This window comes from Croceicoccus naphthovorans (genome assembly GCF_001028705.1).
GTDB lineage: Bacteria > Pseudomonadota > Alphaproteobacteria > Sphingomonadales > Sphingomonadaceae > Croceicoccus > Croceicoccus naphthovorans.
This window is the reverse complement of the sequence record NZ_CP011770.1, coordinates 1,702,996-1,759,376: the sequence shown is the minus strand read 5'-3', so window position 1 is coordinate 1,759,376 and position 56,381 is coordinate 1,702,996. Positions and strand designations below refer to the sequence as shown.

The 56,381-nt window shown below is 61.9% G+C and carries 55 protein-coding genes, 1 tRNA gene and 1 pseudogene (2 of these 57 only partly in view); 30 read left to right on the top strand and 27 right to left on the bottom strand.

Annotated elements, in window-relative coordinates; genetic code table 11:
* The 6 genes from AB433_RS08940 to AB433_RS08915 form a co-directional block, all read right to left on the bottom strand.
* A protein-coding gene (locus AB433_RS08940; RefSeq protein WP_047820751.1) for a 50S ribosomal protein L25/general stress protein Ctc crosses the window boundary here: on the bottom strand, positions 1-475 show its 5' portion. The gene continues 170 nt to the left of window position 1, outside the view; only the first 475 of its 645 coding nucleotides appear in the window; its start codon is at positions 473-475; its stop codon lies beyond the left edge, outside the window.
* 116 nt (positions 476-591) lie between these two features.
* Entirely contained in the window at positions 592-1,467 is an 876-nt protein-coding gene (locus AB433_RS08935; protein WP_053059077.1) for a TraB/GumN family protein, read from the bottom strand.
* A gap of 10 nt (positions 1,468-1,477) precedes the next feature.
* Entirely contained in the window at positions 1,478-2,383 is a 906-nt protein-coding gene (locus tag AB433_RS08930) for a TraB/GumN family protein (protein ID WP_047820750.1), read from the bottom strand.
* A 61-nt stretch (positions 2,384-2,444) separates the two neighbouring features.
* Positions 2,445-3,107 carry a hypothetical protein gene (locus AB433_RS08925; RefSeq protein ID WP_047820749.1) on the bottom strand — a complete coding sequence of 221 codons (663 nt, stop codon included), beginning with the start codon at positions 3,105-3,107 and terminating at the stop codon, positions 2,445-2,447.
* The gene (locus tag AB433_RS08920) at positions 3,091-3,288 is read right to left on the bottom strand and encodes a helix-turn-helix transcriptional regulator (protein ID WP_047820748.1); all 198 of its coding nucleotides are present in this window, start codon (positions 3,286-3,288) and stop codon (positions 3,091-3,093) included. The genes AB433_RS08925 and AB433_RS08920 overlap by 17 nt, the downstream gene beginning before the upstream one ends.
* A 15-nt stretch (positions 3,289-3,303) precedes the next feature.
* Entirely contained in the window at positions 3,304-3,486 is a 183-nt protein-coding gene (locus AB433_RS08915; RefSeq protein ID WP_047820747.1) for a hypothetical protein, read from the bottom strand.
* A gap of 183 nt (positions 3,487-3,669) precedes the next feature.
* Between AB433_RS08915 and AB433_RS08910 the strand changes: the two genes are divergently transcribed.
* From AB433_RS08910 to ppdK, 3 genes are all read left to right on the top strand, one after another.
* The gene (locus AB433_RS08910; protein ID WP_179944968.1) at positions 3,670-4,620 is read left to right on the top strand and encodes a glycine--tRNA ligase subunit alpha; all 951 of its coding nucleotides are present in this window, start codon (positions 3,670-3,672) and stop codon (positions 4,618-4,620) included.
* Positions 4,617-6,788 (top strand): glycine--tRNA ligase subunit beta, encoded by a 2,172-nt coding sequence (gene glyS / locus AB433_RS08905; RefSeq protein WP_047820746.1) that lies wholly within the window; start codon positions 4,617-4,619, stop codon positions 6,786-6,788. The genes AB433_RS08910 and glyS overlap by 4 nt, the downstream gene beginning before the upstream one ends.
* Before the next feature lie 109 nt (positions 6,789-6,897).
* Positions 6,898-9,564, top strand: a complete 2,667-nt coding sequence (gene ppdK / locus AB433_RS08900) for a pyruvate, phosphate dikinase (protein WP_047823702.1) — start codon at positions 6,898-6,900, stop codon at positions 9,562-9,564.
* Here ppdK and AB433_RS08895 read toward each other — a convergent pair whose 3' ends face one another.
* On the bottom strand, positions 9,565-10,236 hold the full coding sequence (locus AB433_RS08895; protein ID WP_375782409.1) for a methyltransferase domain-containing protein: 672 nt from the start codon (positions 10,234-10,236) through the stop codon (positions 9,565-9,567).
* Between the two features lie 182 nt (positions 10,237-10,418).
* Between AB433_RS08895 and AB433_RS08890 the strand changes: the two genes are divergently transcribed.
* The 4 genes from AB433_RS08890 (at position 10,419) to AB433_RS08875 (ending at position 14,139) form a co-directional block, all read left to right on the top strand.
* Complete coding sequence (locus tag AB433_RS08890) at positions 10,419-11,213, top strand: ComF family protein (RefSeq protein WP_047820744.1); 795 nt, start codon at positions 10,419-10,421, stop codon at positions 11,211-11,213.
* A 308-nt stretch (positions 11,214-11,521) separates the two neighbouring features.
* A complete protein-coding gene (hisI, locus tag AB433_RS08885) occupies positions 11,522-11,884 on the top strand; it encodes a phosphoribosyl-AMP cyclohydrolase (protein ID WP_047820743.1) in 363 nt (120 codons plus the stop codon).
* A 31-nt stretch (positions 11,885-11,915) separates the two neighbouring features.
* Positions 11,916-12,332: a MerR family transcriptional regulator gene (locus AB433_RS08880; RefSeq protein ID WP_047820742.1), complete on the top strand. Its 417-nt coding sequence runs from the start codon at positions 11,916-11,918 to the stop codon at positions 12,330-12,332.
* A 1-nt stretch (position 12,333) separates the two neighbouring features.
* Positions 12,334-14,139 (top strand): acyl-CoA dehydrogenase C-terminal domain-containing protein, encoded by a 1,806-nt coding sequence (locus tag AB433_RS08875; protein WP_047820741.1) that lies wholly within the window; start codon positions 12,334-12,336, stop codon positions 14,137-14,139.
* Between the two features lie 72 nt (positions 14,140-14,211).
* Here the strand turns inward: AB433_RS08875 and cysK are convergent, their stop codons facing one another.
* Genes cysK through AB433_RS08860 form a run of 3 tightly spaced genes read right to left on the bottom strand, consistent with a single transcriptional unit; the run spans position 14,212 to position 17,114 of the window.
* Entirely contained in the window at positions 14,212-15,129 is a 918-nt protein-coding gene (cysK, locus tag AB433_RS08870) for a cysteine synthase A (protein WP_047820740.1), read from the bottom strand.
* A 39-nt stretch (positions 15,130-15,168) separates the two neighbouring features.
* Entirely contained in the window at positions 15,169-16,452 is a 1,284-nt protein-coding gene (locus AB433_RS08865) for an MFS transporter (protein ID WP_047820739.1), read from the bottom strand.
* 11 nt (positions 16,453-16,463) lie between these two features.
* A complete protein-coding gene (locus tag AB433_RS08860) occupies positions 16,464-17,114 on the bottom strand; it encodes a carbonic anhydrase (protein ID WP_047823700.1) in 651 nt (216 codons plus the stop codon).
* Between the two features lie 59 nt (positions 17,115-17,173).
* Between AB433_RS08860 and lipA the strand changes: the two genes are divergently transcribed.
* Together lipA and AB433_RS08850 are read left to right on the top strand one after the other, a co-directional pair.
* Positions 17,174-18,136 carry a lipoyl synthase gene (lipA, locus tag AB433_RS08855; protein ID WP_047820738.1) on the top strand — a complete coding sequence of 321 codons (963 nt, stop codon included), beginning with the start codon at positions 17,174-17,176 and terminating at the stop codon, positions 18,134-18,136.
* Positions 18,137-18,149: 13 nt separating this feature from the next.
* Complete coding sequence (locus tag AB433_RS08850; protein ID WP_047820737.1) at positions 18,150-18,593, top strand: type II toxin-antitoxin system RatA family toxin; 444 nt, start codon at positions 18,150-18,152, stop codon at positions 18,591-18,593.
* Between the two features lie 15 nt (positions 18,594-18,608).
* Here the strand turns inward: AB433_RS08850 and AB433_RS08845 are convergent, their stop codons facing one another.
* Together AB433_RS08845 and AB433_RS08840 are read right to left on the bottom strand one after the other, a co-directional pair.
* Complete coding sequence (locus AB433_RS08845; protein ID WP_047820736.1) at positions 18,609-19,118, bottom strand: CinA family protein; 510 nt, start codon at positions 19,116-19,118, stop codon at positions 18,609-18,611.
* A 72-nt stretch (positions 19,119-19,190) separates the two neighbouring features.
* The gene (locus tag AB433_RS08840; protein ID WP_047820735.1) at positions 19,191-20,348 is read right to left on the bottom strand and encodes a bifunctional 2-C-methyl-D-erythritol 4-phosphate cytidylyltransferase/2-C-methyl-D-erythritol 2,4-cyclodiphosphate synthase; all 1,158 of its coding nucleotides are present in this window, start codon (positions 20,346-20,348) and stop codon (positions 19,191-19,193) included.
* A gap of 119 nt (positions 20,349-20,467) precedes the next feature.
* Here AB433_RS08840 and dusB point away from each other — a divergent pair, with 119 nt between their 5' ends.
* The 7 genes from dusB to hflX all read left to right on the top strand — a co-directional run bounded on the left by dusB (position 20,468) and on the right by hflX (position 29,877).
* Entirely contained in the window at positions 20,468-21,493 is a 1,026-nt protein-coding gene (gene dusB, locus AB433_RS08835) for a tRNA dihydrouridine synthase DusB (RefSeq protein ID WP_047820734.1), read from the top strand.
* Positions 21,490-22,617, top strand: a complete 1,128-nt coding sequence (locus AB433_RS08830) for a two-component system sensor histidine kinase NtrB (protein ID WP_047820733.1) — start codon at positions 21,490-21,492, stop codon at positions 22,615-22,617. Before dusB ends, AB433_RS08830 begins: the two co-directional genes overlap by 4 nt.
* Positions 22,614-24,068 carry a sigma-54-dependent transcriptional regulator gene (locus AB433_RS08825; RefSeq protein WP_047820732.1) on the top strand — a complete coding sequence of 485 codons (1,455 nt, stop codon included), beginning with the start codon at positions 22,614-22,616 and terminating at the stop codon, positions 24,066-24,068. The genes AB433_RS08830 and AB433_RS08825 overlap by 4 nt, the downstream gene beginning before the upstream one ends.
* A 69-nt stretch (positions 24,069-24,137) precedes the next feature.
* Positions 24,138-26,414, top strand: a complete 2,277-nt coding sequence (locus AB433_RS08820) for a sensor histidine kinase (RefSeq protein ID WP_245626721.1) — start codon at positions 24,138-24,140, stop codon at positions 26,412-26,414.
* Positions 26,415-26,433: 19 nt separating this feature from the next.
* On the top strand, positions 26,434-27,810 hold the full coding sequence (ntrX, locus tag AB433_RS08815; protein WP_047820731.1) for a nitrogen assimilation response regulator NtrX: 1,377 nt from the start codon (positions 26,434-26,436) through the stop codon (positions 27,808-27,810).
* A gap of 152 nt (positions 27,811-27,962) precedes the next feature.
* Positions 27,963-28,547: an RNA chaperone Hfq gene (gene hfq, locus AB433_RS08810; protein WP_082134852.1), complete on the top strand. Its 585-nt coding sequence runs from the start codon at positions 27,963-27,965 to the stop codon at positions 28,545-28,547.
* Positions 28,548-28,557: 10 nt separating this feature from the next.
* Positions 28,558-29,877: a GTPase HflX gene (gene hflX / locus AB433_RS08805; RefSeq protein WP_245626720.1), complete on the top strand. Its 1,320-nt coding sequence runs from the start codon at positions 28,558-28,560 to the stop codon at positions 29,875-29,877.
* 9 nt (positions 29,878-29,886) lie between these two features.
* Here hflX and mazG read toward each other — a convergent pair whose 3' ends face one another.
* From mazG to AB433_RS08765, 9 genes are all read right to left on the bottom strand, one after another.
* A complete protein-coding gene (mazG, locus tag AB433_RS08800; protein WP_047820729.1) occupies positions 29,887-30,672 on the bottom strand; it encodes a nucleoside triphosphate pyrophosphohydrolase in 786 nt (261 codons plus the stop codon).
* 138 nt (positions 30,673-30,810) lie between these two features.
* Positions 30,811-30,984: a hypothetical protein gene (locus AB433_RS20495; protein ID WP_156170756.1), complete on the bottom strand. Its 174-nt coding sequence runs from the start codon at positions 30,982-30,984 to the stop codon at positions 30,811-30,813.
* Positions 30,981-31,748 carry an MBL fold metallo-hydrolase gene (locus tag AB433_RS08795; RefSeq protein WP_047820728.1) on the bottom strand — a complete coding sequence of 256 codons (768 nt, stop codon included), beginning with the start codon at positions 31,746-31,748 and terminating at the stop codon, positions 30,981-30,983. The genes AB433_RS20495 and AB433_RS08795 overlap by 4 nt, the downstream gene beginning before the upstream one ends.
* Positions 31,745-32,521: a TatD family hydrolase gene (locus AB433_RS08790; protein WP_047820727.1), complete on the bottom strand. Its 777-nt coding sequence runs from the start codon at positions 32,519-32,521 to the stop codon at positions 31,745-31,747. Before AB433_RS08790 ends, AB433_RS08795 begins: the two co-directional genes overlap by 4 nt.
* Positions 32,521-34,083: a methionine--tRNA ligase gene (gene metG / locus AB433_RS08785; RefSeq protein ID WP_047820726.1), complete on the bottom strand. Its 1,563-nt coding sequence runs from the start codon at positions 34,081-34,083 to the stop codon at positions 32,521-32,523. Before metG ends, AB433_RS08790 begins: the two co-directional genes overlap by 1 nt.
* Before the next feature lie 51 nt (positions 34,084-34,134).
* Positions 34,135-35,097: an AAA family ATPase gene (locus AB433_RS08780; RefSeq protein WP_047820725.1), complete on the bottom strand. Its 963-nt coding sequence runs from the start codon at positions 35,095-35,097 to the stop codon at positions 34,135-34,137.
* Complete coding sequence (tmk, locus tag AB433_RS08775) at positions 35,094-35,726, bottom strand: dTMP kinase (RefSeq protein WP_047820724.1); 633 nt, start codon at positions 35,724-35,726, stop codon at positions 35,094-35,096. The genes AB433_RS08780 and tmk overlap by 4 nt, the downstream gene beginning before the upstream one ends.
* Entirely contained in the window at positions 35,723-36,934 is a 1,212-nt protein-coding gene (locus tag AB433_RS08770) for a D-alanyl-D-alanine carboxypeptidase family protein (protein ID WP_082134851.1), read from the bottom strand. Before AB433_RS08770 ends, tmk begins: the two co-directional genes overlap by 4 nt.
* 62 nt (positions 36,935-36,996) lie before the next feature.
* Positions 36,997-38,037, bottom strand: coding sequence for a lytic murein transglycosylase (locus AB433_RS08765; protein ID WP_047823692.1), 1,041 nt, complete (start codon positions 38,035-38,037; stop codon positions 36,997-36,999).
* Between the two features lie 104 nt (positions 38,038-38,141).
* Between AB433_RS08765 and AB433_RS08760 the strand changes: the two genes are divergently transcribed.
* From AB433_RS08760 to AB433_RS08745, 4 genes are all read left to right on the top strand, one after another.
* Positions 38,142-38,231, top strand: a tRNA-Ser gene (locus AB433_RS08760).
* Positions 38,232-38,446: 215 nt separating this feature from the next.
* Positions 38,447-39,643, top strand: coding sequence for a tyrosine-type recombinase/integrase (locus AB433_RS21770; RefSeq protein ID WP_047820723.1), 1,197 nt, complete (start codon positions 38,447-38,449; stop codon positions 39,641-39,643).
* Positions 39,644-40,342: 699 nt separating this feature from the next.
* Entirely contained in the window at positions 40,343-40,552 is a 210-nt protein-coding gene (locus AB433_RS21030; RefSeq protein WP_156170755.1) for a MerR family transcriptional regulator, read from the top strand.
* 2 nt (positions 40,553-40,554) lie between these two features.
* Positions 40,555-40,989: a hypothetical protein gene (locus tag AB433_RS08745; protein WP_047820721.1), complete on the top strand. Its 435-nt coding sequence runs from the start codon at positions 40,555-40,557 to the stop codon at positions 40,987-40,989.
* Positions 40,990-41,010: 21 nt separating this feature from the next.
* Here AB433_RS08745 and AB433_RS08740 read toward each other — a convergent pair whose 3' ends face one another.
* Together AB433_RS08740 and AB433_RS21025 are read right to left on the bottom strand one after the other, a co-directional pair.
* Positions 41,011-41,943: an IS5 family transposase gene (locus AB433_RS08740; protein ID WP_037486851.1), complete on the bottom strand. Its 933-nt coding sequence runs from the start codon at positions 41,941-41,943 to the stop codon at positions 41,011-41,013.
* Between the two features lie 39 nt (positions 41,944-41,982).
* Positions 41,983-42,354, bottom strand: a complete 372-nt coding sequence (locus AB433_RS21025) for a hypothetical protein (protein ID WP_156170754.1) — start codon at positions 42,352-42,354, stop codon at positions 41,983-41,985.
* 1 nt (position 42,355) lies between these two features.
* On the opposite strand from AB433_RS21025, the gene AB433_RS19460 reads away from it, so the two are divergent.
* Positions 42,356-44,497: a hypothetical protein gene (locus AB433_RS19460; protein WP_156170753.1), complete on the top strand. Its 2,142-nt coding sequence runs from the start codon at positions 42,356-42,358 to the stop codon at positions 44,495-44,497.
* A 326-nt stretch (positions 44,498-44,823) separates the two neighbouring features.
* Positions 44,824-45,156 carry a hypothetical protein gene (locus AB433_RS21020; protein WP_053059075.1) on the top strand — a complete coding sequence of 111 codons (333 nt, stop codon included), beginning with the start codon at positions 44,824-44,826 and terminating at the stop codon, positions 45,154-45,156.
* A gap of 24 nt (positions 45,157-45,180) precedes the next feature.
* Here AB433_RS21020 and AB433_RS08720 read toward each other — a convergent pair.
* A protein-coding gene (locus AB433_RS08720; RefSeq protein WP_156170746.1) for an IS3 family transposase occupies positions 45,181-46,352 on the bottom strand; the annotation gives its coding sequence in 2 pieces (ribosomal slippage) (positions 45,181-46,100 and positions 46,100-46,352; 1,173 coding nt in all).
* Positions 46,353-47,249: 897 nt separating this feature from the next.
* Between AB433_RS08720 and AB433_RS08700 the strand changes: the two genes are divergently transcribed.
* The 8 genes from AB433_RS08700 (at position 47,250) to AB433_RS08665 (ending at position 54,061) form a co-directional block, all read left to right on the top strand.
* Positions 47,250-47,612, top strand: coding sequence for a hypothetical protein (locus AB433_RS08700; protein ID WP_156170752.1), 363 nt, complete (start codon positions 47,250-47,252; stop codon positions 47,610-47,612).
* Positions 47,606-47,905, top strand: coding sequence for a hypothetical protein (locus tag AB433_RS08695; protein ID WP_047820717.1), 300 nt, complete (start codon positions 47,606-47,608; stop codon positions 47,903-47,905). The genes AB433_RS08700 and AB433_RS08695 overlap by 7 nt, the downstream gene beginning before the upstream one ends.
* Complete coding sequence (locus AB433_RS08690) at positions 47,902-48,405, top strand: hypothetical protein (RefSeq protein ID WP_047820716.1); 504 nt, start codon at positions 47,902-47,904, stop codon at positions 48,403-48,405. Before AB433_RS08695 ends, AB433_RS08690 begins: the two co-directional genes overlap by 4 nt.
* Positions 48,406-48,407: 2 nt before the next feature.
* Positions 48,408-50,585, top strand: coding sequence for a phage tail tape measure protein (locus AB433_RS08685; protein WP_047820715.1), 2,178 nt, complete (start codon positions 48,408-48,410; stop codon positions 50,583-50,585).
* 41 nt (positions 50,586-50,626) lie between these two features.
* Positions 50,627-51,604, top strand: a complete 978-nt coding sequence (locus AB433_RS08680; RefSeq protein ID WP_053059073.1) for a phage late control D family protein — start codon at positions 50,627-50,629, stop codon at positions 51,602-51,604.
* A 238-nt stretch (positions 51,605-51,842) separates the two neighbouring features.
* Positions 51,843-52,097 carry a hypothetical protein gene (locus tag AB433_RS08675; protein WP_156170751.1) on the top strand — a complete coding sequence of 85 codons (255 nt, stop codon included), beginning with the start codon at positions 51,843-51,845 and terminating at the stop codon, positions 52,095-52,097.
* A gap of 352 nt (positions 52,098-52,449) precedes the next feature.
* Complete coding sequence (gene trhO / locus AB433_RS08670) at positions 52,450-53,427, top strand: oxygen-dependent tRNA uridine(34) hydroxylase TrhO (protein WP_047820713.1); 978 nt, start codon at positions 52,450-52,452, stop codon at positions 53,425-53,427.
* Positions 53,411-54,061, top strand: a complete 651-nt coding sequence (locus tag AB433_RS08665) for a glutathione S-transferase (RefSeq protein WP_375782406.1) — start codon at positions 53,411-53,413, stop codon at positions 54,059-54,061. The genes trhO and AB433_RS08665 overlap by 17 nt, the downstream gene beginning before the upstream one ends.
* Positions 54,062-54,118: 57 nt before the next feature.
* Here the strand turns inward: AB433_RS08665 and AB433_RS21015 are convergent, their stop codons facing one another.
* From AB433_RS21015 to AB433_RS08655, 3 genes and pseudogenes are all read right to left on the bottom strand, one after another.
* Positions 54,119-55,360, bottom strand: a complete 1,242-nt coding sequence (locus AB433_RS21015; protein WP_053059072.1) for a hypothetical protein — start codon at positions 55,358-55,360, stop codon at positions 54,119-54,121.
* Between the two features lie 105 nt (positions 55,361-55,465).
* Positions 55,466-55,531, bottom strand: a pseudogene (locus AB433_RS21765) (hypothetical protein); the annotation flags it as partial.
* 404 nt (positions 55,532-55,935) lie between these two features.
* Positions 55,936-56,381 carry the 3' portion of an anti-sigma factor gene (locus AB433_RS08655; protein ID WP_047820712.1) on the bottom strand. It continues 280 nt past the right edge of the window, so only the last 446 of its 726 coding nucleotides appear in the window; its start codon lies beyond the right edge, outside the window; it ends in the stop codon at positions 55,936-55,938.

The window sequence follows — 56,381 nt, the reverse complement described above, 5'->3', positions numbered from 1 at the left end:
TCGAATCGCCAACATCCTTGCCGGTGACATCGATCTCGATCTCGCTCGGGATCTTGTCGTTTTCACAGACCAGCTCCAGATCGTGGCGGACGATGTTGAGCACGCCGCCCTTCTTGAGGCCGGGGGCGGCTTCTTCATTGATGAACACGACCGGCACGGAAACTTCGACCTTGGCGTTCTTCGACAGACGCAGGAAATCGACGTGAGTCGGACGATCGGAAACCGGGTGGAACGCGACGTCCTTGGGAAGGGTGCGAACTTCCTTGCCGCCAATCTCGACCATGATGATCGAGTTGGAGAAGTGGCCGGTGTTCAGCAGCTTGACAAGAGCACGCTCTTCAACGTGGATCGTCTGGGGTTCTTCCTTGCCGCCATAGATGACGGCGGGGACACGACCTTCACGACGCAGTGCACGGGAGGCTCCCTTGCCTGCCCGATCGCGCGCCTCGGCCGTCAGGGTAAGCTGATCGCTCATGATTCTGACCTTCGAAACTTGTTGATACGAATACCGCTTGTCCCAGCGCCTCCAGGGATGACCGACAGGGCAAGCGAAGGCGCGCGCCTAGTCGCGAATGGGCGCAAATGCAAGCGTTACTGGATGCGCGTGGCCTTATAGCCGCGCTTTGCAAGCAAGGCGATCAACCCGTCCGGCCCGCCGATATGCCCAGCGCCGACGGCGACGAAAGGGCGATTGCCCGCGTCCAGTTCGGTCAGAAGCCGGCCGATCCAACGCTCGTTCCGGCGGGTCAGCAATGCGGCGCGCAAATCGGGCGAGGAGCCGAGCCCCATGTCCATCATGCCTGCCAGCTTATCCGCATCGCCTGCGATCCACGCGTTGGACAGCGCTTCGGGCTCCATCTCGTCCGCCTGTGAAACCAGCGATTCGAGCAAGGCCTGCTGCTCGTCGCCGCTCAACTGGTCGAAGATGCGGATCTGTTCCTCCGCAGTTTCGAAACCGACGATGCGGCGGTCTTGCCATTCGGCGACAAGCGCCTGATCGACCCCGGCATTCGGGTCGAGCCGGGACTGCGATTGCAACATGCTGGAAAGGGTTAGGGCGGCGGCCCATGTCTCTATGTAATGAAACTGGTCGGGATCGGCGCCGGCTTCGTCCATCACCTCGGAAAGATCGTCGCGATAGGTGGGTGATACCCGCTCGGCAATCGGGGGCAGGGTGGGGTCGACGGCCAGCCTCTGGAAGATTTCCTGCGTCTTGGCGCGATCGAGGTTGCGGATTTCCACCATCAGCACCCCGGCATCAGCCTGCGCCCGATCCAGCGCCGCACCGTGCCAGTTGACGCCGCGGGGGAGGGCATGGATCGTGCCGAACAGCCATCCGGCAGGTTCGGCCCCATCGGACGCATCGGCCCGGTCCACCCGCCAAAGCGCCGGCTCCGCGGTGCTGCCGCACGCTGCCAGCAAGAGCAGCAGGGGCGCGACAAGCAGCGGGAGCAGGCGGTTAGGCATGGTGTGGTTATCAGTACTCGACGCGGGTGGCGTTCAGGCCCTTGCCTGCCAGCAGCGCCTGGACGCTGTCGTCACCGGCAAGGTGGCCTGCGCCAACCGCGATGAACACGGTACCCGGCGTTTCCATGCGCTGACCGATCCATTCGGCCCAAGCCTTGTTCCGGTTGGCGAGCAGCACGTTATACAGCGTCGGCGTTTCTTCCATGCCTTCGTTCAACAACTTAGCGGTGGCGGCGGTATCGCCCGTGGCCCACGCCTTTTCCATGTCGGTGAACGTCTGTTCCATGTTGGGCAGTTCATCCACGCCCGACATCAGGAACGCGACCTGGTCTTCCTTCGAAAGGTCAGAGAAAAAGCCCATCTGCTGCTCGAACGTTTCCAGCCCGGCAATCGTCATTCCCTTTTCGGCAGCGGCGGCGGACAGGATTTTTTCCGCACCGGATTCGGGCGAATACCCCATCTTGGCCAGCGGCGCGGCGGCCAGCGTGACCCCGGCGAACCACGGGCGCATCTGTTCCAGCGCCTGCGCCGGGATGCCAAGGCTGGCGGTCGCCTTCTCAAAGCGGCCGTACTGGTCCTCGGTCAGGATGGTCGAAAGCCCTTCGCCCTGCGGCGCCATCGCCGACTTGGCGAGGAACGGGCCGATCTGCGATTCGTCGGGGTCGAGAATTTCCAGCACCAGCTGATCGGATTCGGCAAAGGCTTCGGAAACGGCATCGTCGAACCAGACAAGGTCGGGCTTCAAGGCGTGCATCGTGCCGAACAGATAAATCTTGGTATCGTCATCGGCCAGCACCCAAAGCGCGGGATCGGCATCGGCGCGGTCGAACGCGGCCTCTTCGGCGATCGCCGGAGAGCCAAGGCCCAGCAGCGCGGCAAAGGGGGCGAGACGGCGGGTAATCGACTTGAAGTTCATGGCAACCCTCGTTGGACAGGAAAGGAATATATGGACGGTTCGGGTGAACGGGAAGTGACGATCAGCGATATCGCTTCCACGCCCAGACAGCGGACCAGACACCCAGCGTAAGAAGGAAGATCGTCATCGGCTGGATCGGTTCGATCATGCTGGCGCGTTCCAGAAGCCACCACGCGGCGGTGATCGAGGCGTAGAAGTTGAGCGCGATCAACGCGCCGTCGGAATAGGCCCCGGCTTCGTGTTCATCGAGCGCGCGCCACCAGCCCCAGGTGAGCATGGGCACCGCAATGACCGCGACGAGGGCAAGGATAATGGCAATTTCTGGCGTCAAAGCGCCGCCGTCAATCATGGGATTGCCATCCCTGCCGCCAAGGCTGAGCGCAAGCCCGATTCCAATACCCAGCAGAACCGATGCAATTGTCAGCGTGCGGGCTCGCTTGGTGCGTTTGCCAACGGGTTCGCGCATGATGGCGCGGATACGACCATACGCGAACGAAGCCATGACGAGTCCGACGACGGCACTGATGATCAGTGCGACAACGCCCTTGGTGCTAAGGCTGCCGCGCTCGATGGCGGCAATGCTCACCCCGGTTGCGACGCCAAGGAGGAAAAGGGCGACCAGACCGAAAAGTGTAGCGACGATGGCGCGCCCAAGGCTTGAATGAAGAAAGCCGGAACGCTCTGCCCCGGAACCCTCTAGCGTGGCATCAGGATTGGCTGTCATCGAAAATTTCCTCGATCGAGAGTTCAAAAAGGCGGGCTATGCGAAAGGCGAGGGGAAGCGAAGGGTCATGCTTGCCGGTCTCGATCGCGTTCACGGCCTGTCGTGATACGTCGAGCCGAACGGCCAGTTCGGCTTGGCTCCACTGCCGTTCGGCGCGGAGTACCCTGAGGCGGTTGTTCATGCGGGCGGTCCGGGCTCAGCCGACGAGCCGCCCGACGACCATCGTGCCCAACCAGACGGCTTCGACAGAAAGGACGGCAAACATCACCGTCCGCTGATTGTCGGTCGGATTGGCGACGCCCCACCAGAACCGCTTACGCGATTGCTCCAAGGTCAGGGGCGAGGCCGGAGCGGTGCGGCGATCAATGGCGGGAAGCATGGTGTACCTCGTCAGCTTGTTGTTACATTATGTAAGGTATGCCTGACTATATGTCGCGATTCGCTGACCATGTCAACACAACCTGACATAAAGTTCGGATGACCTGACATCGTCGCCATCGCCGGGCATCAGGGTTGCAAGCCTTGTTGACGCCCTGCGCGCCCTGCGTCATGGCCGCGACCCATGAAAGCTGACACCGTGACACGCGATCCGACACGATCCTTTCAGGACATGATCCTCGCCCTCCACGATTTCTGGAGCGCCAAGGGCTGCCTCATCCTGCAACCTTATGACATGCGGATGGGCGCGGGCACGTTTCACCCGGCGACGACGCTGCGCGCGCTGGGGCCGGAGCCGTGGAACGCCGCCTTCGTGCAGCCCTGCCGCCGCCCGACCGATGGGCGCTATGGCGAGAACCCGAACCGGCTGCAGCACTATTACCAGTATCAGGTGATCCTGAAGCCAAGCCCGCCCGAGATTCAGGACTGGTATCTGGAATCCTTGCGCGTCATCGGCATCGACCCGCTGAAGCACGACATCCGTTTCGTCGAGGACGATTGGGAAAGCCCGACGCTGGGCGCATGGGGCCTTGGCTGGGAAGTCTGGTGCGACGGGATGGAAGTCACCCAGTTCACTTATTTCCAGCAGATGGGCGGCTTCGACTGCAAGCCGGTTGCGGGCGAACTGACTTACGGGCTCGAGCGTCTGGCCATGTATATTCAGGGCGTGGACAACGTCTACGACCTTGCCTTCAACCGGGCCTCAAGTAGCGAAGGGGTAGGCCAGACGAATATTCAGGGCGTATCCTACGGCGACGTGTTTCTTGAGAACGAAAAGCAGATGTCTGCATGGAATTTCGAAGTGGCCGACACAGAAGCGCTGTTCGACCTGTTCCGCAAGGCCGCTGCCGAGTGCAAGCTGTGCCTTGACCGGGGCCTGCCGATCCCTGCCTACGAACAGGCGATCGAGGCGAGCCACGTGTTCAACCTTTTGCAGGCGCGCGGCGTGATCAGCGTGCAGGAACGCGCCAGTTATATGGCGCAAGTCCGCGACCTCGCGCGCGGATCGTGTGAGGCCTATATGGCGAAGAACACCGACCAGTGGGCCGCAGCTTATCCGGAGTGGGCGGCATGAGCGGCCAGCTTGCCTCTGGCGCGACCGAACAAAACGCGGATTTCCTGCTCGAGCTCCGCTGTGAGGAAATTCCCGCCCGCATGCAGGCCGGTGCTCGCGCCGATCTGGAACGGCTGTTCCGCGACCAGATGACCGCTGCCGGGGTCGAACATGGCGACCTGATTGTCTGGTCCACCCCGCGCCGCCTTGCCCTGATCGCGCAGAATATGCCCGGGCGGACAGAGGCCGTCAGCGAAGAGGCCAAGGGCCCGCCCGAAGGCGCGCCGGATCAGGCCGTCGACGGGTTCTGCAAGAAGAACGGCGTCACGCGTGACCAGTTGGAAGTGCGCGACGTGAAGGGCCGCGCGACGTACTTCGCGGTAAAGAACGTGCCGGGCCGCGATGTGAAGGATGTTCTGGCCGAGGCGATCCCCGCCATCGTCCGCACCTTTCCGTGGCCAAAGTCGATGCGCTGGGGCGCGCCCTCGATCAGTACGGAGAGCACGCGATGGGTCCGTCCGCTATCGGGCATCGTCGCAATGCTGGGCGATGATCTGGTCGAATGCTCGGTCGGCGATGTTACCAGCGGCACGACGACGCTGGGCCATCGGTTTCATCACGATGGGCCGGTTTCGGTAGATCCGGCTGGCTATGACGACCAGTTGCTGGCTGCCAAAGTCATCGTCAGCCACGAAGAGCGTGAGGCAATGATCCGCTCCACCGCTGCCAAGATCGCGGCGGACGCGGGGTTGGAATTGGTCCGCGACGAGGGGCTGGTGATCGAGAACGCGGGCCTGACCGAATGGCCGGTGCCGCTGCTGGGCCGGTTTGACGAGGCGTTCCTCGACGTGCCGCCCGAAGTGATCCAGCTGACCGCGCGCGTGAATCAGAAATATTTTGTTTGCGAGGATGGACGGGGCAAGCTGGCCAACGCGTTCGTCTGCACGGCGAACATCGCCGCCGACGATCCGTCGGTCGTTGTCGAGGGCAACCGCAAGGTCCTCGCTGCCCGCTTGTCCGATGCGCGGTTCTTCTGGGAACTGGACCAGAAGACGCCGCTCAGGGACCACGCGAAAAAGCTGGAGCGGATTACGTTTCACGAACGGCTCGGCACCGTGGCCGAGAAGGTTCGGCGCGTGGCGAAGCTCTCTGACTGGCTGGTGTTCGACGCCAAGGCCCCGAACGGCGATCACAAACTGGCACGTCAGGCGGCAGAACTGTGCAAGGCGGACCTCGTCACGGAAATGGTCGGCGAGTTTCCCGAATTGCAGGGCGTGATGGGCGGCTACTACGCTCGTGCCGAGGGCTTGCCCGACGAAGTGGCTGACGCGATCCGCGATCATTACAAGCCGGCGGGGCAGAACGACGAAGTACCGACCGCGCCGACGACTGTTGCCGTGGCGCTGGCGGATCGGCTGGACAACCTCCTCAGCTTCTTCAAGATCGGCATTTTGCCCACCGGCTCGAAGGACCCGTTTGCGCTGCGCCGCGCGGCGCTGGGCTACTTGCGGCTGGTGCAAGCGAACGGGCTGGAACTGGAGCTTGACACCGTGGTCCACGCGTGGGACGGACATCGTAATCCGGCTCTGGCTGACAAGGTGACGGAATTTCTGCTGGACCGGCTTGCCGTACAGTTGAAAGACGAAGGCGTCCGCCACGACTATATCGCGGCATCGCGCGAATGGCGCGGGCGGGTGGATTATCGCGTGGACCGGGTTGAATCCCGTGCGCGTTCGTTGGCGCAGTTCCTTGCCACCGACGACGGCACAAACCTGCTCGCCGGGTACAAGCGCGCCGCCAACATCCTGAAGAAGGAAGGCTTCGAGGGCACAGACCGGATTGCCCGCACGGGTGAGGAAGACCCGCTGGCGATGGTCGACGATCCCGATGTCGGGTCGATCGTGGCCGAACGCGGCAAGGTCGCCAGTTACGACCGCGAACCGGCGGAACAGACGCTGGTCGATGCGCTGGACCGGGCCGAACCGTCGGCTTTGTCCGCCGTCGGTAACGAGGACTTTGCCGCCGCGATGACCGCGCTCGCCTCGCTGCGCGCGCCGATCGACGCGTTCTTCGACGACGTCACCGTCAATGACGCCGATCCGAAAAAACGCACTACGCGTCTCGCGCTTTTGGCGCGCTTCGTTGCTGCGGTGCACAAGGTTGCCGACTTTTCCCGGATCGAGGGCTGACTCGGCGCGTTTCTCTCTCTAAAGGGGCGCCAACCAGGGAGATTATCTGCCTTCGCGGGGCGGCACGATGCTGCACCGCAAGGCTTCGCAGAATGAGGGCACAGGTATCATGACGCAGTATGTCTACACCTTTGGCGGAGATGCGGTCTCGGACGATCCGCGCGCCAAGGACAAGACGATCACGGGTGGTAAGGGCGCGAATCTGGCAGAGATGGCCTCTATCGGCCTCCCGGTGCCTCCCGGCTTTACGATCACGACCGAAATGTGCGTCAAATACCTGGCGGAGGGCGCGAACTTCGACGATGCCCTGCGTGCCGAGGTTGCCTCTGCGCTGGGCCATATCGAACAGACCGTCGGCAAAAAGTTCGGCGATCCCGCCGATCCGTTGCTGGTTTCGGTCCGTTCGGGCGCGCGCGTTTCCATGCCCGGCATGATGGACACCGTCCTCAACCTTGGCCTGAACGACGATACGGTGCAGGGCCTCTCCACCGTTTCGGGTGACGAACGGTTTGCGTGGGATTCGTACCGGCGCTTCATCCAGATGTATTCCGATGTTGTCCTCGGCCTCGACCACGGCTTGTTCGAGGAAGCTCTTGAAATCGCCAAGGAAGACAAGGGCTATTACAACGACGTCGAACTGACGGCCGAGGACTGGAAGGCGCTTGTCGCCGAGTTCAAGGCGATTGCGGCGCGTGAACTGGGCCACCCGTTCCCGCAAGACCCCAGCGAGCAGCTGTGGGGTGCGATCGAGGCTGTGTTCGCAAGCTGGGATTCAGACCGCGCGAAGGTCTATCGCCGGTTGAACGACATTCCCGGTGGATGGGGCACGGCGGTCAACGTTCAGGCGATGGTCTTCGGCAACATGGGCGACACCAGTGCGACCGGCGTTGCCTTTACCCGCGACCCGGCGACGGGCGAGCGCGCTTATTACGGCGAATACCTGATCAACGCGCAGGGCGAAGACGTCGTCGCCGGCATCCGTACGCCGCAATACCTGACCAAGGCCGCGCGCGATGCGGCGGGCGCTCAGGCCCCGTCGATGGAAGAGGCGATGCCCGATGCCTATGGCCAGCTGGCGCGCGTGTTCGACCTGCTCGAAAACCACTACCGCGACATGCAGGACATCGAGTTCACCGTTCAGCAGGGCACGCTGTGGATGCTGCAGACCCGCAGCGGCAAGCGCACGGCCAAGGCCGCGCTGAAGATGGCGGTCGACATGGTGGGCGAAGGCCTGATCGACGAGGCGACCGCGATCTCGCGCATCGATCCGATGGCGCTGGATCAGTTGCTGCACCCGACGCTGGACCCCGAGGCGGACCGTAAAGTGCTAACCGTGGGTCTGCCCGCTTCGCCGGGCGCGGCTTCGGGCAAGGTCGTGTTCGATGCCGATACGGCGGAAACATGGGCCGAGCGGGGAGAGGCGGTGATCCTCGTCCGCGTGGAAACCAGCCCAGAAGACATTCACGGCATGCACGCGGCTAAGGGGATCCTGACCGCGCGCGGCGGCATGACCAGCCATGCGGCGGTGGTCGCGCGCGGCATGGGCCGTCCCTGCGTTTCGGGTGCTTCTGCGCTGTCCATCGACCGCAAGTCGAAAGTTGGCCGCATCGGTGGCACCGAGATCAAGGAAGGCGATGTCCTGACCCTCGACGGTTCGACGGGCGAGGTCATGCTGGGTGCAGTGCCGACGATCGAGCCGGAGCTGGTCGGCGACTTCGCGACGCTGATGGAATGGGCCGATGCGAAGCGCCGCATGAAAGTGCGCACGAACGCCGAAACGCCCGCCGACTGCAAAATGGCGCGCCAGTTCGGGGCCGAGGGAATCGGGCTGTGCCGTACCGAGCATATGTTCTTCGACGCGGGCCGCATTTCCAGCGTGCGCCAGATGATCCTGGCCGAAGACAAGAAGGGCCGGGAAACCGCGCTGGCCAAGCTGCTTCCTGAACAGCGCAGCGATTTCAAGGCGATCTTCACAGAGATGGCGGGCCTGCCGGTCACAATTCGCCTGCTCGACCCGCCGCTCCACGAATTCCTGCCGCAGGGCGATGCCGAGTTTGAGGAACTGGCCGAAATCACCGGTTACGGCATCGACCACTTGCGCCGCCGCGCGGACGAACTGCACGAATTCAACCCGATGCTCGGCCATCGTGGCTGCCGCCTTGGCATCACGTTCCCCGAAATCTACGAGATGCAGGCACAGGCGATTTTCGAAGCGGCCATTGAGGTTGCGGTGGAGAGCGGCGAAGCGCCGGTGCCCGAAATCATGATCCCGCTGGTCGCCACCAAGCGCGAGCTGGAGATTCTGAAGGCGTTGGTCGACAAGATTGCGGGTGAAGTGTTCGACGCCAAGGGCAAAACGCTGGAATACCTTGTCGGCACAATGATCGAACTGCCGCGCGCGGCGCTGATGGCGGGTGAGATTGCCGAGGAGGGCGCGTTTTTCTCGTTCGGCACGAACGATCTGACGCAGACGACGCTGGGTGTTTCGCGCGACGATGCGGCCCGCTTCCTGAACCCCTATGTCGAGCAGGGCATCTACCCGCGCGATCCCTTCGTCAGCCTTGACATCGAAGGCGTGGGCCAACTGGTCGAACTGGGTGCAGAGCGCGGCCGTGCGACGCGGCCCGACATCAAGCTGGGCATCTGCGGCGAGCATGGCGGCGATCCCGCATCGATCGCGTTCTGCGAGAAGGTCGGGCTCGATTACGTGTCTGCCTCACCCTACCGCGTGCCCATTGCCCGGCTTGCGGCGGCGCAGGCCGCGCTGAAGGCTTGATCAGAAGCGCGGGGCGGGGCTCCACCCGCTCAACGTAACCACTTCGAACCGTTCGCGGACGAGGCCGTCTTCATCGGCTTCGTCCGCGAAAGCGTTACGGGCGCGACTGAGGGCGGCTTTGCCCAAGGGCGGCCCGGGGTCGGCCAGCACGTTCCCCATTGCCTGCGCCCGCAGATCGCCGACGAGTTGATCGAGGTCGTCGAACTTGACGTCAAAGCTCCACCCATCGACTACCGGACTGGCATAGCCCACCCGCGTCATGAGCTGGCCAGCGGCGCGCACATCGACCTGAGGATGGACGCGCGGGGCAGGGCGGTCGGCATCGGCGGATAGCATCGCCTTGCGCAGGGTTGGCAGGCAACCCGCGGCAAGGAAGCTGGCGATCATCAAGGCATCGGGTGCAAGGGCGCGCCGCATCAGGGCCAGCGCGCCGGGCAGGTCGTTCACGGTATCGAGCAAACCGAGCGAAACAATCAGGTTGAACGGGCCACCTTCGATAGGCGCGTCCTCGGCAACCGCCAGGCCGAGTTCGGGCGATGGATCCGCCCTGACAACCTCTCCGCCCGCCGCCAGCAAATGATCGGCGAATGTTCCGGTCACGTCCCCGATCACCAAGGCGCGGTCAAACGTCCGGTTCAAAAAACCCAGCCGATCCACCGCGTCCGCGGCCAATTCCCGTGCAACGGTCGAGACCGCATTTCCAGTTCGGCGCATTGCGGCCATCCGCGCGCGAGCGTTTAGGCGGCGGCGGGGCGAGAAGATGACGGGCGGTCCCTGCATGGCGAGCGCCTGTGCCGGGGATGCGGACGATGTGCAAGCTTGCCTGTCGCGCAAGTGCAGGCCATTCGAACGGGGTGTCGCTGCGCAAGTTCTTGTCTCCGCTGATCGATTTCGCCTTTCCGCCGCGTTGTCCGGGGTGCGGCGATGCAATTGTCGCGGACGGGCCGAATGGCGACGATGCCTTTTGCACGGCTTGTTGGACGACGTTGCAGATCCCCGGCGAACCGGCCTGTGCCGAGTGTCAGCATCCGTTCGGGGCCGATCATCTGGGGCATGATGCGCTGTGCGCGCGGTGCCTGATCGATCCGCCAATGCATGACGGTATCGTTGCCGCCACCATCTACGGATCGGTGTCGCGCGATATGGTGCTAAAGCTCAAACATGGCGGCAGGATTGCATTGGTCGGACCGATGGGGCGCACCTTGGCCAGTCGCATTGGTGATAAGGCGGGGCACGAACCTATCGTCGTGCCGGTTCCGCTGCATCGCGGCAGATTGTGGCGGCGGGGTTACAACCAGTCGGTGCTGATGGCGCGGGCCATTGCGAAGGCCAAAGGCTGGGCGCTGCAACCCGATCTGCTTGTACGGAAACGGCGCACACCCAGCCTTGGCGGGCTGGACCCGGACCAGCGGCGCAAGGCGTTGCGCGGCGCTATTGCGATGGGCAAGCGATCGGAGGTCAAGGGGCGCACCGTCCTTCTTGTCGACGACGTGTTGACCAGCGGGGCGACGAGCGATGCCTGTGTTCGTGTTCTGAAGAAGGCAGGGGCAGAGCGAGTCGTCATCGCCTGCTACGCGCGTGTTTTGCACGCCGATCCAGTGCCGAAACGCGAAACGCCCGAGGCCGCAAGGCCCCGGGCGTCCGCGTGACTTGACCGGGCAAATGGCGCTACAGGGACCCGTCAATCCCGAGCGGCCACCCGATCCCCCTCTTGATAAGCGACGCCCCCCGGCGCCACCGATCCCTGAACGTCGACCGCGTCAGACAATGTCTGCGACAACGCCAAGCCTTGTTAGGCTCCTCGGCTCCCTCAAGCCGTGACGGGTTTGTGCCTCAACAGCCGTCGTCAGGAAAGGGTCGCGGCGAATTGCGCATAGAAATTGTGCAACACTGTGCCTAACGTGCAACATCCTTATCGTGGCTCCACCCGTAGCAGCTATTTTGGAAAGTCAGGACGATGACCGATACGATCGAGACAACCACTGAATTTCGCCCGAAATTCGATGAGAAGGGCCTGCTGACCGCCGTCTGTCTAGACGCTGGAACCCGCGATGTCCTGATGGTGGCTTTTATGAATGTCGACGCCCTTGCCAAGACAAGGGAGACCGGATTTGCATACTTTTGGTCCCGCTCACGCCAGAGCCTGTGGAAGAAAGGCGAGACATCCGGGCACGTCCTGACCGTGAAGGACATTCTGGTCGACTGCGATCAGGACTGTCTGGTGTTGGTCTGCGATCCGGCGGGGCCAGCCTGTCACACCAATGCGCCGACTTGTTTCTATCGCAGGCTGACCGATGATGGGCTTGAAATGATAGGTTGACGTTAACGTAAACGTCAGCTAGATAGGATGCATGGCCAGCGCCCCGAAAAACACGCCTGACGATTCGAGAACCTGGACGATCGCCGATCTCTCTTCAGAGTTTGGCGTGACAGCTCGCGCCCTACGTTTTTACGAGGAAAAGGGCCTGCTCTCACCAGAGCGTAAGGGCACGCAGCGCATTTATTCCGCCCGAGACCGGGCGCGCCTGCACTGGCTCGAGCGGGCCAAGAGCGTGGGATTTTCGCTGAACGAGGCGGGCGAGATGCTTGACCTGTACGACATCGGCGACGGACGCCGCACCCAGCGCCAGATCACCGTGGAACGATGCCGCGAACAACGCAGCAAGCTGCAACGGCAGCGCGACGATATCGACTGGGCCATCCAGGTGCTCGACGACTTCATTGACGAAGTCGAGAGCAAGATGACCCCGAAAACCGAAGAGGACTGAAATGCCGACTTACACCGCCCCCGTCCGCGACACGCGGTTCGTGCTCGAAAACGTGCTCGATCTGCCCGCACTGGCTGGCACCCCCGGGTTCGAGGATTTCGACGCCGACATGATCGCGCCGATCCTTGAAGAAGCGGGCAAGTTCTTTGCCGAGGTCGTCGCGCCGACCAACCTGCCGTCGGACCGTCAGGGCTGCACCCGCAATCCCGACGGAACGGTGACGTGCCCCGATGGGCTGAAGGACGTGTACGACCGCGTACGCGAGGCGGGCTGGCTGACCCTTTCGCTGCCGCTGAAGCATGGCGGGCAGGGCATGCCGGGCGTGCTGGGCATGGCGGTGGAGGAATACTTCACCTCGGCCAACATGGCTTTTGCCATGACTTCGGGCCTGACCGCCGGTGCCGTAGAGGCGATCATGGCGCGCGGCAGCGAAGAGATGCAGGCGCTTTATGTGCCAAAGATGATCAGCGGTGAGTGGTCGGGCACGATGAATCTGACCGAGCCGCACGCGGGCACCGACCTTGGCCTGCTGCGCACCCGCGCCGAACCGAACGGCGACGGCAGTTTCGCGATCACCGGGTCGAAGATATTTATTTCGTCGGGCGAGCATGATCTGACCGAAAACATCATCCACCTCGTCCTGGCCCGCACGCCCGATGCGCCGAAGGGGACCAAGGGCATCTCGATGTTCGTCGTACCGAAGTTCATCCCCGATGCCGATGGCAATCCGGGGGAGCGCAACAGCTTCTCCTGCGGGTCTATCGAAGAGAAGATGGGCATCCACGCCAATCCGACCTGTTCGATGAACTATGAGGGCGCGACGGGCTGGCTTGTCGGTGACGAGAACAAGGGCCTTGCCGCAATGTTCATCATGATGAACGCGGCCCGGCTCTGGGTTGGACTGCAAGGGCTGTCGCAGGCGGAAAATGCCTATCAGAACGGCGCTGCCTATGCGCTGGATCGTCGTCAGGGTCGTTCGCTGACCGGGGCCAAGGATCCGAGCGAAAGCGCCGACCTGCTGGTAGTGCACCCCGACGTGCGCCGTATGTTGATGGACGGTCGCGCTTGGACTGAAGGGATGCGCGCGCTGGCGCTGTGGACCTGTATGCAGATCGACATTGCCGAGGGCAGCGACGACGAAGCCGCGCGCCAGAAGGCGGACGACATGGTCCAGTTGTTGACCCCGGTGGTCAAAGGCATCGGCACCGACATCGGATCGAACGTCGCCAACGATATGCAGCAGGTCTGGGGCGGGCACGGCTATATCGAAGAAAACGGCATGGCCCAGTTCGTTCGCGATGCCCGGATCACGCGCATCTACGAAGGTGCCAACGGCGTTCAGGCAATGGACCTTGTCGGGCGGAAGCTGCCGATGCACGGCGGTCGCGCTATTCAGGCCTTATTCGCGGAGGTCGATGCGGACGTCGAAAAGGCTTCGGGCGACGAGCGTCTGGCCGAGATCGCAACCGCGCTGGGCAAGGCGAATGGCGAATTGAAAGCCGCTTCAATGTGGCTGATGCAGAATGGCCCTGCCAATCCGAACAACGTCGGCTCCGCTGCCTATTTCTACATGGAAATGCTGGGGCTGGTGTCGATCGGATGGATGTGGCTGCGCTCTGCCGTCGCGGCGGCAAAGGCGCTGGACGAGGGGGCAGAGGACGCCGCGTTCATGGAGGCCAAGTTGCTGACCGCGAAACATTTCGCTCTGGGCCTTTTGCCCGATGCCGGTGCGCTTCGGCGCAAACTTCAGGCTGGGGCAGACACGATCATGGCCATGCCCGCCGATAGCTTCCTGCGCGCAGGTTGATCGGCCAACCCTTCGGAGCAGCATCGCGGTCGACCGGCCCCTTCCGGTCGATCGCGATCTGCGTTTTGGCGCTTATTCCGGCAGAAAATCGGGGACCGAGAGATAACGCTCTCCGGTGTCGTAGTTGAAGCCGAGCACCCGCGATCCGGCGTCCAGGTCGGGCAGCTTTTTCGCGATGGCCGCCAAGGTCGCGCCCGAACTGATGCCGACCAGCAACCCTTCGGTCGTGGCGCATTTTCGGGCCATGTCCTTGGCATCTTCGGCAGAGACCTGAATGGCCCCGTCTATGGACCGGGTGTGCAGGTTTTCCGGGATGAACCCTGCGCCGATGCCCTGAATCGGGTGCGGGCCGGGCTGCCCGCCGCTGATTACCGGCGAAAGCTCGGGCTCCACCGCATAGGCCTTCATCCCGCTCCACTTTTCCTTCAGCGCCTCGGCACAACCGGTCAGGTGGCCGCCGGTGCCGACGCCGGTGATCATCACGTCGATGGGCGTGTCGGCAAAGTCGGCGATGATTTCCTGCGCGGTCGTTTTTACGTGCACCGCGACGTTGGCGGGATTTTCGAATTGTTGCGGCATCCAGCTGTTGGACGTTTCGGCCACGATTTCCTGAGCGCGGGCGAGGGCGCCCTTCATACCCAGTTCGCGCGGGGTCAGATCGAACGTGGCGCCATAGGCCAGCATCAACCGCCGCCGTTCGATCGACATCGATTCGGGCATGACAAGGATCAGCTTGTAGCCCTTGACCGCGGCGACCATGGCCAGCCCGATACCGGTATTGCCCGACGTCGGTTCGACGATGGTGCCGCCCGGCGTCAGCTCGCCGTCGGCCTCCGCCTGCTCGACCATGGCCAGCGCGATGCGATCCTTGATCGAACCACCGGGGTTCGACCGTTCCGACTTGATCCAGACTTCGTGGTCGGGAAAGAGCCGCGACAGGCGAATGTGCGGGGTGTTGCCGATGGTGGCGAGTACGTTGTCAGCCTTCATGGTCGCGGGCTCCTCTATGCTGGCACAGCCAGGTCCTGATCACTCCCGATAAACGGGTGCGAATGTCCGGGCATTCTTCAGTTCGGGGAACCAGAACGCCCATATCACGGTCACCAATATCGCGCCCGCGCCGCCGAAAACAACCGCTCCCGTCGCGCCGAGTAGCGCGGCGGCGATGCCGGACTGCAATTCGCCCAGTTCATTCGAAGCGGAAATGGCAAGGCCGGAGATCGACGACACCCGCCCGCGCATGGCATCGGGCGTGTTCAACTGGATCAACGAGGTTCGCACGAAGACTGAAATCATGTCGGCCGCGCCCAGCACGATCAGCACGCAAAGGCTAAGGATCAGCTCCCTCGAAAACCCGAAGGCGGCGGTGGCAAGGCCATAGACGCCGACCGCGATCAACATCTTCACCCCGACGTTCTTTTCCAGCGGCTTTACCGCTAGCCAAAGCGCGACAAGGCCCGCGCCGATACCGGGGGCTGCACGCATCCAGCCGAGGCCGACCGGCCCGACCTCCAGAATATCGCGCGCAAACACCGGCAAAAGCGCCGTCACGCCGCCGAGCAGAACGGCAAACAGGTCGAGAGAGATCGCGCCCAAGAGGAAGCGATCTTTCCAGACGAAACTGAACCCCTCGCGAATTTGCCGCCACGGATGCGCCTTGCGGTCGACATCGGGTCGCCGCACGGGCCGGATCAGCGATACGAGCAGGACCGAAAGCGCCATCAACCCGACCGCCACGATATAGGGCAGGCTGGGGAATACGGCATAGAGCAATCCGCCCACGGCAGGGCCGAGGATCGAGGCGAATTGCCATGCCAGCGAATTGACCGCGATGGCGCGCGGAATGACCGGCGCGGGGACCAGGTTCGGGGCCAGCGAGCTCATCGCAGGGCCGAAGAAAATCCGCGCCACGCCGTGCAGCGCCGCGAACAGGAATAGAAGCGGCAGGCTGAGCGCTTCGTAATACGTCGCCAAACCCAGCCCTGTGGCCACCAGCATATCGACGCCGATGGCAATGGCTGCCACTCTGCGTCGGTCGAACCTGTCGGCGATCAGGCCCGATACCGGCGTCAACAACAGCAGCGGCACGAATTGCACGAAGCCAAGAATGCCCAGCTGAAACGCCGCCGCGCTTCGGCTCATCCCGTAATCGCTGCGCGCTATGTCATAAACCTGCCAGCCCAGTACAACGACGATCGACATCGTGGCGATAACGCCCGCGAAGCGGACGACCCAGAACAGGCGGTAATCGCGATAGGCCAGCGGGTGCCGCGGGGCAGGGCCGCTGACCGTTGCCTCGATACTGTCTTCCATTCCGCCCCGGCTCAGGCCGCGGGGCTGAAGGTACCGTCAGCCTCGTCCAGCCAGTGCAGGACACCGTCGGATATGGCAAAGAACCCGCCGCGCAGCTTGATCTTGCCGGTTTTTTCCTTGCTCTGGATGCAGGGGAAGGTGCGCAAGTTGTCGATGCTGACCTGCACGGCGGCCTGTTCCATCGCACGTTCGGCATCGCGGCCCTCTGTACCATGGGCCGAGGCGACCTTATCGCGGGCGTCGTCGAGAAGTTCGATCCAGTCGGCGATGAACCCGCCGCGTCCCGGTTCGGCACCCTGCATCGACCGGCTGAGCGCCGCCTTGCAGCCGCCGCACATGCCGTGGCCCAGCACCACGATCTCTTCCACTTCCAGGACCTGCACCGCAAATTCCAGTGCGGCGGAGACGCCGTGATGGCCGGGCGTCGTTTCGAAAGGGGGCACCATCGCAGCCACGTTGCGGACAACGAAAATCTCACCGGGGTCCACGTCGAATACCTGTGCCGGGTCGACGCGGCTGTCGGAGCAGGAGATGACCATTACCTTTGGCGACTGGCCTTCTTTCAACTGAAGCCAGCGTTCACGCTGGGGATGCCACAGCTTTTCCCGGAAACGGTGATACCCTTCGTTGAGGGCGGCGAATGCGTTGTTCGAATCGGTCATGATCATGCCTTTGCCGCCAAGCATTGCGACTGGCAAGCGAGGGGCCTATGTGGACCCCTATGAACGAGATCCCCGCAGCAGCAGACCTGAAGTCCGATCAGCAGAAGGCAGAGCAGGCAGAGCGCCGCCGCAAGCCCGATTGGATTCGCGTGAAAGCGCCGACCAGCAAGGGTTATGCAGAGACGCGCCGACTGATGCGCGACCTGAAGCTGAACACGGTTTGCGAAGAGGCGGCATGCCCGAACATCGGTGAATGCTGGACGAAAAAGCACGCCACGGTGATGATCCTTGGCGACGTCTGCACCCGCGCCTGCCGGTTCTGCAACGTGAAGACGGGGATGCCGCGCGTGCTGGACCCGATGGAGCCGGTCAACGTCGCTACCGCCGCTGCCGAGATGGGTCTGGAGCACATCGTCATCACCTCTGTCGACCGTGACGACCTACCCGATGGCGGGGCCGGGCATTTCGTGAAGGTGATTCAGGAACTGCGCGCGCGCGCACCGAATACCACGATCGAGATCTTGACCCCCGATTTTCGCGGCAAGATGAAAAGGGCCGTGGCCCAGATCGTCGAGGCACGTCCTGACGTTTACAACCACAACCTCGAAACCGTGCCGCGCCTGTACCCAACGGTCCGTCCGGGTGCGCGTTACTATGCGTCGCTCCGCCTGCTGGAAGAGGTGAAGAACCTCGATCCTTCGATCTTCACCAAGAGCGGGATCATGCTGGGGCTAGGCGAACAGCGTCTGGAAATCCATCAGGTGATGGACGACATGCGCAGTGCCGACATCGATTTCCTGACGATGGGTCAGTACCTGCAACCTACGCCGAAGCACCACAAAGTCATCGACTTCGTGACGCCGCAGCAGTTCGATGCGCTGGGCTCTATCGCGCGGGCCAAGGGCTTTTTGCAGGTCGCGTCCAGCCCGCTGACCCGGTCGAGCTATCACGCCGGTGACGACTTTGCCGAAATGCGCGCAGCGCGAGAGGCGAAGCTGGCGAAAGCCAACGCCGGCAAGTGAGGTTCCGCGACTGATGCCCAATATTCGCGAGTCGCGCGAACTGCCTTACAGCGCCGAACAGATGTTCGACCTTGTGGCCGATGTCGCGAAGTATCAGAAATTCCTGCCATGGGTGGTGGCGACCCGCGTCCGCTCCGACAGCGAGACTGAGATGGTCGCCGACATGATGGTCGGTTTCAAAGCGCTGCGTGAAAAATTCACGAGCAAGGTGCACAAGGAACGCCCGACGCGAATCGTGGTCGAATATGTCGACGGGCCGTTGAACCATCTGGAAAATTCGTGGCATTTCGAACCGCTCGGCCCGGGACGCTGCCGGATCGACTTCTGCGTCGATTTCACGTTTCGCAGCGCGGTGTTCGAAACGATGGCCGGGGCCTATCTCGACCGCGCATTCCGCAAAATGGTCGGCGCGTTCGAAACGCGGGCGGGCGAGCTTTACGGCCAACCCGCCGCCTGACCGACAAACCCAGGCTCAGTCTTGCGGCAGCAGCAGTTCCAACGCGCACAACGCGGCCTGGTGTCGCACTTCGGGCCGACCTTTGCATTCGAACTTCCGCAGTTCTGCAGAGGGTTCTTGATCGTCGGGCTGCTCACGCTCAGCCCGCGCGAATACGACGGTGCCGACGGGCTTTAGCTCCGATCCGCCATCCGGCCCGGCAATTCCGGTGATCGCCACGGCCAGATCGGCCTGTGAATTCTTAATTGCGCCGTTCGCCATCGACCATGCAACGGCCACGGATACCGCGCCAAACGTCTCGATCAGGTCGAGCGGGACAGACAGCATCTCCATCTTGGCGTCGTTCGAGTAGGACACGAAGGCCCGGTCGACGACCGCCGACGATCCGGGAATTTCGGTCAGCGCAGCAGCAACAAGACCGCCGGTGCAGCTTTCGGCAATGGCGACGGTGGTGCCGCGCGCCTTGTGCGCCTCTATGACCTGACGGGCCAAATCGACAATATCGGGGGGAAGCAAGGAATCCATGAAGTTCGTCTGTCCGCGTTTCGTGGCAGAATTATGGGGCCTATGCGATTTCGCCACTCACAACCAAGAGTGTCACGTCCGGCAGAGCAGGACCTGTGCCTGCGCCGCGATGCCTTCACCGCGACCGGTAAAGCCCAATCGCTCTGTGGTCGTCGCCTTGACCGATACGGCAGAGATGTCAACGCCCAACAGGCCCGCGACCCGTTCCTGCATGGCCTGACGGTGGGGGCCGACCTTGGGCGCTTCGCAGATTATCGTCACGTCGGCATTGCCGATTGTGTAACCGGCCCCGCGCGCAAGTTCGACTGCATGGGTCAGGAACAAATGCGATTCGGCCCCCTTCCACTGAGGGTCGGATGGCGGGAAGTGCTGCCCGATGTCACCCAGCGCCGCCGCGCCAAGGATCGCATCGGTAAGAGCATGAAGCGCAACGTCGGCGTCGCTGTGGCCCGACAGGGATCGGTCGTGCGGAATGTGAACGCCGCAGAGCCACACGCCCTCTCCGGGGGCGAGGCGGTGGACATCGTAACCGCTGCCGATCCGCATGGATGGTCCGCCGAAGCGCGCCTCTGCCAAGGCGAAGTCCGCCGGGTGGGTCAGCTTTTCGAGCATGGTGTCTCCCTTAACGATGGCCACGCTGCCGCCCATCGCCCGGAGCATCTGGGCATCGTCCGTCGCCTCGCGATCAGCGGGCCATGCGCGGTGGGCAGAGAGGATGGCGTCGCACCGGAACGCCTGCGGTGTCTGAACGCGCCACAGGCCTTCGCGCGAAACGGTTTCGCCAAGCGTGTCGTAGCCGCGCGCCAAGGTGTCGACGACGGGCAGGGCAGGGATTGCGCCCTCGTACGCTCCAAGGCCAGCCAATAGATCGTCGATGACCGTTTCTGGCAGGAATGGCCGGGCGGCATCGTGGATCAACACCGCACCGACATCGCCGTCGGTTTCCAGGGCGCACAAGGCATTTGCCACCGACTCGCGCCGAGACGCGCCTCCGATGACTGATCGCGGCAAAGGCGCTGGGCCGACTGCTCTTGCCAGCGCGTTCTCCTGCCCCTCGGCAATCGCAACCACCACGTCATCGATACCCGGATGCGCGCGAAACCGGTCGACGCAATGGCCGATAAGGCTGCGACCCGCGACAGTGCGAAATTGCTTTGGCACGTCACCGCCTGCGCGTTCGCCCTTTCCGGCGGCGACGATTACCGCGACGGTCTTCTTCCCATTCATCATCGCGCCGTGGCATAGACCGGGCCGTTGCCGCAATCCAGCCCACTCTGGCCCATCCGCGCCCCCTTGCCGATAACGCGGCGATCCCGTATGGGCTGCCTAAATTTTAGGCACATTCGCAAATGCAATATCCGACTCCCCCCTCGCTCGCCCCGATCCAGATCGGGCCGGTCCGCGTCGAAACGCCGGTGATCCTCGCGCCCATGACGGGCGTGACCGATCGCCCGTTCCGCACGCTGGTGCGCCGGTTCGGCTCCGGCCTCAACGTGACCGAGATGATCGCCAGCCCGGCGATGATCCGCGAAACGCGCCAGTCGCTGCAAAAGGCGGACTGGGACCCCATCGAGAAGCCGGTTTCGCTCCAGCTGGCTGGCTGCAGCCCGAACGAAATGGCGGAAGCGGCCAAGCTGAACGCCGATCGCGGTGCGGCAATCATCGACATCAACATGGGCTGCCCGGTGAAGAAGGTCGTCAACGGCGATGCGGGCAGCGCGCTGATGCGCGACCTGCCGCTGGCGGCCAGCCTGATCAAGGCAACGGTCGGGGCGGTGTCGGTGCCCGTTACCGTGAAGATGCGCATGGGCTGGGACCATGCCAGCCTGAATGCCCCGGAACTGGCGCACATTGCCGAAGACCTGGGCGCGAAACTGATCACCGTTCACGGACGTACGCGCAATCAGATGTACAAGGGCAGCGCCGACTGGGCCTTCGTTCGCAACGTAAAGAACGCGGTCTCGCTGCCGGTGATCGTCAATGGCGACATCTGCGATATCGACGACGCGGCGACCGCGCTGGAACAAAGCGGCGCGGATGGTGTGATGATCGGGCGCGGTGCCTATGGCAAACCGTGGCTGCTGGGGCAGGTGATGGACTGGCTGGGTGAACGCGACGTTCGCCGCGATCCCACGCTGGCCGAACAGTACGATCTCGTCATCGAACACTATCGCATGATGCTCGATCATTATGGTCCGCACACGGGCGTGCGGATGGCGCGCAAACATCTCGGCTGGTACACCAAGGGTCTCTCCGGATCGGCAGAGTTCCGCAACAAGGTGAATTTCGTTGACGATGCCGATGACGTGCTGGCCATGTTGGCCGATTTTTACGGCCCGCTGATCGAGGCGGAACCGGAACGGAGAGCCGCGTGATCTTTGGCGGCGATCGGGACGATTTGCCCGATGGGCTGCGCCAGATCGCCAGCCTGCCGCAAGCGGTGGTGCTGCTCCGTCCGGGCTTGAAGATCGCCTCGGTCAATGCGGCGGCGGAGCAGATGCTGGGGCAGGGTGCGCGCCGATTGATCGGCAAGGCGCTGGGCGCGGTGGTCGAATTCGGTGAACCGCGCATCCTGACAATGATGGCCGATAGCGAGGTGCAGATCAGCGCCCGCGACATAGCGGTAAAGCTGGGCAAGGCCGATGCCGCCCGCGTCAACCTCGCCATCGCTCCCGTGATCGGCAATGCCGGCTGGCAGATCATGACGATGACGGTGCCGACCGAGCTGGAGGGGCTGGAAGAGATCAGCCCAGAGGCATCGGAAAACATGGTTCTGCGCGCACCGGAAATCCTTGCGCACGAGATCAAGAATCCGCTCGCCGGTATTCGCGGTGCGGCACAGCTTTTGTCGCGCAAGTTGAAGGCCAAGGACCGCGCTTTGGCGGAACTGATCGCTGACGAGGTGGACCGGATTGCGGGCCTGATCGACCAGATGCAATCGCTGAGCCGCAAGACCCGGGAACCGGGCGGCGTCGTCAACCTGCACGTTGCGGTCCGCAAGGCACGGGCCGTGGTGGAGGCGAGCGGGCTGGATGGCGTAGTTCTGACCGAGGAATTCGATCCTTCACTGCCCGATATCCGCGCCAGTAACGAGATGCTGATGCAGGTCCTGATCAACCTGATGACCAACGCGATCGAGGCGAGCCGGAGCAACGAGGCTCCGGCCGTGCGCCTACGTACGCGATTCGCCAGCGGGATCGCCCTGCTGGACCGGGCGCGGGGCCTGTCGGTTCCCTTGCCGATCGAAATCACCGTTGCGGACAACGGCCCCGGTATCGACCCCGCCGTTCGCGACCACCTGTTCGAACCGTTCGTTACTTCGAAAAAGCACGGGCAGGGTCTTGGCCTAGCGCTGGTGCGGAAACTGGTGCGCGATATGGACGGGCGGATCAGCCACGACCGGGACGAGCGTGGCGGCTGGACCAATTTCCGCATTCACCTGCCCGTTGCGCAGACCGCCGATGAGCCGAAGCCCAAAATCGAGGAAATCCTGACGTGAGCGCGCCGATCCTGCTGGTCGAGGACGACATTTCCATCGCCATCGTCATTACCACGGCGTTGGAGGACGAAGGGCTGGACGTCGTGCGTTGCGACACGATCGAGGCGCGCGACCGGTTCCTGGCGAAGGACGGCTTCTCGCTGCTTCTGACCGACGTGAAGCTGAAGGACGGCGACGGAATCGAAACCATCGGCACGGTTCGCGATAACTATCCGGAATTGCCGATCATCATCCTCTCGGCTCAAAACACCCTGGATACCGCAGTTCGTGCGACTGACAGCGGTGCGTTCGAGTACTTCCCCAAGCCCTTCGACCTCGACGAACTGATCCGCGCGGTAAAGCAGGCCATCGGAACATCCGCCTCGCGCCCGGTGCCCGAGCAGGGCGACGATGGGATGGCCCTGCCGCTGGTCGGCCGTTCGCCGCCAATGCAGGCGGTCTATCGCATGATCACGCGCGTTTTGCGCAATGACCTTACCGTGCTGGTGCTGGGCGAATCCGGGACGGGCAAGGAACTGGTGGCAGAGGCGATCCATCAGCTTGGCGGGCGCACCAGCGGGCCTTTCGTCGCGGTAAACACCGCCGCAATTCCCGCCGACCTGATCGAATCGGAGCTGTTCGGACACGAGAAAGGCGCCTTCACCGGCGCGGTGAACCGCCATATCGGCAAGTTCGAGCAGGCCCACGGAGGCACGCTGTTCCTCGACGAAATCGGCGACATGCCGATGCAGGCGCAGACTCGGCTATTGCGCGCCTTGCAATCCGGCATGATCCTGCGCGTCGGCGGGCGAGAGGAAGTGCCGTTCGACGCGCGCATCATCGCCGCGACGAACAAAGATCTGCTGCCCATGATAGAGGCGGGGACGTTCCGCGAGGACTTGTACTACCGCCTCAACGTCGTGCCGATCCAGCTGCCGCCATTGCGGGAACGCGGGGACGACATTGCGGCCTTGGCCCGTCATTTCCTTGCGCAGGCGGCGCGCGATGGTCTGCCCGGACGGGCCTTGACCGAGGATGCGGCGCAGATGCTCTGCCGTCAGCCATGGCGCGGAAATGTCCGCGAATTGAAGAACTTCATCTTCCGCCTTGCCCTGTTGGCGCGAGAGGATGTGATCGACGCCAAGGCCGTGCGCGCCGTTCTGGAGACAGACGGTTACAGCCAGATGCCCGCAATCGCCCCGCCGGGAAGCGGCGACACGCCGGAGCGCGGGGACGACCTGTCCGGCGCGCTGGGCCGCTGGCTGGCCGCCAATTCGCCGGAGCCGGGGGAGATTTACGCCCGCGCGATGGCCGCATTCGAACGTCCGCTGTTCACGCACATGTTGGATACCACGAGCGGCAACCAGCTTCGCGCCGCGCAGATGCTGGGGATCAACCGAAACACCCTGCGCAAGCGATTGGTCGAACTCGACATCGACCCAGAGGAATTCTCTCCGCGAGGCACTGGTTAACGCAATCCGGTGGAGCCTTGACGGATAGCCCTTGCATTTTCGCAACAGGACTGTTGTGTCTTGGCCACGATGGAAGCGGAAATCGCCGAAGAAACGCCGCTGGTTGCGCGGCGCAGGCCGATGCTGGGGCCCGACGGGCTGGACTGGCCGCGCTTTACGCGCCGGTTTGGTGTTTTGTGGCACCGCGCCAACGGTTTCCTGCTGCTCGAAGTGCTGTGTGCGACGATCCTGATCGCGGTGGTGTTCGGCGGTTGGCTGCGGCTCGGCACATCTGACTCCGCCGGGCAGCTGTTGCCCACGGTTACGACAACATCGCTGTTGGTCGCGACCCTTATCCCGGCGATGGCGCTACTGATGCTGGCAGGGCGGCGGCTGGCGCTGCGGCGGGCGCGCAAGCTGCTGGGCAGCCCAGGGCGCTACCACGTCCGTCTGGTCTTCTTTTTTTCGGTCATCGCGGCGGTGCCGACGCTACTGGTCGTGGTATTCGCGTCATACCTGTTTCAGGCAGGGGTGGAGTTCTGGTTTTCCGAACGGTCGCGCGGGTTGCTGGAGGATGCGAACCAGCTTGCGCGCGGCTATTACGAGCAAAACCTGCGCGACATCGGCGACGAGACGGTGGCGATGGCGGGCGACGTCCGGTTTTACCTGAGCCAAGCCGCGATCACCTCGCCCGAATTCGCCGAGGCCTATACCCGGCAGGTCATCATCCGCGAATTGAACGAATCCGCGATTATCGAGCGCGGCGAGGACGGCGTGGTCCGCACCGCCGCCATTGTCGACCCCGATGAGGAAGCCGGCCCGCACCGCATCGCGCCGAACGTTTTCGAACGCCTCGCCAAAGGGGAAACCGTCGTTGTCACCGCAACGGCGCAGCGGATCGAGGCGGTTACCCCGCTTAGCATCGATACCGGTACCTATCTCTACACCGCGCGGAAATCCGATGCGGAGGCGCAGGACCAGTGGCAGCGCGCGCAAAGCGTTCTTGCGAATTACGACAGTTTGATCGGCAACGCACGGACTCTGCAATTGCAGTTCAACATCGCACTATTGGGCGTGTCGCTCGCCTTGGTGGCTTTGGCCGTGTGGTTCGCCCTGCGTTTTGCCGATAGGCAGGTGGAACCGCTGGCCGAATTGCTGGTGGCCGCACGCGATGTTGGCGCGGGCGATTTTTCGAAGCGCGTTTCGGGCCGCACTGGCAATGACGAGATTGGCCTCCTCAACCGCGCGTTCAACCGCATGACCGAGCAGATCGCGGGCCAGACGCGCGCCTTGATCGAGGCGAACGAGCTGCTGATCGAACGGCGCGACTTTACCGAGGCTGTGCTCGATTCCGCAACTTCTGGCATCATCTCGGTCGACGAACACGGCGGCATCCTGCTGATCAACGGATCGGCTCAGGCGATGTTGTTCGAAGGCGGGGAGGGTGAGGCCATCGGCCGTGCGCTGTCGAAGATCGCCCCGACACTGGCCGAAGCGGTCGAAAACCGCCGTAACAGCGCCGTCGTCCAGCACGCGCGCGGCAGCGACTCGCGAACCCTAGCGGTAAAGATCGCCAAGACGCGCCATGGTAATGTGCTGACGTTCGAGGACATTACGCGGCAATTGCTCGATCAGCGCCGCGCCGCGTGGTCCGACGTGGCCCGCCGGATCGCTCACGAAATCAAGAACCCGCTGACCCCGATCCAGCTTGCCACCGAAAGGCTCGGTCGGCGATTCTCGCGCCAGATCGAGACCGACAGCGAGCTTTTTGCCGAGCTGACCCAAACGATCATCCGGCAGGTTGGCGACTTGCGTAAGATGGTCGATGAATTCTCCAGCTTTGCGCGTATGCCAAAGCCCAGTTTCCGCGAGGAAAACATCTCTGACCTCGTCCGGCAGGCGCTGTTCCTGCAGGAAGTTGGACATCAGGACATCGACTACCGGTTTGAGGCGGACGAGGGCGACACGACCATCGCCTGCGATCGTCATCAGGTCGGGCAGGCGATGACCAACGTGCTCAAGAACGCGGCAGAGGCGATCGAAACCCGCACCTCGCAAGATGGCGAGGATTTTCGCGGCAAGATCGCGATCCGCATGGTTCCCGATCGCGGCGGCGTCACGGTGACCGTTACCGACAACGGTATTGGCCTGCCCAAGGAAGGCAGCAGGATCGTCGAACCCTATATGACCACGCGCGAGAAGGGCACGGGGCTCGGGCTCGCCATCGTGCAGAAAATCCTGGGCGAGCACGGCGGCAACATCGCGTTCGAGCCTGCCGATACGGGCGGTACCTGCGTGCGGCTGCGCTTCGCGCGCAATCCGCTTGCCGATCTAGACGCAGAAGAGGGCGCAGAGGCAGCCCAATGATCAATCCCGAAAGGACAGCATGGCACTCGATATCCTGATCGTCGACGACGAACGCGACATTCGCGAACTCGTCGCGGGCGTGCTTTCCGATGAAGGCTATGAATGCCGCACGGCGGGCGACAGCGTTTCTGCCCTTGCCGCGATAGACGAGCGGCGGCCCAGTCTTGTCCTGCTCGACGTCTGGCTCCACGGATCGCCGATGGACGGGCTGGAAGTGCTCGACGCGATCAAACAACGCGAGCCGGAGTTGCCGGTCATCATCTTCTCCGGCCACGGGAATATCGACACCGCCGTCGCCGCGGTCAGCCGCGGGGCGGTGGACTTCATCGAAAAGCCGTTCGAATCCGAACGCCTTCTGCTGATGGTAGAGCGCGCGACCGAGACCGAGCGCCTGCGCCGCGAGAATGCGCAATTGCGACAGGGCGAGAGCCTTTTCGACGAGTTCACCGGATCGTCCACCGCGATCAATCAGGTTCGCGCGACGCTGAAGCGGGTGGCTGGAACTGGCAGCCGCGTTCTGATTACCGGCCCGGCGGGCGCGGGGAAGGAAGTTGCCGCGCGCCTGCTCCACCACTGGAGCACGCGGGGCGACAAGCCCTTCGTCACGGTCAATTCCGCCCGGATCACCCCCGAACGGTTTGAGCAGGAGCTTTTCGGCGAGGAACAGGACGGCAAGCTGGTTCGCGCCGGATTGCTGGAAATGGCCGACGGCGGCACTCTGTTCTTCGACGAAGTAGCCGACATGCCCGAATCGACACAGGCGCGTATCCTGCGGGTGCTGACCGATCAGGCTTTCGTTCGCGTTGGCGGCAACCGCCAGCTTCGCGTGGATGTTCGTGTCGCCTCTGCCACGTCGCGCGATCTTGAGGGCGAGATCGCGGAACGTCGGTTCCGTGAGGATCTCTACTACCGCCTGAACGTCGTGCCCGTCACTATCCCACCGTTGGCAGAACGGCGTGGGGACATTCCCGCCCTTGTCAGTCACTTCTTCGCGCGTTTCGCCACCGCACAGGGAATCACCGCGCCCGAGGTCAGCGAAGATGCGATGGCCGTTCTGCAAAGCTACGACTGGCCGGGCAACGTGCGTCAGTTGCGCAACGTGATCGAGCGTACCATCATACTCGCCCCGCGCGATCGGCTGAGCCGGATCGAGACGGACATGCTGCCGCCTGAAATCACACAGGAAGACAATGGCGACGGCACCGGCATCACCGCGATGATGGGAATCCCCTTGCGTGAGGCGCGCGAACAGTTCGAGCGAGAGTATCTGAAGATCCAGATTCGGCGGTTTTCCGGGAACATCTCTCGCACCGCCAGCTTTATCGGAATGGAGCGGTCGGCCCTGCATCGCAAGCTGAAGTCGCTGGGGCTGGCCGATCACAGGTCGGACAGTTGATCGGCAATTCAGTTTTTCCATGCTGCAAATGCGAAAAGGGGTTTGAACATCTGTGGCAGCCGCTAATATAGGTGAGAAACTCGGTCGGAACCGTCATTCCGGCCAGATTGCGGAACGGGATCACTCGTCCGCCAACAACAAAGGAGCCCTTGATGGCTGGCAAGACACTTTCGATCCGGACTCCCTCTCGCGAAGAAGGGGCTGAAGACGCTCCTGCAGCAAGCCCCGCATCCACGCCTGCCCCGGCGCCCAAAAAGGCAGCTTTAAAAGGCCGCAATTTGCAGGACCTGTTCCTGAATCACGTCCGCCGCAACAAGACGCCGGTGACGATGTTCCTCGTCAAAGGCGTGAAATTGCAGGGAATCGTGACGTGGTTCGACAATTTCTCGATCCTGCTGCGCCGCGATGGCCAGTCGCAGCTGGTCTACAAACATGCGATCAGCACGATCATGCCGACGCAGCCCGTCGATGCCGATCAGTTCGAGATCGAGAAGAACGAAAAGCGCAAGCGCCAGTTGCAGGACGTGTTCCTCAGCTCGGTCCGCGATGCCGAAGTGCAGGTCACTATGTTCCTCGTAAACGGTGTGATGCTTCAGGGGCGGATCGCCGCCTATGACCTGTTCTGCATGATGCTGGAGCGGGAAGGCTATGTGCAGCTGGCCTACAAGCACGCGGTTTCAACTGTTCAGCCGGTGACGCATGTCGACCTGTCCGGTGATTGGGACGAAGAAGACTAAGGGAAAAACCCTGACAGAAGACGTATCCGGAGAGGTTTCCCGCGGCGCAAAGGCCGTGGTCGTACTGCCCGATATCCGCGCGGCGCATATCCAGGACCCTGAGGCACGCCTTGCCGAGGGGTGCGGCCTTGCGCTCGCCATCGGGATCGAGGTTGTCGAGAGCTTTATCGTGCCTGTGCGCGACGTACGCCCGGCGACGCTGTTCGGTTCGGGTCAGGTCGACCGGATCAAGCTGGCTTGCGACATGGAGGAGGCAGAGCTTGTCATCGTCGATGGTGCGCTTTCGGCTATTCAGCAGCGCAATCTGGAGGAAAAGATCGGTCGGAAGGTGATCGACCGGACCGGGCTGATCCTCGAAATCTTCGGCGAAAGAGCCGCGACGGCGGAAGGTCGGCTGCAGGTCGAACTGGCGCATCTCGACTATCAGGCGGGGCGCTTGGTGCGCAGTTGGACCCACCTTGAGCGTCAGCGCGGTGGCTTCGGCTTCCTCGGTGGCCCCGGCGAGACACAGATCGAGGCCGACCGCCGCATGATCCGCGACCGCATGGGTCGCCTTCGGCGCGAATTGGAACAGGTGCGTCGCACCCGTGCCCTGCACCGCGCACGCCGGGGAAGGGCGCCTTGGCCCGTCGTTGCGCTGGTCGGTTATACGAACGCCGGAAAGTCTACGCTTTTCAACCGGATGACTGGGGCCGGGGTAATGGCGGAGGATCTGCTGTTCGCCACACTGGACCCGACGATGCGGGGCATAACCTTGCCCGGTGTCGAAAAGGCGATCCTGTCGGACACGGTGGGATTTATCTCCGATTTGCCGACGCAGCTTGTCGCAGCCTTCCGCGCAACGCTGGAGGAAGTGACCGGAGCGGATGTGATCGTGCATGTGCGCGACATATCCAGCCCGATGACCGACATGCAGAAGGCCGAGGTCGAGCAGGTTCTGGCCGATCTGGGCGTGAACACCGGTGAAGAGGACTCGCTGGTCATTCCGGTGGTAGAGGCTTGGAACAAGTGGGACGCGTTGACCGAGGTTCGCAGTGAGGAACTGACCGAGCAAGCGGAGCGCGAGGAGAGGGCGGTCGTGCCCCTGTCGGCGCTGACCGGACTTGGGGTCGTGGCGCTTGAGCGCACGGTTTCGGACATCCTGACAGCTTCGGCTGTCGTGCATTCGTTCACGCTACCGGCAACCGATGGGCAGCGCATTGCGTGGCTGCATGCGCATGGCGAGGTTTTGGATGAGCGAACGGGTAAGGGCGAGGACGGTTCACCTCAGTTGGAGATGGCGGTCAGACTCGACCCGCGCGAATACGGGAAGTTTCTGGCACTTTCATAGTGTTACTGACTATTCTTCAGACTTGACCTGGTTCCACAAGCGGTCTTGCGATTCTAGATTGAGGCTGGCGAAGTCCAGACCCTGCGTTTTGGCAGCGGCTTCCATCCCGCCGAAACGCCGTTCGAATTTCGCATTGGCGCCACGTAACGCTTCTTCCGCAGAAATATTGTTCTTTCGCAGCCAGTTGACGACGGAAAAAAGTATGTCGCCGGCTTCTTCGAGCTTGTCGTCGGGTGTGGTCGCCGCTTCGAATTCGGCGATCTCTTCGCGCAGTTTGTCAGCTGCCCCAACTTGATCTGGCCAATCGAAACCGACACGAGCCGCGCGTTTTTGTAGCTTCTCCGCCCGCAATAGGCCTGGCAAGCCTAGTGCAACGCCGTCAAGCGCGCCGCGCTGTGCCTTGGCCTTGCGCTCTGCATCCTTGATGGATTCCCAATTTTCTCTGACCGCTGCGCTGTCGTGAGCCCTGACGCTATTGAATATGTGCGGATGGCGCCGCTCCATCTTGTCGCAAATACCCTTGGCGACGCGGTCGAAATCGAACGCGCCGGCTTCCTCGGCCATTCTCGCGTGAAAGACCACCTGCAGCAACAGGTCGCCAAGTTCGTCTTCAAGGTCCGAGAGGTCATCGCGCGCGATAGCGTCGGCGACTTCGTAGGCTTCCTCAATGGTATAGGGTGCGATCGAAGCGAAGTCCTGAGCACGATCCCATTCACAGCCGCAATCGGGATCGCGTAAACGCGCCATGATAGCCAAAAGCCGGTTAATTGATGGGGTATGCGGTTTGTCGGTCATCTGATCGCGCTAGATCGACCAGATAACGATGGCAATCCGTGAGGGGATGTCTTGGATGCGCCATCCACCTTTCACGCTAACTTGATAATATATATTATGTTAAATCGATAAGTGGTGCGGAAAGATGTGCAAGCGCCGTCAGCCAAACCCCAGAGACTTGAAAACAATCGCGATCAACGCGAACAGGCCAACCCAGATCGCAATCTGCCGCAGCACTTTACCTTGTGGCACATTGAACGACCGGTAGTTCGCCACCATCAATGCCAGCCAACCCAGCATGCTGATCAATGACACGATCGCCAGCGTGGTCACAGTGAAATCTCCATCCCATCGTAAGCTGGCTCAACATGATCGGGCGTTTCCGCCTGCAAGGTCGCATAGTCCATGGTCTTGTCCAGATGGGTCAGGATAATTCGCTTGGCACCTGTCCGTTCGCCAAGCTCCAGAGCCATCGACAAATTTGCATGTGTCGGATGCGGTTCTCGCTTCAGGCAATCAGACACAAGCACGTCGGTGCCCGCCATCATAGTGACCATCTCGTCGGTGATGTCGCTGAAATCTGTCGCATAGCTGATCGAACCCTTGTCGCCACCAAACCGAAATGCCGTGCTGCGTGCGGGCCCGTGGGGCATCAGACACCAGTCAATGCTCATCCCGGCAACGATCCGCACACGATCCAGCGTATCCAGCGTCACGATCGTCGGATAACCGAACTGCCCTGCAAAAACGTATCCGAAGCGCTGGCGCAGCCTGCGCACAGTTTCCTCGGCCGCATAGCCGGGCATCGGCCCGCCCCGACCATAGCGCATGACCCGCAGATCATCGATGCCGTGGCAATGATCGGCGTGGTCGTGCGTCCACATCACTGCGTCAACGGCGTCTATGTCGTTGGTCAGCAACTGTTGGCGAAGGTCGGTCGAGGTATCGACCAGAACCCTGCGCCCATCGTCTGATTCGACGATAATCGAAACGCGCGTCCGACGGTTCTTCGGATTGGCAGGATCGCAAGATCCCCAGTCGTTACCGACGCGCGGGACACCCGTCGATGTTCCCGATCCAAGGATCAGAAGCTTCACGCCGAAGCCTTAGCGAACAATGCATGAAAATTCCGACCGGTCTGCTCGGCCAGTGCATCGCGTTCGACGCCGCGCAATTCGGCAACAAACGCCAGGGTGTCGGCGACGAATGCAGGCTCGCAGGTTTTGCCGCGATTGGGGACCGGTGCAAGGAACGGTGCGTCCGTTTCCACCAACAGCCTATCTTCAGGAACGATCTTCGCTGTTTCCTGCAAGTCCTTGGCATTCTTGAATGTTACGATGCCCGACAGCGAGATCGTCAGGCCAAGTTGGAGCACCGCTTCGCCGAAAGCCTGCGATGCGGTGAAGCAATGGATCAAGGCGGGAAAAGCCCCCTTCTCCATCTCGCCGCGAAGGATCGACAGCGTGTCATCTTCCGCATCGCGCGTGTGAATGATGATCGGCAGCCCGGTCTGACGCGCTACGCCGATATGCATTCGGAACAGATCCTGCTGAACCGTGCGGTCAGACTTGTCGTAATAGTAATCGAGGCCGGTTTCGCCGATCCCGATGACTTTCGGATGGTCGGCGATGGCCAGCAAGGCGTCCGTACCGAGGTCCGCGTGCTTGTCAGCTTCGTGCGGGTGAATGCCGACGCTGGCCCAGACGTCGGGCTCTCGCTCTGCCGTGGCGATGACGGCGTTCCATTCCGATTGCCGGGTTGAAATGTTGAGGAAGCCCCGCACCCCCCGCTGCCGCGCGGCATCAAGAACCTCGCCCTGACGCTCGATCAAGCCCTCGTAGTTCAGATGGCAATGGGAATCGATCAGCATCAGGCCGCCGCCTCTTCGGGCATTTCCAGCCTTGGGAAGACACCGACCGGCTTATCAACCGTGAACCCGCTGTCGACGAGACGGATGAACCAGTCCGCATCGTCCAACGCGGCGTAATCGCGCTCGTGAGCAGCGATGCCCATCTGGTCCAGCAGCCGATCCACCGATCCGGGAACCACCGGCCGGACAGCGATCGCAAGATCGCGAACACAGCGGAACAGTGTCATCAAAACGGCCGTCATCCGCTCGGGATCAGCCTTGCGCAAAGCCCACGGAGCCATTTCGTCGACGTACTGGTTGCAGGCGAAGACCGCCTTCATCCACCCGTCGAGGCCATCGCTGAACGCCAGATCGGCGAACTTGTCGCGCAGGCTGGCAATGCCGTCCGCTACTGCATTTCCCAATGCAACATCCGCTTCGTTCGGCTCATGACCCGCCGAAAGAACACCATCCAGATTCTTGAAAATCATGGACAAAGTGCGCTGGGCCAGATTGCCGAAGCTATTGGCTAGCTCCGCATTGGCGCGGGTCACGATCGCTTCGGCCGAGTAGGACCCGTCCTGGCCGAATGCGATTTCCCTCAATAAGAAATAGCGCAGCGGATCGACACCGAACTTATCGACCAGATCGACCGGATCGGTGACATTGCCCAAGGATTTGGACTCTTTCTGGCCGCGATTCAGCAGAAAGCCATGCCCGAAGACCTGTTTTGGCAGCGGCAGGTTCGCGCTCATCAGGAATGCCGGCCAGTAAACCGCGTGAAATCGCACGATGTCCTTGCCGATCAGGTGCAGGTCGGCGGGCCAGAACTTGGCGAAATCGTCAGTCTTGTCGGGATAGCCGAGGCCGGTCAGATAGTTGGTCAGCGCATCAACCCAAACGTACATGACATGGTCATCCGCGCCCGGAACGCGCACGCCCCAGTCGAAGCTGGTGCGCGAGACCGAAAGATCGCGTAGTCCGCCTTCGACAAAGCGCATCACTTCATTGCGGCGGCTTGCCGGACGGATGAAGTCCGGGTTGTCGCGATAGAGCGCAAGCAACGGCTCCTGATACTTCGACAGGCGGAAGAACCAGCTTTCCTCCACCGTCCAGTCGACCGGCGTGCCCTGCGGGGAAAGCTTTTCGCCCCCTTCCCCTTCGGTCAGTTCGCTTTCGTCGTAATAAGCCTCATCCCGGATTGAGTACCAACCCTCATACCTGTCCAGATAAAGGTCGTCGTTTGCTTCCATCGCCTGCCAGATTGCTTGGCTGGCGGCATGGTGCTTGTCTTCCGTAGTGCGGATGAAATTGTCGTAAGAGATATCAAGAAGGTCGAACAGGCTTTTGAAATACCCTGACATTTCATCACAAAGTTCGCGCGGCGTAATGCCCAGATCGCGCGCCTTTTGCGCCATCTTCAGACCATGCTCATCAGTGCCAGTCTGGAACCGAACCTCGCGACCGGAGGCGCGCTGAAAGCGGGCCATGACGTCGGCGGCAATTGTTTCGTAGGCATGGCCGATATGCGGCTTACCGTTGGGGTAGTGGATCGCGGTGGTGATGTAATAGGGTTCGGCCATCAGGGCCCTGCTTTCTGCGAACGAAATGGGATTGCAAGGCCCTTGGGCCAGTTAGCGGCCTTCCTTAGGTGCCGCCGCCGCCGCCAGCAAGCCGCCAATTTCAACGACGGCAAGGCCGGGGTCGAAGTTGGCATAGGGGATCTCCGCCCCGAAACGCGTCAGTCGGCTATGGGCTTCAATAAGGCCCGCCTGTCGCTGGCGCGGGGCCTTGGCGGCGCTTTCGGCGCAGATGTTGCGCGCCAGTTCCACGCAGGCAAGCAGACGTTCCCTGTCGGGCCGTGCGCCGATCGCCATGGCCAGCGCGCCACGCCGCGAGAAGTCCGGATCGCCCTGATCTACGATGCCAAGCAATTCGCGGCGGATCGCGGCCAGATCGTTGGCCAGGAATGCGAGCGCCGCACCGGGTGAACCCTTGGCGGCGGCAATGGCCCCTGCAACGGCCTCGTGCTTTGCCTCAGGGGCCTCGCGCCGGACAACGTGCGCGACATCGTCATCGGAAAGCGGCTGAAATCGAAGAGGACGGCAGCGCGACCGTACGGTCGGCAACAGCCCGCCGGGGCGATGCGAGACGAGCAGGAACATGCTGCCGGCAGGCGGCTCTTCAAGGCTTTTGAGCAGCGCGTTGACGGCCGACTTTTCCAGATCGTCCACGCTATCGATCACGATCGCGCGGTTCGCGCCCAAGGTCGGACGCGTCGTCAACCGCCGCTGCATCGCGCGGACCTGGTCGACCGAGATCGACCGCTTTGTGGCATAAGGCTTGCCATCCTCGCGCTTTTTCTCGTCATCGGTGCTGGCGGGCAAGCGGGTCAGGATCAGGATATCCGGGTGCTGGTTCGGTTCAGGTTGCTGCACGCCGGGCGCGGCAACCCGCTCTGCCGCAGCGGCCAATGCGAACTGCGCTTTGCCCACGCCGGTCGGGCCGGTCAGCAACCACGCGTGATGCATCCGGCTGCCCGCCATGGCCGCGCGAAACTCGCGCCACGGTTCGTCATGGCCTAGCAGGGCGGTCATGCGTCATCCATCAGGGACGATAGCGCGGCAATCACGCGGTCGTGGACATCTTCGGGCGTAGCGTCGGCGGAAACGACCGCAAACCGCTCTGGCTCGGCGGCGGCAAGGGCGTTGAAACGCGCGGCGACATCGGCGTGATAGGCCGCACTTTTACCGCCGATCCGGTCCGGGTTTCCGCGATCGCGCGCACCGGCGCGTCGGACCGCTTCGTCGGCATCGATCGTGAACAGGATCGTGCGATCGGGCAGCAGTCCACCACTGCCGATCCGGTGCAGGTTCATCACATCGGTATCGCCAATACCCCCAGCCCCGCCCTGATAGGCGCGACTGGAATCGAGGAAGCGGTCGCAAAGTACCCACTGACCCGCGGCCAAGGCCGGTTCGATCAGGGTCTCGACATGATCAGACCGTGCGGCGGCAAACAGCAGCGCCTCTGCCCTTGGGCCCCAGTCATGCTCCGGCGACAACAGCAATTCGCGCAATGCCTCTGCGCCCGGCGTGCCGCCCGGTTCGCGGGTCACAATATGCGGCAGCCTGCGGCGATCAAGCGCCTTCGACAGCAGAAGCAGCTGTGTCGTCTTGCCGGCCCCTTCCCCGCCTTCAAACGTTATGAAGCGACCTCGCGTCATGTCACCAGACCGACCAGCCCGTTGCGCAGCCGCTGCCACCAGTTTGCCGCCGGGACTGCTTCTGCCGCGACCAGCGGGACCGAGCTTGTCTTGCCATCCGCCGTCTCGATAACGAGACTGGCTATCCGTTCCCCTTCCGCAATCGGAGCCTCAGTCGGCCCAAGGAAACGCACGCGAACGCTGGCATCTGCCGAAGCGCCGCGCGGAGCGGTGGCAAAGACGGAGCGTTCGACCTTCAGCATGACCTTGCTCTCTGCCCCGCCCTGCACCGGCACACTGGCGACGTTCTGGCCTGCACCATAGAGCCGCAGCGCCGACCAGTTTTCGAACCCCCAGTCGACAAAATCGCGCGCGATCTGCTTGCGCGCACGACCGCTCTCTGTGCCGCCAAGGACCATAACCAGCCTGCGCCCGTCACGCTCGGCCGACCCGACGAAGCCGTAGCCGGCCTCGTTGGTAAAACCCGTCTTCAACCCGTCCGCCCCATCGACATAGCCAAGGATCGGGTTGCGATTGTTCTGGGTGATCCCGTTGTAGCTAAAGCTGGGCTGGCTGAAATAGCGGGCGTAGAAATCCGGATGCCGCGTGATGATCGCCTGCGCCAGCGTCGCAAGATCGCGGGCGCTGGTATAAGTCCGCCCTTCGTCCATCCAGCCGTTGGGCGTGTTGAAGTGGCTGTCGTTCATGCCAAGTTCGCGCGCCTTGGCGTTCATCAGATCGGTAAACGCCTCGACACTACCCGCCGCGCCTTCGGCCAGAACGACGCAGCCGTCGTTGGCAGAAACGGTGTCTATGGCGTGAAGCAATGTGTCGACCGAGATTGCCGCCCCGCGCGGCACGAACATCGTCGAACCCTTGCCGCTCCATTCGCGGAAGGTCTCGTCGCGCACCGGCAGGCGCTGTTTCAGGCTGAGAGAGCCTTCCTCGATCATCTCGAACGCGGTGTAGAGCGTCATGATCTTGGTCAACGAAGCGGGCATGAAGCGACGGTCGGCTTCTCGGCTGAACAGCACGCGGCCCGATCCCAGATCGAGCATCAGCGCAATTGGCGCCCCGTCAAGACTTTGCGGCAGGTCCGGTTCGGCGCTCATGGTCTCGGCCGAAGGCTGGGTTGCGACAACCGCCTGCTCCTGCGCCCCGATGCCGCCGGGTAAGGCCAGCGCAACGATGGCCAGTGCCGCGCCAGCCGGGCGGAGAGAACGATTCAAGACGGATCGATGGCGCACGCGGGTTCCCGGATAATGGCGCCCTGCCCGCGCGGTGCGGGTGATCAGCGCCGGATTTCGTCAGCCAGAATGCCTACCGAAAGCGCGTAATAGTTGGAACAGTTGTAATCGAGTATCACCCGGTAATTCCCGGTGAGCAGATAGGCGGTCTGGCCCGGACCGTCCGGCTCGAACAGGATCGCCATCACATCGTCCGAAACGATCTTCTGCGGACGTATGCCCAGCGCCTTCCACTCACGGATCGTGCGCCACTGGCTGTGGCGGGCGAAAACGCGCGGGCACCGCGGCGAAACAAGATCGGTCTTCACTGCATCGCGATTAAAGCCCGACGGCACATAGGCGGGCACGCCCCACGGTTCGCCCGGACGCCAGCCCGCATCGCGGAAGTACGCGGCGATGGAATGCAGTGTGTCGGCGCGGCTGTTCCAGATGTCGCGGGTGCCGTTACCGTCTCCGTCCTGCGCCACGCGCAACCAGACGGAGGGCAGGAACTGCGGATTGCCGATCGCCCCGGCCCAGCTACCCGTCAATTGCGACCGCGCGACCCCACGGTCGATCATCTTGAGCGCGGCGATCAACTCTCCCTCAAACAGATCGCGCCGCCGCCCTTCATAGGCCAAAGTCGCCAGCGACCGGATGGTATCGAACCCGCCCATGAACGATCCGTAGTTGGTCTCATGCCCCCAGATCGCCACAAGGATTTCGCCGGGCACGCCATAGCGCGCCTCTACCCGCGGGATGATAGAGGCATTGGCGGCATAAGTCCGCTGCCCGCCCGAAATGCGCGCGGCATCGACATGATCGCGGCGATAAGGGGCGAAAGGCGGCGGTATCGAGTTGGGATCGTAGGCCTGCGGGCGATCAAGTTCGACGACACGCTGATTGATGGTCAGGCCAGAAAGCCCCGCGCTGATCGCGCGTTCGGAAACGCCCTCTGCCCGAGCCTTGGCGGCCACCTGTTGCAGATAGGTTTCGAACCCGGCCTGCGTATAAACTTGCGCGGCGGCAGGACTCGCTACGGCGATCGGAGCGGCAAGAACCGCAAGATATTGAAGGAAAGGGCGGAATCGGGACCTGAATTTCATGTGCGCAGCATGACACAGCAACAGGGTCATGGGAATCCCGGTTTGCGATGCATGAATGCAGAGGCGTGACAAAGCGATCGCAACCCGCTAGCGGCGAGCGCCGAGGACAGGTGGCCGAGTGGTTTAAGGCAGCGGTCTTGAAAACCGCCGTGCGGGCAACCGTACCGTGGGTTCGAATCCCACCCTGTCCGCCAAACAACCATCCGGTTATGTCTGTTTGCGCCTAATACCCGGCAATAAAACGGCTATTATTCATCATCTTATAGGGCAATTTGCATGAGCCTTGTCGCCAAAGCGTGAAATTGCGCCGACCCTCAATCGCGCGCCGGATTTAGGGATTGCTTTAGGGTTGAGTAAAATCGAACCCTAAAATATGCCCTAACCATCGACAATTTGCCGGGTATGACAAATGGCAAGGCCACGTGATCGGCTGACTGTGAAAAGCGTTGAGACGCTAAAAAAGGTGGGACTTCACGCCGACGGAGGTGGGCTTTACCTCAACGTCAGGAAGAACTCGCGCTCGTGGTCGTTCATTTATCAATGGCAGGGCCGACGCCGTGAGGCTGGGCTCGGTCCGGTCCATTTGGTCTCGCTACATGAGGCACGCGATAAGCGGGACGAGTTAAGGCGCAAAGTCAGGGATGGGATTGACCCCCTAGCCGAGCCCGCACCGTCGACAGTTGTTCCGACCTTTGGTGAATCGGCCACCGATCTAATCGCCTCGCTCGAAATGGGTTGGAAGAACGACAAACACAAGAAGCAATGGCGGAGCACGCTTGAGGGCTATTGCCAGCCCATATGGTCGCTTCCCGTTGACCAAGTTGGTGCGACCGAGATCGTTGAAGTTCTCGCGCCAATTTGGGGCGAGAAGCCGGAAACGGCCAGCCGCCTCCGCGGTCGCATCGAGCGAGTGTTGGACTTTGCAAAGGTCAACGGCCATCGCTCTGGCGAAAACCCGGCACGGTGGCGAGGCAACCTCCAGCACGTGCTCCCGAGCCACAACAAGCGGTCCAAAGTGCGCCACCATCCCGCAATGCCATATGCGCAAGTGCCTGATTTCGTCGCTGGCGTTAAGAAGCGGCATTCCGTGGCCGGGCGGGCGCTGGAGTTCCTCATCCATACGGCTGCGCGAACGTCGGAAGTGCTCCACGCCACGTGGGCCGAGGTTGACCTTGAGGCCAAAACGTGGACCGTTCCGAAAGAGCGGATGAAAATGGGGCTAGAGCACGTTGTGCCGCTTTCCGAACCCGCGCTCGTAGTCTTGCGCGCCATGGCCGTATTCGGGGCCGAGCCCGACGCGCCCATATTCCCCGGCCGGACAGGCAAGCCGTTGAGTCAAATGGCGATGGCTATGTTACTCCGCCGCATGGAGGTGGACGAGTTCACGGTGCACGGTTTCCGCTCCAGCTTCCGCGATTGGGCCGGTGAGGAAACCAGCCACCCGCGCGAAGTGGTGGAAATGGCGCTTGCGCATTTGGTCGGAAATTCGGTCGAACGGGCTTACCGACGAGGGACAGCATTGGCGAAGCGGCGCGAATTGATGGACGCTTGGAGCGCCTACGTTGTCGGCGGACCCATTGGGCACGCGTCAGAATCGGGGGGTTGAATGTTCATAGTTTATCTCGCGGCCGCTGCGGTCGATCCGTTGGCCGTCTGCACGGCTGCGATGCAGGGTTTGGGGTCGGTTCCACGGGAGCAGATTGAGGCGGCTTGCCCTCCACCGCCCAAGCGCAACATTTGGACCGATACAGATGATGGGCGGTGCGACGGAGTTTTCGTATATGCGCGAGACTCCGCAAAGATGGCGTCGGGCTTGCCGTCCGTCATGACGGATGGAATGATCGCGGAGTTCAATCGGCGATTGGAGGCGTGTCAAAAACCGTCGCCGCCCCCGGTCGAAGGACGCAAGACGTTGCGGCTTTGGGATTGACGGGAATGCCGAGCAACGGCGCGAAAGGATGCCAATGTCCAATGTAGCAACTCGAAATGACATCCGCGGCGCTGTTCGCACCCTCACAATGCGGCTGGCAGTCATGACGACGTTATCGGTGCTTGTCATTGGCGGGCTTTTGCTCGCCCCTTAAGGCGTTGGAGCAGTGGATAAATCTGCTCCAAGATCAAAAATCTTCCATCGCGAATCACTAACCGGCCTGCACTCTTTCTGAAACTCGGCGTCCGGCTGCGTCCGTATGCATCCGGCCTTGTCCGACAACGGCAGTCAATACCCGGCAAAAAACCGTGTCTTCACAGTAAGTTATCTTTGTGCATCATTGTAACCGTTCGCTGCAACGGAGCGACGGAAACAGTGAAAGGCAAAGACGTGTTGGATTTCTCAAAGCATCGCTCACGGAGCGAATTGGCAGACACTCTAGGCGTGAGCCGCACGGTATTGTGGCGCCTTGGGCGTGATGGGCGGATTCCCGCCGGCACCCGAGTTCGCGCAAACCGCACAGAATTTACGCCCGCCGAGCAAATGGTCATTGCCGACCTGATTGGCCAACCGGTGGAGGCGTGACGATGGGCATTCTCCTTTCGCCAGTTGAAAAGGCCGAACGTCGGCTCGCTGAATTTCGTGCGGAGTTGGAAACCGCACGTGACCGTATTCGGCCGGACCTAGATGCGGACGATAGGTTTGCAATCAACGAGGACATCAAGACACTGGAGGGCAAAGAGGCGGCCGCGCTTGAGGCGCTTTCCGGAGCGCGCGAGTTAGCGGCCAAGGCCGAGGCCGACGCGGCAAAGGAAGACGCTCGAAATCTGATCGAAGCATATCGGCGCGAGGCAGAACGAGAGGCACCGACGCGGCTGCGCAAATTCGACAAACTGGCACGTTCAGCCGCTGCGGAACTGAACTGGCTAGCCGACCACCGGAAGCGTGCCGACGATGTCAACAAGCTTGCCAGAGAATTTGGTTTGCGAGGGGCTTTGTTGCATAACGTTGGAATGCCTTAAACCTATGATTACTTGATAATATTATACGACGCGGACGGTATTGGGCGTTCCTATTTGTGAGAAGCGATTGAGGATTGCGGCACGGACTTTGAGCTCGGTTATCTGACGCTCAAAGGTGCGCGCTGCGAGGCGGGAGCCCAGCAGCTTGAAGCAGTGCATTTTGGTTTCGACCAGACTGCGGCGATGATAGCCGCTCCACTTCTTCCAGATTGTCCGACCCAGATATTTCATCGCCCGCAGCGTCTCATTGCGGGCATCGACGCCGGGACCGTCCTTTGTCCATGATCGGCCGTTGCGGCGAACCGGGATGATCGGATCGGCGCCGCGTTCGGCAATGGCCGCATGGCAGTCTTTGGTGTCATAGGCACCGTCGCCACCGACGCTGACGATCCGCTCTTCGTCCGGGATCTGCGCCAGCAGGTCCGGCAGGGTCGGCGCATCGCCGGCGGCATTGGTCGTCCCTTCAATCGCCCGGATGTCGAGGGTCCCGGCGTCGATCCCGATATGCACCTTGCGCCACTGGCGACGCCGGGACGCGCCGTGCTTCCTCGTCTTCCACTCGCCTTCGCCCATCATCTTGATACCGGTGCTGTCCACCAGAAGGTGCAGGCCGCCTGAACTGGGGCGTCCGCCCAACTCCACCGGCAAGGTCCGCTGGCGGCGGCACAGTGTCGTATAATCCGGTACGGGCCAGTCCAGACCCGTCATCCTGAGCAGGCTTTGGACCAGCCCCGTCACCTGACGCAAAGGAAGCTGGAACAACCCCTTCAGCGTCAGGCAAAACTCGATCGCCTGAGCGGAAAAGCGCAGCGGACGTCCTGCACGCCCGTCCGGAACCGCAAACCACGCCATCCCAGGATCAAACCAAACCTCCAGCGACCCGCGCCTCTTCAGCGCAGCGTTATACTCGGGCCAGTTGGTCGTGCGATACTTCGTGGGCGTCGGCTTGGGCATCCCGACCATCTACGTCTTCCGATTCCTCAAGGGAATCCATCACTTTGATATGCAACAAAGCCTTTGCGAGGTGTCACCGATGGCGAGGCACTGCATCGCACGATTCCAAATCGCGTCATTCCAGCCAAATTTGAGCAGCGTGAAGTTTGGGTAGATGCGGCTGGCAATACGCCGTCTCAATACCGGCAGCACCCCGACACCGGCGAGATGATCCCTCGTGAGGGTGGCTTCACAAAGAGGTTGCAGTCGGTGCAGATTGATGCGGAACGACACATTCCCGGCGAGATTCCCGGCGGACGATTCAGCGACGTAATCACGCTGATCGGCCTCAAAGGCGAGCGCCTCTTTCCGACCAAATGAAAAAACGCGCCGCCGGGAAAGGGACCGGCGGCGCGCATCAAAGGCGAACAATATGAACGATACGGTGCAGCAAACCGCCAGCGAAGGCGGTTCGGATGACTTCTGCGCGATTCTTCAACCCTTTGCTAAGGGCGGCACGATTAAGAGGCTCTCGGGCCTTGCAGAACTGACTTACCTTGCCGGCCGGGGGTGTGATCCCGAGTGGGCTTGGCGCTCTGACCTTGATGCCGCGTTGTCGGAATTGACTTGGTTCAAAGGCGCACGTTGTCAGCAGGTCCAAGAGTATCTGCACGGTGAGTTTTATCGCGGGTGTGAGGCAAGCCTCGTTCTAACGGCCGTGCCGCCCCAAAGTGCCAAAGACCTCGCCAATGTATTGGCGCCGCTAGCTGCTCGGAATCTCGCCGATGGAGACGCGCCAGCCATTGATGGGGCGACAGCCTCGCTGGCTGGCCAAATAGCGCGTACCCTGCCCGTCAGCATACCGGAGGCGGCGCGCTCTGCGGTCGATGCGATGTTTAAGGCCGGATACCAAGGGTCGATGAACGTAGAAAGTTTGGCAATAGCTTCTGCGCGTGACGGCTGGAGGCAGCGAGGTGGATTCAAGGGGCGACTTCGCGAGATTGAGGACGAAGCGTATTCCGCAAATTTGACCGATGCGCATGAGGCCGTCTCGAACCATGCGGCCACACTTGCTAGGATGGCCGAACACAGCGTCGAAGACTCCGTAGAGATTGCCCTCGCAGCTTCAAAACGGCGCGGGATTGAAGCGGACCCGAAACTTGCGATTTGTGCTCGAAAGGCCGCGCTTGCTGCCATCGAAGAAATTCACCAGCGGGAGTCCTGCCTTGAGGATGGGCCATATCCCGCAAATGCCCAGCCGCCGCAGTGGTGGGTTGAATGGTGTGAGGGCGGTATCCCGGAATCCTTCGACTTAGATCGGGAGCCGGGCCTGTTGGGCGACCTCGCGCGCTGGAGCGTCGATTATGCATTTCGGCCGGTGCCCGAGTTTGCCTCCCTTGTCGCCCTCGCTACTCTTGCGCCCGTATATTCGCGCCGCTTCACGACACCCACCGCTGCCGGGCTGAACCTATATGTTATCGGGCTCGCTGAGACGGGTGGCGGAAAGGAGGCTGTCATTGGGGCGCCGCAAGCATTGCTTGGGGCTGCGAAGCTGGAGTTTTTGATTGGTGCGGGCGATTTCACCTCGGACTCCGCAATCGAATTGGCCCTTCGCAGTCGCCCAAACTTTCTGGCGTGCATTGACGAGGTTTCGGAATTCATTGGGGCCGCGCAACATCGGAATGCCGCCGCGCATTCCCGCACCCTGCGCAAAGCTATGCTCGAACTTTACAGTAAGTCGCGCGCGGACGCGCGTTGGTCCGGCAAGCAAAAGGTCGATGCGGACAATGCCGACAAGGCGGCGGCGCCAATTTACGCTCCGCACCTTTCGCTTCTCGGATGCGCGACGGTCGCCGGTTTTTTTGAGGCGCTCACCGAAGGCAACTTAACGGGCGGGTTCGTAAATCGTTGGATCGTTGTTCGCGGTGGCAAGCCCGGTGAGGTCAACGCCGACCCCAAGCGGCTGGAAGTCCCTGCCGAATTGAGAGCGGCTCTGACAGCCACCTATGCTGATACATCCAAAGGCAACTTGAGCGGTGGTGCCGCACGCGACCCTTACCGCCAGCCGCAAATGCAAGTCGTTCCTTGGGGCGAAGGCGGGGAGGACACATGGCGCGCGGTATTGCTCACACAAGTCGATGCGGTTGATGCTGGCCGCGGTGATATTGCGGGCCGTGCCGCCGAAAACTGCCTCAAGGTGGCAACGATCAGGGCACTTGCTCGCGATGGTCTGAATGCGCGTGTTGGTGAACGGGACATCCATTGGGCTTGGGAACTGATCCGGGCCTCCATCGCGACCGTTGAGAAGGGCGCTCGTGAGAACATGGCCGGTTCCGACTTTGAAATGTTGGTGAAGACGATGGAGCGCCATGTTGTAGACGCGGGGCCGGACGGGATTGCGTGGTCCAAGCTTTTGGAGAAACGCGGCGTCGCAAAGCATACCGACGCAATGCTGGATGGAGCGCTTAAGCGGCTGGAGGCCCGCGGGATAATCTTGAAGCCCGCAATTGGCACTGGCCCGAAAGGCGGTCGGCCGGGCCTTAGGATATTGGCAACGCAATACGTGACGGGGTGAAGGTTATTCGGCGAATAACCCCCAACCTTTCGAAAAACCCAAACCCCCAAAAATCTGCCAAAAATGAGGCGATTTTCTTAGGTTATTCTAAAATATCCTTTTGTCTGAATCTTTGGTGTTCGCATCAGCTCTCTCGTTGCATCCGCAGTTGGGGCTTTAGATATGAAAGTGGCCGCCCATCGGATTGGCTCATTTCTAGAAAAACCCTCAAAATCGGGTCGTTTTTTGGCGGGATTCTGCGCTTTTCGGTTTTTCGAACGGTTAGGGGTTATTCGCCGAATAACTCGGGGCTTGCCTTACCCACCAAGCGAGCCAATCATATTCGCATGGATCAAAATACCTTTGCCGTTTTCGGTACATTGTTCGGCACCTTGGCAACTGCGTTGGCTACGTTCGCGCTCTGGCGCGTCACAAGGGTGCTAGCGGTTGAAACGAAGCGAATGGCCGATGCCGCGATGCAGCCGCAAGTGGTTGCAACGATTGTGCCTAACCCTTGGTCCACTATTCACTTGGACATCACGGTTGAGAACACCGGGAATGCAACCGCGTTTGATATTGAGGTCGGCTTTGACCCTCCACTATCCAATGGCGAAGCAAGAGAGGGCAAATCACTCCCCCTCCAACGAATAAGCGTTCTGAAGCCCGGCCAATTGACGTGACCCCCAGCTTTCCCCCAGCTGGGATTAGAGCCGGGCGGTTGTTTTGCGCATAAGCGCGGTTGAAGCAATGGCCTGCGTAGCGGAGCCCGTAGGGCGTAGCGAAGCAGGCCATTGCTTATTCAGTTCGGCGGCGAACGCCGCCGGTGTTGCGTAGCCAAGCGATGAGTGCGGTCGCTCCCGGTTGTAATCATCCACCCAGGCAGCGATCTCGACACGGGCATGGGCCATGCTCAAGAACAGCGTCTCGTTGAGCAGTTCGTCCCGCATGCGACCGTTGAAGCTCTCGACATAGCCGTTCTGCATCGGCCTTCCGGGCGCGATATAATGCCACTCGACGCCGATCTCGCCGCACCATGCCAGCACGGCGTTGCTGGTGAGCTCGGTTCCGTTGTCGCTGACGATCATGCCGGGCTTGCCACGCTGGGCGATCAGCTCGGTCAGCTCGCGAACGACACGGCGACCAGAGATCGACGTGTCCGGCACCGCTGCCAGGCACTCCCGGGTCACGTCATCGACCACGTTGAGCACACGGAACCTCCTGCCCGACGCCATCTGGTCGTGCACGAAGTCGAGGCTCCAGCGCTGGTTCGGCAGGGCCAGAACCGGAGCAGGAGATCTGGTCCCGACAGCACGCCTGCGGCTGCGTCGCCGCCTCACCGCCAGACCCTCCTCCTTGTAGAGCCGCTGGGTCTTCTTCCGGTTGATCATGATCCCCTCACGGCGCAGCAGGATATGCAGACGGCGATAGCCGAACCGGCGGCGCTGGTTGGCCAGCTCGCGCAGCTTCTCACGCAGACCCGCATCATCGTCCCGGGTGGAACGGTAACGCACGCTCTTGCGATCGGCATCGATGACACGGCACGCCCGCCGTTCGCTCATCCCGTGGCAGGCCCGGAGATGAGCCACAGCTTCCCGCATGGCGGCGGGCGTCAGAACTTTTTTGCCAGCAGATCCTTCAACGCCACGTTGTCCAGCATCGTGTCGGCCAGCAGCCGCTTGAGCTTCGCGTTCTCGCTCTCAAGCTCCCTCAGCCGCCGGGCCTCGGACACCTCCAGCCCGCCATACTTCGACTTCCAGTTGTAGATCGTCGCTTCCGACACCCCGTGCTGCCGGGCCAGGTCAGCGGTCTTCGCGCCAGCCTCGGCCTCCTTCAGCACGCCGATGATCTGCTCTTCTGTAAACCTCGTTCGCTTCATCTCGTCCGTCCTTCTGTCAGGGCCGGACTCTAATCGAGACTGGAGGAAAATCAGGGGGTCACGTCATCGCGACCCTAATGTCCAGATTGCCGATCAGTTGAAGAAGCTACGGGAAGACTAGCAAAATGTGGCCAAGGGAAATCGTAAAGTAAGCGCCAATGTCTTCACGCAAGCTGATCGTGACGAAGAGCGTCGGATTTTGAATGAGAGATACAACCGGGAAAGCGACTAGGAGCCCTACCTCCGCCGCCCGCACCCGGAGTGGAGTGAGGCCTCCTGTAACGGCATGGGTCCTCCCGGACACCCCCGGGGCGCGGGTAACGCGCAAACCCCGGACTATCTCCAGTTTTGAAATTTTTTTTGGAACTTGTTTCTGTCACCCGGGCGAAAGTGGCAGTTTTCCGCGGGAATTTGCGTGAACGGCGAGACAAGTCGCCATTCAAACTGACCTGACGGCCCACAACATTATTTGCCAGCTTGTCGACATGGCATTTCACCGTGGAAAAAGTTCTCTGGCCTCTCAAATGACGGTCCCTGTTTCAGCGCACCCGCTTTGCAAGGTCGCTTTTGCTGAGGCTCGGCGCCGTCGGATCACATATGATGACTTGGAATTTGATAGTGGCATCCTGAGGGGTACGATGAAGCAATGGCGTCGTGCCGTCCAACCGCGGCAATTCTCGATTGAGGCGGTGCTAGGCGCTGTCGGCTGGGGGATTTCCGCCCTCCCGAGTTCGGACGAAATACCGACCGACCTCCGAAGTGACCTAGAAGCTTTGCTACCGTTGGCCCGGCAGATGATTCCGGCGCTAGATTATCTCCCGGACGTTGCCGCGGGTTAGGCAAGGCGATTCCAACGGGCCTGTGGGGCGGGGTACGGCTCGCTATCCTCTCGCCATCATGGAAACGAACAAATCTCGTCCAATTTCAGTGCCGCCGCGCGGGCATCCTCTTGTTCGGGCGCTCTTTAAGAGCATGCGTGAGAAGTCCGTCACCTATAAGCAGCTATCTGCGGCTTCTGGCGTGAAGATTTCGACTTTCAAAGCGTGGCGGCACCATAATTCGATAACGCCAAGGTCGATTCAGGCGGCGCTAAGCGCCGTCGATCTTCGTGCATTGCCGGTCCCATTTCTGGAGACCCTGCCCTCGCCTTTAGCCGAGAAGTTGCGCGAAATTGGCGATAAGCACGGGATTGAACCGCCGATTTCGCAGTTAGTCATGTTGGCTGCGGACGCGCCTAAGATGCGGGCCGGCCAATGCTAACCCAGCCGCTCAAACTTCGCTTTCCCATCGAACTACCCGGCGGCACCGTCTCGGAAGTCACACCGAGGCCTGTAACGGGCTCGGCGCTTGACCGGTTGCTCAGCGGCGATGCTGACTCCGATGCTGTCGTGGCTCGCTGCCTCCGCCTTCCGATTGATGTGGTCTGTGAGTTGGAAATTACCGACCATGACCGCATTGCGCGGGCAATCGCCAGCCTATCCGGGGCGGCCGTGGCGGAAGCCCGCGCCGAGCACCGCGGCAATTTTCAAGTCATCACTGGAGGGCGACAATGACCCAAGCAGAATGCCTCGCCATGGCGGCGGAAGCCGAACGCAAAGCCCACGCCCTTTTTGAAAAAGTGGCAGTGGCGAGAGAAGCGTTGCCGCTCGATGATCTTGGCTATCGGCCCCACACCCCGCCCGGACTTGAAGCGACAATGGCGCGTGCGCAGGAACTGAGCCGAACGGCAAAGGCGTTTCGCGATGATGCCGCCAGTTTCAGTGCAGAATTCGTTCCGCCGAAATCCTATACCGCACCGGTTGGTGCGCTCGCCGAGCCGCAAGCTGTTCCGCTCTCCGCGCTGCGGAATCCGCCCGAGGCACAGCCAGCGCCCAAGCCAGCAGACACGGCCGAAGCTATTGCGGCTCGCATCATCGCGTCGGACGGCCCCGCCACGCCAAAATCCGGCGACCCCGAGGTTGAAGCTATCGCGGCCCGCATAAGCGCTTCCGACGCCCTTATGGATGACGAGGACGACATCGAGAGCGCGGCCCGGCGCATTCTGGAGGCCTAGTCGTGTCGCGCGGCCTATCTGTTTTCGTCAATATCGGCGCCAAGATTGGTTCCAGCCTTCCCGGTGCGGTGCGCACTGCGGAATCGCAGATGGGCCGCATTGGTCGCGCCGCGAAGATGGCGGCCGCCGAAAGCAAGATGGCTTGGGCCGGGATGCGCCGCGATATGGGGCGTTTCAACTCTCACGTCTCCATGCCAGCCGCCGCCGTGAGCGGCCTTGGCGCTCGTATGGTTTACGAGTGGAGCAAGGTCGGCAACGAACTCCAAGCCGTAACGCAAATGAGCGATAGCGCGCGCAAAGGCATTGAAGCCGTGGCGCGTTCCATGCCGGGCAATCCGACCGAAAACCTCTCGGCGGCGCTTGACCTTGCGCGCACCGGTTTCACTCCCCGCCAAATCATGGGCTCGCTCGGCACTACCATCAAATTCGGCAAGTCCGACCAATCCGTTGATATGGCGGAATCCGCCGACATCATGACGAACGTGATGAAAGGAATGGGGCTTCCCGACCGGACGCTTGCGGAAATATCCGCATCGTCAAAGCGGGTGGCCACGGCGCTTTCCTATTCGTCGGCAAAATCGTCCACCGACCTCCGGCTTATGGGCCTGTCATTCAAGTATGCCGCACCGATGGCGGCGCGGCTCGGCATCGACGTTGAGGAACTGGCCGGCTATTTTATGACGATGGCCGACAACGGCATCAAGGGCAGTGAGGCCGGCGTTGCATTGCGCTCCGGCATGGTTCGCCTGTTGAAGCCGACCAAGTCCGCCATGGCTATTCTCGACCGCTACAACATGAAGCTGGACGACTACGTGCACGCCAATAAGAAGGCGACGGCGGATGATGTCGTTTCGTTTCTCGGCGCGCAAGGAATCGACGCGAAGGGCGCGCGCGGCGACATCGCCCGGCTCATGGCGGACGACTCCCTCTCCGGTGCGCCGCTCATCGCCAAAATCAGCGAGGCGGTGGCGGCTGGCATGGATGCCGGCGCCGACGCGGCCGACTTGGACAAAATCAGCGATGGCGTGATGGGCGCGATGACCGCCGGCGTCACCAAAATGGACCTCACGAAGTTCATTCAAGACGGCGTCACCAAGGGCTGGACGGCGTCGGACTTCGCAAACTTTTTCGACACCCGGCAGGGCACCCGCTTGATGACGTTGTGGGGCAAGGATGCCGTGCGCAACATCAATGCGGTTCAAGCCGCGGTTCGGGTGGCAAACGGGCAAGGCTCATTTCTCGACAAGATGTATGCGACCCAGAATAAGGGCGCGGTCGGCTCTTGGGGGAAAATCCAGCAAGGCTTTGGCAATCTCATCATTTCCATGGCGGAATCGGGCGTCATGGACACGGTTGCCAATGGCATGAACGCGGTGGCGCAAGGCATGATGAGCCTGTCCAAATCCAACCCGCAATTGCTCAAATTCGTGACCTACGGCATTTTGGGTGCGGCCGCGCTTGCGCCCCTCGGCTTTGCCCTGTCCGGCGCCGCCGCGGGTTTCCGCATCCTTTGGTTCGCGTTGAGCGGCGGCCTTGGAATTTTCCTCCGCATCGGCTCCATGTTCATTGGCCTCGCGCCCGCGATCCTCACCGCCCTCACCTCGCTCGGGGCGGTCATCATCCAAGGGCTCGCCGCGGCCTTCGCGCTACTGTCCAACCCGGTCGGCTGGGCCATCATCCTTGTCGGCGTCGCGGCGGCGCTCATCTACTATTTCCGGGACGACATCGCGAAGGCGTGGCCCAAGGTGGTTACGTGGTTCAAGAATGCTTGGCAGGGAATCAAGGATTGGGCCCTCTCGATTGATTGGGGCAACATCGGCCTGAAAATCGCCGACGCGCTCACGTTCGGGCTCGCCTCCAAGTTCGGCACGGCCATGTCGCAACTCACCAACACCGTCACGAGCACCGGCAAGGGCGGGCGTGGGCAAAAACCCCGCGGCGCTCGACGCAACGGCGGCCCGGTGAGTGCGGGCGGCTCCTATTTGGTCGGCGAGGACGGGCCCGAGGTGGTCACGTTCGGCCATAATGCCCGGGTGCACGCGAACGGCTCCGCGCCGGGTGGGTCGGTCAACGCGACGATCATCATTCAGGATACGCGCGATCCGCAAGCCAATGTCCGGGCGTTTGATGCTTACTTGCGACAGTTGGCGAGCGGGCAACGCAATTTCCTGAGCGATTAATCAGCCAGCCGCTTTCGGCTCGTGAATTGTGAGACATTGCTATGGCGAAACCAGCCGCACGAATTGTTGCCAACGGGCAGGACATCACTAAGCTGCTTATTGGCAGCGCCGAACAATCTATCCTTGTCTCGCTCCGCATCAATGACGAGGCGGGCCTCAAGAGCGATACGATGGAATTGACCGTCGACAATCGCGAGCCTTTCGACATCCCGCCCATTGGTTCGCTTGTGGAGGTGTGGCTTGGCTATGAGCCCTCGCCGGTCCCGATGGGCAAGTTCCGGCTGGATCATTGGGAATTGAGCGGCCCCCCCAGCATCCTGACCTTGACGGCCGCGTCGGCCGAACTCACCACCGAAATCAAGGGGCAAAAGACCCGCTCGTGGCACGATACCACGCTAGGCCAGATTGCCAGCAAGATAGCCGGCGAGCACTCGCTCGGGCTATCCATTGCGCCGGACCTTGCGAGCCGCGAGGTGGAGCATATTGACCAGCAAACCGAGTCCGACCTCAATTTCCTTTCCCGGCTGGCCAAGCGGAACGGCGCGGTTTTCAAACTCGCCGATGGTAAAATCCTGCTTGCCGAGAAGGGGAGCGATTTGCATCCGTCCGGCACACAAAAGCTGGAAACCAAAATAACGCCTTCCGATGTCGTGAGTTGGCGTATTGAAGAAAGCGAACGCGGCCAGAATGGCTCCGTGAAGTGCCAATGGGTGGACCATGAGGCGGGGAAGCGGAAAACCGTGACGGCGGGCTCCGGCTCGCCAGTGCAGCGCGACAAGCGCCTCTATCGGACGGAGGCGGAGGCCGGCGCGGCGGCTCGCGCCTTGCTGGGGGACCTCCAGCGCGGCAAACGCTCAGGCTCGATTGAGATGGCCGGCAACCCGGCCTTATATGCCGGATGCATCTTGGGGCTCTCCGGTTTTCATGCGGCCGTTGACGGGCAGCAAAGTGTGAGTTCGGTGACGCATGAACTACGTAGCAGCGGCTACACGACAAGCGCCTCTTTCGAATCGGTATGAGCCATTTTGCGTCGTGATTCGTGCGCAAACCTAACGGACCCGACGGACGGCGCACCGGATGAGCGCGACATCGCTCTAAGGCGGTGCAACGGAAATCATCCGTCGGGTTGCAAACCCTCAATTTCCCGACTTAAAAGCATCCCGCGGGACAGTGGCCGACGGCTCACCGCACGAGGGAAACTTGGAACCTGAGGGGGTTATCATGGAAATTCGTGCGATTGAGTGCGCGTCGGCGCATGTGAGTGATTTCGGCCGCTTGTCGGTGCAGATTGATGCGGCGGAGGTCATTGCGGGGGATCGGCCCGGCGGACCCAGCTTTGGCGATGTTATGGCGGTTCGCTCGCTTGAGGCACAGTTGCCAGCACTCCAGCCGCAGACGCTTGACGATTGGCAATGGCTGGCACGGCGGCTGGCGCGGGCCTTAGAGGGCGGCTGGGAGGATATGGCCGTGCCGCTCATCCGGTTGGCGAGCGCCGACCGATTTGCCGCCTAGCGAGACAAGACGGCCGGAGAGGTCCGATTTATCTGTGGATTTAGGGCCCTCCCCGGCGCGCTTTTTCCGACCCTGATCTTTCCCGCCGCTTTTAGGGACTAGGTTAGGGTCGGTCAGCTCGGGCAATCCAAAAACGGCAGAAATCCGCACTTTTTTGGCGAATGTTAGTAGCCCACCCTGTCCGCCACCCTTGTCTGGGGTGGGGGTCAGGGTGATCGAGAGAACACACCATGGTTCGGAGTCGTAGCGAAGCGGCGACGTGGCCGCAGGCCACAATCCAAACCTGTCCGCCAATCTCACCCTAACCGGCACACTTACTGACGAATCCGCCGCGCATCGCTAAGAGCCTGCCATGCCGATTCTCGAATGCGATACCGCAGAACCTGTTTGCGTAGCGGCGCTGTACAGATTCACGCGCTTTGACGATTGCGCCAGTTTGCGCGGGCCGTTGGAACAGGCCTGCCGGGATCACGGCATTCGCGGAACATTGCTGCTTGCATCAGAAGGCATCAACGGCACGATCGCTGGTTCTCCCGACGGTATTGCCCAAGTGCTGGAGCATATTCGCAGCCTGCCCGATTGCGCCGATCTTGACGTCAAAAGGTCGACCGCCTTGGAAATGCCGTTCCATCGTATGAAAGTACGTTTGAAGCGGGAGATCGTAACAATGGGGCAACCTGGGCTCGACCCGCGGGCCAGTGTCGGGACTTATGTCGACGCACAGGACTGGAATGCGCTGATCTCTGATCCCGACACTATCGTGATCGACACGCGCAACGATTACGAGGTCGGGATCGGCACCTTCGAAGGGGCGATCAATCCCAATACGGCGAGCTTTCGCGATTTCCCGGACTGGTTCCGGCGTGAGCGCGAGCGCTTGCTGGGCACCGGGGTTCAGCCAAAGGTCGCGATGTTCTGCACCGGGGGCATTCGTTGCGAAAAGTCGACCGCTTTCCTCAAGCAAGAGGGGGTCGAGGATGTCTACCACCTGAAGGGCGGCATACTGAAATATCTCGAAACCGTGCACGAAGAGAGCAGTCTTTGGCATGGCGAATGCTTCGTATTTGATCAGCGCGTATCGATTGGCCATGGCCTAAAGCAAGGAAGCCTTGGCCTGTGTCACGCGTGCCGCCGCCCGATCAGCCCAGAGGATCGCAACTCGGTCCTCTACGAAGAGGGTGTGAGCTGCCCGCATTGCCATGCCGAGAGGACCGAGGAACAACGCGCGTCCTATCGTGAACGTCATCGGCAGGAGACGCTTGCGGCGGCGCAGGGGCGCGCTCACGTGGGGGCGATCATGCCCGATCTGGCGGATGACGATGCCGATTGATCCGATCCTCTACAGCTTTCGTCGCTGCCCCTATGCGATGCGAGCCCGGCTGGCGCTGGCGATCGGCGCGACCCGGTGCGAATTGCGCGAAGTAAAGCTATCGGCAAAACCGCAAGCGATGCTGGACGCTTCGCCGAAAGGGACCGTGCCTGTCCTCGTGCTGCCCGATAGTCGGGTTATCGACGAAAGCCTGGACATCATGCATTGGGCCTTGGCGCAAAGCGACCCGGAGGGCTGGCTGGCACGCGACGATGCGACTTTGATTGCCACGAATGACGGGCCTTTCAAGCACGATCTGGATCGCTACAAATATCCCGAGCGTCACGGTTCCGATGCAGTCGAACATCGCGAAAAGGGCTTGGACTTTCTGCGCGTGCTGGACGCTAGACTGGTGGCCGACGGGCAGCTTTGCGGGGATCGGCCCGGATTGGCCGATGCCGCGATTTTCCCCTTCGTTCGGCAGTTCGCCGCCGTGGACCGCGACTGGTTCGACGGTCTGCCGCTGCGTTATCTTCAACGCTGGCTTGCGGGCCATCTGGAATCCGACCTTTTCGCCACCGTCATGCTACGCAAAAAACCGTGGTCGGAAGGCGATCCCGTCATCCATTTCCCTGCCGACACGCCGCGAAGCTGACAAAAGGAAACGGCCAGAGCATTTGCCCCGGCCGTCCTTCCTCGTCCCAAGGAAGCCTTACCAGGCCATCTGGAACCCGGCCCGTGCACCTACTTCACCGCTGTCGAAGCCGACGCCCATGCCTGCCGATACCGCCGTCGTCGGACTGACCCGCGCCGCGACCGAGGCGGAACCGGCGACCCTGTTCTGGTAATAGCCAAATCCGCCGGAGACGCCGAAGCTGGTGCCGGGGAACAGCACTGGTGATTCCATCGCCAGTGCCATCGCCACGCCCTCGTTCGCCTTGCGGATTTCACGTCGGTTGTGATCGACCAGATCGAACAACTGGGCCGTCTGTCCTTGCAGATCCATAATAGCCATCGAATTCTGACCGATAGCCATCGCGTTCTGGCCAATCGCCGCAGTGTTCATCGCTACGTCGTTATAGCTGGCAAGACCGGTCAGGCCCGGCGTCGTGCTCAGCCCAAGCGTGCCGTTGCTGTCGGCGGTGACGACAGAGATCGGCCCGGTCTGCGACGCGGTGCTGGCATCCAGCGATGCGACGACGACCTGCCCATCGTTCGTAGCGGTTGCCCCGTTACCGATGGCCACCGAATTTGTACCGGTTGCGCTGGCCTGATTGCCGATGGCGACAGAGGTTTCGCCCGAAGCCACCGCCGCTTCGCCGACGGCAACCGAACGAACGCCGGACGCTTCGGCAAGATGGCCAAGCGCCGTGGCCCGCTCTGCCGTGGCCGCCGAACGCCAGCCATACGCAGTCGCACCCGCCCCAATGGCCTGCGCTTGTCCACCGACGACGGTCGTCGATGGGCCGCTGGCAATCGTCTGCAAGCCGTCCACGCCGTCGCGGTTGCCACCGATGGCGATGGCATCGCCGCCTTCGGCCAGCGCGGTGTTGCCGATAGCGACTGAATTCGTGCCCGATGCAATCGAATCCTCACCGCCCGCAAAGCTCTGGTCGCCAGATGCCGTGGCCTGATGTCCGACAGCCGTCGCCATCATGCCGGTCGCCGAAGATTGCCAACCGAATGCCGATGATCCGGGGTTCATGGCCACGCTCTCTCCGCCGATAGCAGTGGTGGAATTGCCCATCGCCATCGCCGTATCGCCGATGGCGAGCGCGTCGATGCCGTTGGCGATCGACTCGTTACCAATGGCGGTCGAAAAGTCGCTCTGCGCATCGGCGTTCTCGCCAACGGCCAGCGAGCGCTCACCCTGTGCGGTCGCAAGGTGACCCAGCGCAGTTGCGCGCGTACCGACGGCCTGCGACTGCCAACCAACGGCGGTCGCGCCGGGCATGGTTGCATCGGTTTCGCCGCCGATTGCTACCGTCGATGCGGCCGATGCGTTTGCAGGGTCGGTTCCGGCATCATCACCGCCGATGGCGACGGCATCGGTCCCGGTAGCGGTTGCGCCATTGCCAACGGCGGTTGCCCCCGCAGCGGTGCGGTATCGGCATCGGTGCCGCATTCGGTTGCCTCTGTCGTGGGATCGTCGTTCTGGTCGTTGCAGGCAGGCGTTTCGTCAGCCTGCGCCGTGGCGGCAAGGCCCAGCGTAGCCGTCGAAGCCAGCAGGGCCACTGCGAAGCGCGTGTTCAGGATATTCATGTCAGTTTCCTTCCACTCAGGACGAGAAACCGCAGGTGACGACGAGCAAGCGAGCGTTGCGGGAAGCGGACGCATTCGAGTTCGTTACAGTCATGCCCTTCCCCTTTTTCCGCTCATGGCCTGTCGAGCCGCGGGCCACCCTGTTTCGGGTGACGCGTGCAGCTACGAAGTGCAGGTGTGATCGGATGCACAGCGCGGCGAAAAAATTTCCGCTACGCGCGCGCGAAGACGTACAAATGCTATAAATCAGTCATTTACTGTCAGGAACTAGACTTGGTCGAGCGTGCCCGCGACGATAATCGGCAAGGTCGGAGCCGCATGGGGCGCCCCTTCGGCCTGTTCATACGTGACTGCGAAGGTTGCGCCTTCACGCATCAGGTCCGCTTCGTCTGCCGACAGTTCCCGCGCCAACCTGCCATCGGCGGGTATCAGGCCAAGCGACACTGGCGCGCCGCCTTCGGGAATAACCCACAGCTCGGACGCCTGACCTTCGGCGGGCTGCAGGCCACGCGCATTGAGCGACAAGGTCCGGCCATCCGGATCGATGACGCTGGCCAAGCGTACGCCGCCATCCTCTGCCGCCAGTTGCGCGACAAGCTGGCCACTCGGGAAGCCCGTCTCTGTCGGAACCGGAGTGGGAACCGGTGCAACACCGGGTGTTGCAACGAACAATGCGATGGCCGCCGCAGCAGCACCCAACCCGGCAAGGGCGA

What these genes read in the sequence shown, in the direction of transcription:
- AB433_RS08935 (WP_053059077.1), bottom strand. Translation starts at nt 1,467, where the DNA reads ATGCCTAACCGCCTGCTCCCGCTGCTTGTCGCGCCCCTGCTGCTCTTG.
- AB433_RS08930 (WP_047820750.1), bottom strand. Translation starts at nt 2,383, where the DNA reads ATGAACTTCAAGTCGATTACCCGCCGTCTCGCCCCCTTTGCCGCGCTG.
- AB433_RS08925 (WP_047820749.1), bottom strand. Translation starts at nt 3,107, where the DNA reads ATGACAGCCAATCCTGATGCCACGCTAGAGGGTTCCGGGGCAGAGCGT.
- AB433_RS08920 (WP_047820748.1), bottom strand. Translation starts at nt 3,288, where the DNA reads ATGAACAACCGCCTCAGGGTACTCCGCGCCGAACGGCAGTGGAGCCAA.
- AB433_RS08915 (WP_047820747.1), bottom strand. Translation starts at nt 3,486, where the DNA reads ATGCTTCCCGCCATTGATCGCCGCACCGCTCCGGCCTCGCCCCTGACC.
- AB433_RS08910 (WP_179944968.1), top strand. Translation starts at nt 3,670, where the DNA reads ATGAAAGCTGACACCGTGACACGCGATCCGACACGATCCTTTCAGGAC.
- glyS (WP_047820746.1), top strand. Translation starts at nt 4,617, where the DNA reads ATGAGCGGCCAGCTTGCCTCTGGCGCGACCGAACAAAACGCGGATTTC.
- ppdK (WP_047823702.1), top strand. Translation starts at nt 6,898, where the DNA reads ATGACGCAGTATGTCTACACCTTTGGCGGAGATGCGGTCTCGGACGAT.
- hisI (WP_047820743.1), top strand. Translation starts at nt 11,522, where the DNA reads ATGACCGATACGATCGAGACAACCACTGAATTTCGCCCGAAATTCGAT.
- AB433_RS08880 (WP_047820742.1), top strand. Translation starts at nt 11,916, where the DNA reads ATGGCCAGCGCCCCGAAAAACACGCCTGACGATTCGAGAACCTGGACG.
- AB433_RS08875 (WP_047820741.1), top strand. Translation starts at nt 12,334, where the DNA reads ATGCCGACTTACACCGCCCCCGTCCGCGACACGCGGTTCGTGCTCGAA.
- cysK (WP_047820740.1), bottom strand. Translation starts at nt 15,129, where the DNA reads ATGAAGGCTGACAACGTACTCGCCACCATCGGCAACACCCCGCACATT.
- AB433_RS08865 (WP_047820739.1), bottom strand. Translation starts at nt 16,452, where the DNA reads ATGGAAGACAGTATCGAGGCAACGGTCAGCGGCCCTGCCCCGCGGCAC.
- AB433_RS08860 (WP_047823700.1), bottom strand. Translation starts at nt 17,114, where the DNA reads ATGACCGATTCGAACAACGCATTCGCCGCCCTCAACGAAGGGTATCAC.
- lipA (WP_047820738.1), top strand. Translation starts at nt 17,174, where the DNA reads ATGAACGAGATCCCCGCAGCAGCAGACCTGAAGTCCGATCAGCAGAAG.
- AB433_RS08850 (WP_047820737.1), top strand. Translation starts at nt 18,150, where the DNA reads ATGCCCAATATTCGCGAGTCGCGCGAACTGCCTTACAGCGCCGAACAG.
- AB433_RS08845 (WP_047820736.1), bottom strand. Translation starts at nt 19,118, where the DNA reads ATGGATTCCTTGCTTCCCCCCGATATTGTCGATTTGGCCCGTCAGGTC.
- AB433_RS08840 (WP_047820735.1), bottom strand. Translation starts at nt 20,348, where the DNA reads ATGATGAATGGGAAGAAGACCGTCGCGGTAATCGTCGCCGCCGGAAAG.
- dusB (WP_047820734.1), top strand. Translation starts at nt 20,468, where the DNA reads ATGCAATATCCGACTCCCCCCTCGCTCGCCCCGATCCAGATCGGGCCG.
- AB433_RS08820 (WP_245626721.1), top strand. Translation starts at nt 24,138, where the DNA reads ATGGAAGCGGAAATCGCCGAAGAAACGCCGCTGGTTGCGCGGCGCAGG.
- ntrX (WP_047820731.1), top strand. Translation starts at nt 26,434, where the DNA reads ATGGCACTCGATATCCTGATCGTCGACGACGAACGCGACATTCGCGAA.
- hfq (WP_082134852.1), top strand. Translation starts at nt 27,963, where the DNA reads ATGGCTGGCAAGACACTTTCGATCCGGACTCCCTCTCGCGAAGAAGGG.
- mazG (WP_047820729.1), bottom strand. Translation starts at nt 30,672, where the DNA reads ATGACCGACAAACCGCATACCCCATCAATTAACCGGCTTTTGGCTATC.
- AB433_RS08790 (WP_047820727.1), bottom strand. Translation starts at nt 32,521, where the DNA reads ATGCTGATCGATTCCCATTGCCATCTGAACTACGAGGGCTTGATCGAG.
- metG (WP_047820726.1), bottom strand. Translation starts at nt 34,083, where the DNA reads ATGGCCGAACCCTATTACATCACCACCGCGATCCACTACCCCAACGGT.
- AB433_RS08780 (WP_047820725.1), bottom strand. Translation starts at nt 35,097, where the DNA reads ATGACCGCCCTGCTAGGCCATGACGAACCGTGGCGCGAGTTTCGCGCG.
- tmk (WP_047820724.1), bottom strand. Translation starts at nt 35,726, where the DNA reads ATGACGCGAGGTCGCTTCATAACGTTTGAAGGCGGGGAAGGGGCCGGC.
- AB433_RS08765 (WP_047823692.1), bottom strand. Translation starts at nt 38,037, where the DNA reads ATGAAATTCAGGTCCCGATTCCGCCCTTTCCTTCAATATCTTGCGGTT.
- AB433_RS21770 (WP_047820723.1), top strand. Translation starts at nt 38,447, where the DNA reads ATGGCAAGGCCACGTGATCGGCTGACTGTGAAAAGCGTTGAGACGCTA.
- AB433_RS08745 (WP_047820721.1), top strand. Translation starts at nt 40,555, where the DNA reads ATGGGCATTCTCCTTTCGCCAGTTGAAAAGGCCGAACGTCGGCTCGCT.
- AB433_RS08740 (WP_037486851.1), bottom strand. Translation starts at nt 41,943, where the DNA reads ATGCCCAAGCCGACGCCCACGAAGTATCGCACGACCAACTGGCCCGAG.
- AB433_RS19460 (WP_156170753.1), top strand. Translation starts at nt 42,356, where the DNA reads ATGAACGATACGGTGCAGCAAACCGCCAGCGAAGGCGGTTCGGATGAC.
- AB433_RS21020 (WP_053059075.1), top strand. Translation starts at nt 44,824, where the DNA reads ATGGATCAAAATACCTTTGCCGTTTTCGGTACATTGTTCGGCACCTTG.
- AB433_RS08700 (WP_156170752.1), top strand. Translation starts at nt 47,250, where the DNA reads ATGGAAACGAACAAATCTCGTCCAATTTCAGTGCCGCCGCGCGGGCAT.
- AB433_RS08695 (WP_047820717.1), top strand. Translation starts at nt 47,606, where the DNA reads ATGCTAACCCAGCCGCTCAAACTTCGCTTTCCCATCGAACTACCCGGC.
- AB433_RS08690 (WP_047820716.1), top strand. Translation starts at nt 47,902, where the DNA reads ATGACCCAAGCAGAATGCCTCGCCATGGCGGCGGAAGCCGAACGCAAA.
- AB433_RS08680 (WP_053059073.1), top strand. Translation starts at nt 50,627, where the DNA reads ATGGCGAAACCAGCCGCACGAATTGTTGCCAACGGGCAGGACATCACT.
- trhO (WP_047820713.1), top strand. Translation starts at nt 52,450, where the DNA reads ATGCCGATTCTCGAATGCGATACCGCAGAACCTGTTTGCGTAGCGGCG.
- AB433_RS08665 (WP_375782406.1), top strand. Translation starts at nt 53,411, where the DNA reads ATGACGATGCCGATTGATCCGATCCTCTACAGCTTTCGTCGCTGCCCC.
- AB433_RS21015 (WP_053059072.1), bottom strand. Translation starts at nt 55,360, where the DNA reads ATGCCCGGCGCGACCGCCGTTGGTTGGCAGTCGCAGGCCGTCGGTACG.